The organism is Armatimonadota bacterium, assembly GCA_013359125.1.
Taxonomy (GTDB): Bacteria; Armatimonadota; Fimbriimonadia; order Fimbriimonadales; family GBS-DC; genus JABWCR01.
Window position 1 is genome coordinate 1 of the sequence record JABWCR010000014.1, and the last position, 57,671, is coordinate 57,671.

The 57,671-nt window shown below is 58.6% G+C and carries 44 protein-coding genes and 1 riboswitch (1 of these 45 running past the window's edge); of the genes, 36 read left to right on the top strand and 8 right to left on the bottom strand.

What is annotated here, in order from left to right; all coding sequences use genetic code 11:
* Nucleotides 1-1,484: hypothetical protein (locus HUU60_07840; GenBank protein NUL82614.1), on the bottom strand; the 1,484-nt coding region annotated here is incomplete at its 3' end.
* A 270-nt stretch (nt 1,485-1,754) separates the two neighbouring features.
* Between HUU60_07840 and HUU60_07845 the strand changes: the two genes are divergently transcribed.
* From HUU60_07845 to mrdA, 12 genes are all read left to right on the top strand, one after another.
* Nucleotides 1,755-6,182 (top strand): amidohydrolase family protein, encoded by a 4,428-nt coding sequence (locus HUU60_07845; GenBank protein ID NUL82615.1) that lies wholly within the window; start codon nt 1,755-1,757, stop codon nt 6,180-6,182.
* Nucleotides 6,183-6,419: 237 nt separating this feature from the next.
* Complete coding sequence (locus tag HUU60_07850) at nt 6,420-7,898, top strand: asparagine synthetase B (protein ID NUL82616.1); 1,479 nt, start codon at nt 6,420-6,422, stop codon at nt 7,896-7,898.
* Nucleotides 7,895-9,004 (top strand): NAD/NADP octopine/nopaline dehydrogenase family protein, encoded by a 1,110-nt coding sequence (locus tag HUU60_07855; protein NUL82617.1) that lies wholly within the window; start codon nt 7,895-7,897, stop codon nt 9,002-9,004. Before HUU60_07850 ends, HUU60_07855 begins: the two co-directional genes overlap by 4 nt.
* A gap of 1 nt (nt 9,005) precedes the next feature.
* Nucleotides 9,006-10,883, top strand: coding sequence for a cobalamin-binding protein (locus tag HUU60_07860; protein ID NUL82618.1), 1,878 nt, complete (start codon nt 9,006-9,008; stop codon nt 10,881-10,883).
* Nucleotides 10,884-10,890: 7 nt separating this feature from the next.
* Nucleotides 10,891-11,763, top strand: a complete 873-nt coding sequence (locus HUU60_07865) for a histidinol-phosphatase (GenBank protein NUL82619.1) — start codon at nt 10,891-10,893, stop codon at nt 11,761-11,763.
* A gap of 2 nt (nt 11,764-11,765) precedes the next feature.
* A complete protein-coding gene (locus HUU60_07870; GenBank protein ID NUL82620.1) occupies nt 11,766-14,270 on the top strand; it encodes a hypothetical protein in 2,505 nt (834 codons plus the stop codon).
* A gap of 9 nt (nt 14,271-14,279) precedes the next feature.
* Nucleotides 14,280-14,792 carry a redoxin domain-containing protein gene (locus HUU60_07875; GenBank protein NUL82621.1) on the top strand — a complete coding sequence of 171 codons (513 nt, stop codon included), beginning with the start codon at nt 14,280-14,282 and terminating at the stop codon, nt 14,790-14,792.
* Entirely contained in the window at nt 14,789-15,967 is a 1,179-nt protein-coding gene (locus tag HUU60_07880; GenBank protein ID NUL82622.1) for a hypothetical protein, read from the top strand. The genes HUU60_07875 and HUU60_07880 overlap by 4 nt, the downstream gene beginning before the upstream one ends.
* Before the next feature lie 22 nt (nt 15,968-15,989).
* The gene (locus tag HUU60_07885) at nt 15,990-17,102 is read left to right on the top strand and encodes an aminopeptidase P family protein (protein ID NUL82623.1); all 1,113 of its coding nucleotides are present in this window, start codon (nt 15,990-15,992) and stop codon (nt 17,100-17,102) included.
* Between the two features lie 5 nt (nt 17,103-17,107).
* On the top strand, nt 17,108-17,764 hold the full coding sequence (locus tag HUU60_07890) for a hypothetical protein (GenBank protein NUL82624.1): 657 nt from the start codon (nt 17,108-17,110) through the stop codon (nt 17,762-17,764).
* 24 nt (nt 17,765-17,788) lie between these two features.
* Nucleotides 17,789-20,077, top strand: coding sequence for a PBP1A family penicillin-binding protein (locus tag HUU60_07895; protein NUL82625.1), 2,289 nt, complete (start codon nt 17,789-17,791; stop codon nt 20,075-20,077).
* A gap of 44 nt (nt 20,078-20,121) precedes the next feature.
* A complete protein-coding gene (gene mrdA, locus HUU60_07900; GenBank protein ID NUL82626.1) occupies nt 20,122-21,906 on the top strand; it encodes a penicillin-binding protein 2 in 1,785 nt (594 codons plus the stop codon).
* Here the strand turns inward: mrdA and HUU60_07905 are convergent.
* Nucleotides 21,903-23,135: a TlpA family protein disulfide reductase gene (locus HUU60_07905; GenBank protein NUL82627.1), complete on the bottom strand. Its 1,233-nt coding sequence runs from the start codon at nt 23,133-23,135 to the stop codon at nt 21,903-21,905. The genes mrdA and HUU60_07905 overlap by 4 nt on opposite strands.
* A 299-nt stretch (nt 23,136-23,434) precedes the next feature.
* Between HUU60_07905 and grpE the strand changes: the two genes are divergently transcribed.
* The 10 genes from grpE (at nt 23,435) to HUU60_07955 (ending at nt 33,568) form a co-directional block, all read left to right on the top strand.
* Complete coding sequence (grpE, locus tag HUU60_07910; GenBank protein NUL82628.1) at nt 23,435-23,977, top strand: nucleotide exchange factor GrpE; 543 nt, start codon at nt 23,435-23,437, stop codon at nt 23,975-23,977.
* Nucleotides 23,974-25,347, top strand: a complete 1,374-nt coding sequence (glmM, locus tag HUU60_07915) for a phosphoglucosamine mutase (GenBank protein NUL82629.1) — start codon at nt 23,974-23,976, stop codon at nt 25,345-25,347. Before grpE ends, glmM begins: the two co-directional genes overlap by 4 nt.
* Before the next feature lie 3 nt (nt 25,348-25,350).
* Nucleotides 25,351-26,124, top strand: a complete 774-nt coding sequence (locus tag HUU60_07920) for a type III pantothenate kinase (protein NUL82630.1) — start codon at nt 25,351-25,353, stop codon at nt 26,122-26,124.
* A 1-nt stretch (nt 26,125) separates the two neighbouring features.
* Nucleotides 26,126-26,734 carry a hypothetical protein gene (locus tag HUU60_07925; GenBank protein NUL82631.1) on the top strand — a complete coding sequence of 203 codons (609 nt, stop codon included), beginning with the start codon at nt 26,126-26,128 and terminating at the stop codon, nt 26,732-26,734.
* The gene (locus HUU60_07930) at nt 26,731-28,020 is read left to right on the top strand and encodes a hypothetical protein (GenBank protein ID NUL82632.1); all 1,290 of its coding nucleotides are present in this window, start codon (nt 26,731-26,733) and stop codon (nt 28,018-28,020) included. The genes HUU60_07925 and HUU60_07930 overlap by 4 nt, the downstream gene beginning before the upstream one ends.
* Before the next feature lie 27 nt (nt 28,021-28,047).
* Entirely contained in the window at nt 28,048-29,511 is a 1,464-nt protein-coding gene (locus HUU60_07935) for an aldehyde dehydrogenase family protein (GenBank protein ID NUL82633.1), read from the top strand.
* 31 nt (nt 29,512-29,542) lie between these two features.
* On the top strand, nt 29,543-30,289 hold the full coding sequence (locus HUU60_07940; protein NUL82634.1) for an FKBP-type peptidyl-prolyl cis-trans isomerase: 747 nt from the start codon (nt 29,543-29,545) through the stop codon (nt 30,287-30,289).
* Between the two features lie 11 nt (nt 30,290-30,300).
* Nucleotides 30,301-30,843 (top strand): FKBP-type peptidyl-prolyl cis-trans isomerase, encoded by a 543-nt coding sequence (locus tag HUU60_07945; protein ID NUL82635.1) that lies wholly within the window; start codon nt 30,301-30,303, stop codon nt 30,841-30,843.
* Between the two features lie 91 nt (nt 30,844-30,934).
* Nucleotides 30,935-31,297: a tetratricopeptide repeat protein gene (locus tag HUU60_07950; protein NUL82636.1), complete on the top strand. Its 363-nt coding sequence runs from the start codon at nt 30,935-30,937 to the stop codon at nt 31,295-31,297.
* Nucleotides 31,298-33,568 carry a YfhO family protein gene (locus HUU60_07955; GenBank protein NUL82637.1) on the top strand — a complete coding sequence of 757 codons (2,271 nt, stop codon included), beginning with the start codon at nt 31,298-31,300 and terminating at the stop codon, nt 33,566-33,568.
* Here the strand turns inward: HUU60_07955 and HUU60_07960 are convergent.
* Nucleotides 33,565-34,641 carry a redoxin domain-containing protein gene (locus HUU60_07960; protein NUL82638.1) on the bottom strand — a complete coding sequence of 359 codons (1,077 nt, stop codon included), beginning with the start codon at nt 34,639-34,641 and terminating at the stop codon, nt 33,565-33,567. The two genes, HUU60_07955 and HUU60_07960, sit on opposite strands and share 4 nt — an antisense overlap.
* Before the next feature lie 54 nt (nt 34,642-34,695).
* A complete protein-coding gene (thiC, locus tag HUU60_07965) occupies nt 34,696-36,039 on the bottom strand; it encodes a phosphomethylpyrimidine synthase ThiC (protein ID NUL82639.1) in 1,344 nt (447 codons plus the stop codon).
* A 59-nt stretch (nt 36,040-36,098) separates the two neighbouring features.
* Nucleotides 36,099-36,188, bottom strand: a riboswitch (TPP riboswitch).
* Between the two features lie 375 nt (nt 36,189-36,563).
* On the opposite strand from thiC, the gene topA reads away from it, so the two are divergent.
* From topA to HUU60_07990, 5 genes are all read left to right on the top strand, one after another.
* A complete protein-coding gene (gene topA, locus HUU60_07970) occupies nt 36,564-38,861 on the top strand; it encodes a type I DNA topoisomerase (GenBank protein NUL82640.1) in 2,298 nt (765 codons plus the stop codon).
* 96 nt (nt 38,862-38,957) lie between these two features.
* A complete protein-coding gene (locus HUU60_07975; GenBank protein ID NUL82641.1) occupies nt 38,958-40,565 on the top strand; it encodes a hypothetical protein in 1,608 nt (535 codons plus the stop codon).
* Nucleotides 40,556-41,536, top strand: coding sequence for a hypothetical protein (locus HUU60_07980; protein ID NUL82642.1), 981 nt, complete (start codon nt 40,556-40,558; stop codon nt 41,534-41,536). Before HUU60_07975 ends, HUU60_07980 begins: the two co-directional genes overlap by 10 nt.
* Nucleotides 41,537-41,571: 35 nt before the next feature.
* Entirely contained in the window at nt 41,572-42,861 is a 1,290-nt protein-coding gene (locus tag HUU60_07985) for an exo-alpha-sialidase (protein NUL82643.1), read from the top strand.
* Nucleotides 42,862-42,910: 49 nt separating this feature from the next.
* Nucleotides 42,911-43,456: a GNAT family N-acetyltransferase gene (locus HUU60_07990; protein NUL82644.1), complete on the top strand. Its 546-nt coding sequence runs from the start codon at nt 42,911-42,913 to the stop codon at nt 43,454-43,456.
* Here the strand turns inward: HUU60_07990 and dapF are convergent.
* From dapF to miaA, 3 genes are read right to left on the bottom strand one after another with little or no spacing between them, the layout of a single operon-like run.
* Nucleotides 43,399-44,160 carry a diaminopimelate epimerase gene (gene dapF, locus HUU60_07995; GenBank protein ID NUL82645.1) on the bottom strand — a complete coding sequence of 254 codons (762 nt, stop codon included), beginning with the start codon at nt 44,158-44,160 and terminating at the stop codon, nt 43,399-43,401. The genes HUU60_07990 and dapF overlap by 58 nt on opposite strands.
* Nucleotides 44,160-44,438 carry an RNA chaperone Hfq gene (hfq, locus tag HUU60_08000; GenBank protein ID NUL82646.1) on the bottom strand — a complete coding sequence of 93 codons (279 nt, stop codon included), beginning with the start codon at nt 44,436-44,438 and terminating at the stop codon, nt 44,160-44,162. The genes dapF and hfq overlap by 1 nt, the downstream gene beginning before the upstream one ends.
* Complete coding sequence (gene miaA, locus HUU60_08005; GenBank protein NUL82647.1) at nt 44,431-45,420, bottom strand: tRNA (adenosine(37)-N6)-dimethylallyltransferase MiaA; 990 nt, start codon at nt 45,418-45,420, stop codon at nt 44,431-44,433. The genes hfq and miaA overlap by 8 nt, the downstream gene beginning before the upstream one ends.
* 150 nt (nt 45,421-45,570) lie before the next feature.
* Between miaA and HUU60_08010 the strand changes: the two genes are divergently transcribed.
* On the top strand, nt 45,571-46,680 hold the full coding sequence (locus tag HUU60_08010; protein ID NUL82648.1) for an exo-alpha-sialidase: 1,110 nt from the start codon (nt 45,571-45,573) through the stop codon (nt 46,678-46,680).
* 45 nt (nt 46,681-46,725) lie between these two features.
* Here HUU60_08010 and HUU60_08015 read toward each other — a convergent pair whose 3' ends face one another.
* On the bottom strand, nt 46,726-50,181 hold the full coding sequence (locus tag HUU60_08015; protein ID NUL82649.1) for a hypothetical protein: 3,456 nt from the start codon (nt 50,179-50,181) through the stop codon (nt 46,726-46,728).
* A 132-nt stretch (nt 50,182-50,313) separates the two neighbouring features.
* On the opposite strand from HUU60_08015, the gene rimI reads away from it, so the two are divergent.
* From rimI to HUU60_08055, 8 genes are all read left to right on the top strand, one after another.
* Complete coding sequence (rimI, locus tag HUU60_08020) at nt 50,314-50,805, top strand: ribosomal protein S18-alanine N-acetyltransferase (protein NUL82650.1); 492 nt, start codon at nt 50,314-50,316, stop codon at nt 50,803-50,805.
* Nucleotides 50,786-51,778, top strand: coding sequence for a tRNA (adenosine(37)-N6)-threonylcarbamoyltransferase complex transferase subunit TsaD (gene tsaD / locus HUU60_08025; protein NUL82651.1), 993 nt, complete (start codon nt 50,786-50,788; stop codon nt 51,776-51,778). The genes rimI and tsaD overlap by 20 nt, the downstream gene beginning before the upstream one ends.
* Nucleotides 51,779-51,792: 14 nt before the next feature.
* Nucleotides 51,793-52,215, top strand: a complete 423-nt coding sequence (locus HUU60_08030; GenBank protein NUL82652.1) for a hypothetical protein — start codon at nt 51,793-51,795, stop codon at nt 52,213-52,215.
* Nucleotides 52,212-53,510 (top strand): insulinase family protein, encoded by a 1,299-nt coding sequence (locus HUU60_08035; protein NUL82653.1) that lies wholly within the window; start codon nt 52,212-52,214, stop codon nt 53,508-53,510. Before HUU60_08030 ends, HUU60_08035 begins: the two co-directional genes overlap by 4 nt.
* Entirely contained in the window at nt 53,507-54,802 is a 1,296-nt protein-coding gene (locus HUU60_08040) for an insulinase family protein (GenBank protein NUL82654.1), read from the top strand. The genes HUU60_08035 and HUU60_08040 overlap by 4 nt, the downstream gene beginning before the upstream one ends.
* Before the next feature lie 74 nt (nt 54,803-54,876).
* Entirely contained in the window at nt 54,877-55,716 is an 840-nt protein-coding gene (locus HUU60_08045) for a prepilin-type N-terminal cleavage/methylation domain-containing protein (protein ID NUL82655.1), read from the top strand.
* A gap of 176 nt (nt 55,717-55,892) precedes the next feature.
* A complete protein-coding gene (locus HUU60_08050; GenBank protein ID NUL82656.1) occupies nt 55,893-56,729 on the top strand; it encodes a type II secretion system protein in 837 nt (278 codons plus the stop codon).
* A 32-nt stretch (nt 56,730-56,761) separates the two neighbouring features.
* Nucleotides 56,762-57,671, top strand: the 5' portion of a protein-coding gene (locus tag HUU60_08055) for a hypothetical protein (protein ID NUL82657.1). The gene runs 887 nt beyond the window's last position; 910 of the gene's 1,797 nt are visible here — the first part of the coding sequence; it begins with the start codon at nt 56,762-56,764; the stop codon falls past the right edge of the window.

Genomic DNA, 57,671 nt, shown 5'->3' on the forward strand with positions numbered 1-57,671 from the left:
GCGTTCGGGTCGAAGGGCGAATAGCCTACCAGGTAGCTGCTCACCACGTGCTCGACGATTTTTGCTATGGGCGCGCACGCCCTACCGGTCTCTTCTGCGCCAAAGTTGTTCAGGACCACTGCCAAATCGGTGTCGTCGATGACCGCGATGCCTCCGGATTGGGCGTTGTCCATATCGAAGCTATATCGATAATGACCGTTTACCGGGTCTTCGTCAGATTGCGAGCCGAAGGCCGTCAAGATGTTTGCCAGATCAGCGTCGTCGATTGCGCCGTCGGCGTTCGTGTCTCCGTTAACGGGACGTATTGTGCCGACGCTGGTCGTTGAGTTCGCCGCTACTGCCACACTAGTAACGGTAACGCCCAGCCAGTGCGATGAAGCCGCGTGCATTCGAGTCGGGTTGTCGTCGTTCGGAAGCACGATCTGATCGTAGTAGGCCGGTCGAATCAGCACATCGTATGTGCCAGGCGGGATGTCCCCAGGGGTAGGCGTTGGCGAAGAGGGATCGGTCCAAGGGAAACTAAAGTTACCGTTCGATTCGCAAGGAAACTCGAACACGCTCATCGTTCTGCCTGTGGGCGGGTCGAGCAAGTAAGCTCTATAGAGCATCGGCTTCGAGGCGCCATAAGGATCGGCTCGGTCCGGTCCTGGTTGCCAGTTGTCGCCCAAATCGACCGTGCCGGAGATCTTCCCGCCAGGCTGAGTGGTATTGACCAGCACGAACGACGGCTTAAATATCTGCCCTCGGCCGACAGCGCCCGGCAGGCCTGTTCCCAACCGTCCGCCGTAATCCCACTCAGAACTTGGGCTGAACAGTTCGCCCGTTCCGTTAGGGCCTTGAGGCGCCATTTCGTACTCGCCGCGGCTTCCAAACTCCAATCTCCAATCGTGAGGGTTGCCCGATGGGCCAGGGCGACGATAGATGTTGAATTCGAGCGGACCCAACGAAGAGCCAGAGTGCCACTCCATCGTGTAGTCGACGCCGTACACCGCAAGAAAGTAGATGTCAGCAGCCAGGACGATAGGAGCCGGAGTCGCAATGACCACCCGCTCATCGACCCCGAAGCCGTTGGGATGGACATAGCTTGATGCCGTGTAGGGGACGACACCCTCGGCTATTAGAAACTGAGACCTGGGCGCCTTTTTGTAGAGCTTCCAGCCGACCATAGTGCCCGGAGCGCCCGAGCGAGTTGTATCTACGTGAATTTGGTTAAACGTGATGGGGCGGTTGACATGGAACGCTGCCGCGGTCCATCGTTCTGGGCTGGAGCCATCGATGCCGGAGACGTATCGGCCCTTGGCAAACGCTATTGCCTCGTCGTTCCAGGCGGCCATATCGATCTGCAGTCCTGGAGCGCCGGGCGAGTATTGAATCGAGGCGTCGGAGAAGGCAATGCCAGCCTGGCTCTCCTTGGTTGGCTGTGCGTTTGCGGCGAATCCGAGCGTAACAGCGGTTATCAGAGCGAGAAAATGCAAATTTTTCATGTTGCCCCTGTCTTACAATGCGGATTGGCAGTAGATTGTAGCCCGGTTTTTCCTCTGGCCAATTTGCTAATGGTGCTTTTCTGGGCGCTAAGGGGACTATTCCATGTCGCAAGGCTCTGATTCTGCGACTTTTCCGGAAGCCCGGAGCAAGTTTTTGCGAGTGTCATCGGCTCCAGAATATCCGCGCCCTCGTCTCGACACTGGTATTCTCAACTCAAACCGGGCGGTTCCAATCCGGGTACAATTGCCGTAGACGTCAGGAGGGTTCTCATGAAACTTCGCGCTTCGCTGTTGTTGCTCTTTGGGCTGGTCAGCCTAACGCTCGCCCAGAACGTTCCCTACCGCTTGCCCCATGTTTACGCGATCAAAGACGCCAAGATCGTTACGATGGCCGGTCCGGTTATCGAAAAGGGCGTCATCGTCATTCGAGACGGCGTGATAGCGGCGGTCGGAGCCAATGCGACGATACCGTCCGAAGCCGATGTGATCGATGGCGCCGGACTGACGGTCTACCCAGGCTTTATCGACTGCAACGCGCCCATTGGTCTGCCGCCCGCGGGCGATGCGGCCTATTCCGCGCTCGATCGCGGCAACGTTCACCCCAATCCGCGAGTGAGGCCGGAGCGCAACGCCTCAGATTTCTTCGCCATCGACGAAGCGGCTTTCTCGGCGCGTCGCCGTCAGGGGTTCACCACCGTATTGATTGTGCCTTCGGGTGGAAGTTTCGCGGGTTCGGGCGTGGTGGTCAACCTCTCGTCCGATTCGCCCGATGCGGCCGTTCTGCGCTCGTCGTTCGGCAGTTTCGTTTCGTTGCGGCCTGCTCAGCCGACCGCTCCGACCGAGGTGCGAAGCCAATATCCCAACTCTTTGATGGGCGGCATTGCGCTGATCCGCCAGTCGCTTCTGGACGCCCAGCATCAGAACGAAGTGTGGCGTATGTACGAACGAGACCCGTTGAACAAGCCGCGTCCGGCCATCAATGCCTCGCTCTCTGCGCTGCAGCCTGTGCTGTCGCGCCAGACGCCGATGATCGTGCGCGCCGACGATGATCAGGACATATTGCGCGCTCAGCGGTTGGCCAACGAGTTTGGGTTCGAGACCATTATGCTAGGCGGCAATCGCGCGGCCTATGTCGCCGATACGCTGGCCGGAAAGAAGATTCCTACAATTCTAGGCCTTCGCAATCCCGAGAACTTGCGTCTTTACGATCCCGACATGCCGCCTTCGTTGACGACGTTTCGAGATCGATCCTTGGCCGTTCAGAATGCGGCGATTCTGCACGAGAAAGGGGCGCCGTTCGTCTTTGGCGCCGATACCAATCCGGGCGATTTCTGGACCGCGCTGCGCGCTGCCGTTACGAACGGACTGCCCAAAGAGGCGGCTCTTGAAGCGCTGACGGTGCGCGCGGCCAATTTGCTGGGCTTGGGCGACCGCATCGGCACTCTGGAGCCGGGCAAGGTAGCCAACCTTACAATTGTCGAGGGCGACCTGTTCGACGAACGCGGTCGGATTTCGCGGCTATTTGTCGATGGAAAGCCCATGTCGATCGATGCGCCCGCGGCCCCGGCGATCAGGCCCGGGCAAGGCGGTCGAGGCGGCGGCGGTCGACGCCCGCCGGTCGAAGATTTGCAGACAGAGCTTCAATCCTGTTGCAGAGAGGAAGAGAATTACTACACCTCGGGCGCCCATCTGGAGCATCTACACGAAAGTTTTGACGAGGAGCAGCCGCCCGCGGAGCGGCGCGAAGGAAGCCGGGCAGAACCGTTGCCCAAGCTCAACCTCGATCGTATAGCGCCGACGCCGGACGGCCACAACAGTTACGTTTTGCGCGGCGCTACGGTCTGGACGCTGACCAAGAGCGGCATCATGGCCGATACGGACGTGCTCATCGAAAACGGCATGATCAAGGCGGTGGGCAAGAACCTCGCCGCTCCGAGGACAGCAAGAGAAATCAATGCCCGAGGCATGCATCTAACCCCCGGGGTCATCGACTGCCATTCGCACACCGCCATCTCGGGCGGCGTCAACGAGGGCACCAACGTCGTTACGGCGGAAGTTCGCATTCGAGACGTGGTCAACCCGAACGATGTGAACATCTATCGCCAGTTGGCGGGCGGCGTTACCGCGGCGAACCTTTTGCACGGTTCGGCCAACGTGATCGGCGGTCAGAACGCCACGATCAAAATGCGCTGGGGCAAGACGGCCGATGAGATCATGTTCAAAGAGGCACCCGAAGGCATCAAGTTCGCCTTGGGCGAAAACGTCAAGCGGTCGAACTTTAACGAGATCATCTCGACCGGCCAGCAGCCGCGCTATCCCACAACGCGCATGGGCGTCGAGCAGACCGTGCGCGAACGCTTCATGTCTGCGCTCGATTACAAGCGCCAGCAAGAGGAGTTCCGCGCGGGCCGGCGCGCATTCCCTCCCAAGAGGGATCTGCAGCTGGACGCTATTGTGGAGATATTGGACGGCAAGCGTTTGATCCATTGTCATAGCTACCGACAGGACGAAATCCTGATGCTGATCCGCGTTTGCGACGAGTTCGGCGTCAAGATCAAGACTTTTCAGCATGTGTTGGAAGGTTACAAGGTGGCCGACGAGATGGCCGCTCATGGCGTCGGCGGCTCTACGTTCTCCGACTGGTGGGCGTACAAGGTCGAGGCGTTCGATGCGATCCCGCATAACGGCGCCCTGATGACGGCGCGAGGGGTCAATGTCTCCTTTAACAGCGACAGTTCCGAACTGGCGCGTCGTCTCAATCTGGATGCGGCGAAAGGCGTCAAGTATGGCGGCATGGACGAGCAGGAAGCACTGAAACTGGTAACGCTCAATCCGGCGATTCAGTTGGGCGTCGATAAGTATGTCGGAACGGTCGAACCGGGCAAGCAGGCCGATTTGGCGCTTTGGACCGGGCATCCGCTCGATTCGATGACGCGGTGCGAGATGACCTTTGTCGATGGCGTTCGCTACTTCGATCGCACGACCGATTTAGAGTTCCGCAAGAAGTTGGACGAAGAGCGCGAGACCTATTTGAAGCAATTGCGACCGTCGCCCTATGGCCAGGCGGCTGCCGCTCAGCCCGAACAGCCAGGCGAATTGCGCTCATCCATTGCAGGGCAGTGGTCCGGCAAGTTGTCTGGAGCCGAGTTCCTGCCACCGGAAGGCGCGACGCTCAGCATGACGGTTACGGTAGGCGCGGACGGATCGATCACGGGCGTTTCCAAGACCGATATGGGCGATGCTCCGATCACGGGCGGAACTTTTAATGCGGCTACGGGCGAGGTCAGCCTAAAGATCGCTGTGCCTGGTTTGTCCGAGGTTACTATGAACGGCCGCGTGCGCGGACGAACCATGACCGGCACGATCGCCATCATGGGGCAGACCGTGAACGTCAACCTGACCAAGGACGACGAAGAGAATCAGATTCTTCATGCATCGCACGAAGCTGAGTTGAAGACCAAAGTCGAGATCAGCCCTCGCTATGATGCCAGCAAAACCAAGACCCTGAAGACGAAAGGTCGAATGCTGATAACAAACGCCGAAATCCACACCATGGCTGGGCCGGTCATCAAGAACGGCTCGATCCTGATCGAAGACGGCAAGATCGCGGCGATCAATCCTAACCGACCGAATGTCGAAACGGTCTACGATGCAAAAGGCAAGCGAGTCTATCCGGGCATGATCGACGGCCTGACGACCCTTGGCATCACCGAAATAGGCTCAATCACTGCCACCAACGATACGTCGGAAACAGGGCAGTTCAACCCCAATGCGAGGGTCGAGATTGCGCTGAATCCCGATTCGACCGCTATCCCCGTTGCCCGGGCCAATGGGGTTACCACGGCCATTGTCGCGCCGTCCGGAGGCATCATTTCCGGTCAAGGCTGTGTGGTCAATCTAGATGGCTGGACGTGGGAAGATCTCTGTTTGAAGGGGCCTATCGGCCAGTTCGTCAACTTTAACGGCCCTTCCAGCAGCATAACAGGCGCCACGGACAGTCGAAAGAGCGACTTTGAGAACTCGATCAAGCCGTTGGACGAGTTTATCGAGAACGCTCGTCGCTATCTGAAGGCTAATGGCGCCAATCGGCCATTGGCGGAGCGCGATCCGAGATTTGAGGCGATGGCGCCTATTTTGGACGGGCGTTTGCCGCTGTTCTTAAGGCTCAACTCCCCTACCGCCGCTCGCGCCGCTGTACAGTGGGCCGAGAAGCAGAATGTTCGGATAGCCTTTGTCGGCGGCAGCGAACTTTGGCGGGTGGCCGATTTGCTCAAGGAGCACGATGTTCCGGTCATTCTCTCCAAGACCCATGCGTTGCCAGCGGGCGAGGATCGACCCTACGACGAGCCCTTTACTATCCCAGCCAAATTGCACCAAGCGGGCGTAGCGTTCTGCTTTAGCACGGGCGCCTCGTCCGATGTGCGGAATCTGCCCTATCAAGCGGCAATGGCCGCTTCGTTCGGACTTCCGAAAGAGGTTGCTCTTAGGGCGCTGACCATCGATGCGGCCAAGATTTTCGGTCTCGAAGATCGAATCGGCTCTATCGAGGTTGGCAAGGATGCGAACCTGTTTATCTGCGACGGCGACCCGCTCGATATTCGCACTAACGTCGTCCAGACGATCATCGAAGGGCGCTTGTGCGACATGTCTAACAAGCACACGCAGCTATACGACAAGTACCGATCTCGGCCAAAGTAGGCTAATCGGGTATACTATCGGCACATCGCTTAACGACTCGCCCCAAAAAGGGCGAAGGACGTCGAGTTTTCGCACCCAGCGAAAAGCGGGGGACCCGGAAGTGGGGTGTAGTCCGCGAAGGCGGACCGAGTAATCTTGGCTCGAACCCGACAGCTAACCTCGTAGACAGAGCAAGAATCTGGCGGATGCTCACCAGATTTTCTCTTTGCGCACTGCTCGGCGGCCAAGGAGAACATCATGTGCGGCATTGCATGCGCCATACGAAGTTCCGATCCGGCCGAAGTTGCACGAATGTCGGAGAAAATCGCCCATCGCGGCCCTGACGGCGTCGGCCTGCTGGCCGACGCGGACAATGCCTTGGCTCATCGCCGTCTGGCCATTCTCGATCCCAAAGGAGGCGTGCAACCTTGGGCCACGCCAAGCGGTGGCGTGTTGATCTACAACGGCGAGATTTACAACCACCTAGGCCTTCGGTCGCAGATGCCTGACCGAACCTTTCAAACCCGGTGCGACACGGAAACCCTGGCCGCAGCGCTCGAGAATTGGGGCGCAGACGCCGTCGAGAAACTGGACGGTATGTTCGCATTTGTCTATGTCGACGGAGAGCGATACATCGCGGCCAGAGACCCGGTCGGCATCAAACCTCTGTTTCGAGCGGACCGCAACGGCGCGACCATCTTTGCGAGCGAGTTCAAAGCTTTTGACGATCAATGCACGAACATTGAGGACGTCCCTGCGGGCACCGTCATCGATTCTGAAACGGGCGCCAAGCAGTTTTACTTTGTACCGAAGCCCGAGCCGCGCGCGATGTCGATGGAGACAGCGGCGGATGCCGTGCGAAGCATTCTTTACCGTGCGGTCTCTAAGCGCATGCTTTCGGATGTGCCGGTCGGAGTCTTCTTAAGCGGCGGGCTCGACAGCGCTATTATCGCCGCAATTGCAGTTAGGCTGAATCCAGACACGATGGCCTTTTCGGTCGGTTTCCACGACAGCCAGGACGCAGGGGCAGCGCAGGAGGTTGCGGCAGCTCTCGGAATGCGCCACTGCCACGTTAGCCTGAGCGCGGGCAAATTGGTCGAAATGCTGCCGAAAGTCATTTATCACCTCGAGTCGTTCGATGCGCCGCTCGTTCGCAGCGCCTTGGCCAACTATGCCGTTTCCGAGATGGCGCGGGATCACATAAAAGTGGCCCTCACGGGCGAAGGCGCCGATGAACTCTTTGCCGGATACGACTATCTTAGAGAGTTTTCCGGCGTTGGGCTGGACGAGAAACTCCGGTCGCTGGTTCTGGAGCTTCAGAATACCAATCTGCAGCGAACCGATCGAATGACGATGGCTCACGGGATTGAGGGGCGCGTGCCGTTTCTCGACAAGGAGATGATTGCGCTCGCGTTCCAACTCCCGGTCGAGCTAAAGCTCTCTCCAGCAGGCGTCAGCAAGGCCGTTCTGCGCATGGCGTTTCGGGACATGCTGCCAAATTGGGCGGTCAATCGTCCTAAGCAGGAGTTTGGTCGCGGCACCGGTGTGGCCGAAGTGATGGCCAAACATGCAGCGATAGCGATCACTGACGATGAGTTTGAGGCTAACAGATTCGTATCGAGCGGGCTACCGTTGCGCGACAAGGAAGAGCTGATTTACTACCGAGTCTGGCGGAGTTTCTTCCGGCCGGAACTGACCGCTCTGGTCGGTCGAAGCCGCAAAGAGGAGATTGAATGAGCGACAAACCGAGATTTGCTATCTTGGGGGCCGGAAACGGCGGCTTAGCCATGGCTGGCCACCTGGCCTTGATGGGCTTCCCCGTCTCGCTTTTCAATCGCAACGAGGCGAGGATCGCGCTCATCCGGCAAACAATGGAGATTCAGGTGCTGGCCAATCGCGAATCGGACGATCTTCCGCACGGCAGGGCTTCCATGGACCGTGTAACGTCGAACATGGCCGAAGCGATTCACGATGCCGAGATCATCATGGTCGTCGCTCCCGCGACGGCGCACAGATATATGGCCGAAGAGGCTGCTCCGCACTTGCGCGACGGCCAGATCGTTGTGCTCAATCCGGGGCGAACGGGCGGCGCGCTGGAGTTTCGCCATGTGATCAAGGAAAAAGGATGCACGGCTGACGTTGTCGTGTCGGAGGCTCAAACGTTGTTATACGCCAGCCGAGCGTCCAACCCCGGACAGGTCAACATCTTTAGTATCAAGAACAGCGTGCCGATAGCCGCAATACCGGCCTACCGAACGCCTGAGGTGGTCAAGAGGCTCTCGGTCGCCTACCCCCAGTTTGTACCCGGCGACAATGCGCTCAAGACCAGCCTGGACAACATCGGCGCGATCTTTCATCCGGCGGTAACTTTGCTGAACGCAGCGCGAATTGAGACCGGCCGCGGCGATTTTGAGTTCTATATCGAAGGCATCTCGCGAAGCGTGGCCAAGGCGCTGGAGGTGATCGATGTAGAGCGAGTGAACGTCGGAAAAACCCTTGGTTTCAACTGTATGAGCGCGCGGGATTGGCTCTATGTGGCCTATGGCGCTGCGGGCAAAACCCTCTTCGACTCCATCCGCGCTAACGAAGGCTACTATGGCATCAAGGCGCCCACACTGCTCGATCATCGCTATTTGACCGAGGACGTGCCGATGAGCCTGGTGCCCATTGCATCGTTGGGACGACACATGGACTCGCCATGCCCCACTATCGAAGCCATGATCCACTTAGCCAACGTCATCTTGGGAGTCGATTTCTGGGAAACTGGACGCACCGTCGAATCGATGGGGCTGTCTGGCCTAAACTTGCAACAGATTCGCCGCGTCATTCTTGACGGAGAGTGAGATGAAGCCCCTTTCAGGCCGCGAGGTTATTGGTTTGTGCCGCCCCTATGTCGATGCTCATACGCTTGGGGTCAGCGCGATCGAGCAGCTCCTTATCGAGTGCGGATACGAGACGGTCATTGCCGATGCGGACCTATGCGAAGCGGTCGGAGCGCCGAACGAACCCATTAACGAGGTTAAGATCGAGAATTGGATCAAGACCAACGGAATCAGCCGCTTGGGATTCAGTTACCGCTTGGACCCTGTTGACGGCGCCCGAGCATTTGGACGACTGAAGGCTGCGCTTGAGCGACGAAACCTCTTTGAAGAGAACGGAGGGCCGATCAAGGGCCTCTATTTTGCGGGTCTGCCCGAAGCCTGTCGTCGAGTCGAGGCTGAACATCGCGACAGTGTGAGAACCTTTATCGGCGATGAATCCCCCGCAGAGACTTTAGAAAAGTTTGGCGTCCCCAGCGGCCGCATTCCGTCTGCCCTTGCCAACGAGGCAACGGAGGATGCGGCACGGCTGGCTTTTGGCCAACGGCTCGTGCGATCCGAAGCCCACCTTAAGATAAAGCCTGTCGACCGGTCCGGCGGACCGAACTTTGGAACAAGGCGAGAGCATCTGCGCGACCGCATCGACCACGGCATCCAAATGGGCTTCCCGCCTCTGATGCGCGCGCATGTCGGGCCTTATCTTCCCAATCGGGAGGAGGCAGTCAGGCTCTATATCGAGCAGGCAAGGCAATTGGCCGAGACCGGCTTCTTGGACGTGCTCTCGATCGGCTCCAGCCAATTGAGCCAAAGCCATTTCGGTCAAGACTGGGGCGATCTTCCCAACGGTGGCGGCGTGCCTGTCAACTCGCCAGAAGAGTATCGCGCCATCTACGAGGCGGCTCGACCGATGCTTGTGCGCACCTATGCCGGTACGAGAAATGTCGACAAACTGGCGCCTGTCTACGAGGAGACGATCAACATCGCCTGGCACGCGCTTTCGTTTTGGTGGTTTTCGACCATCGATGGTCGCGGTCCAAATCCGCCCTTGCTCAATCTTCAACAGCACATGGCGACGCTGGAGCACATTGCACGGACCGGCAAGCCTTTCGAACCCAACATCCCCCATCATTTTGCGTTTCGGGGCGCGGACGATGTCTCTTATGTCGTCTCTGCCATCTTGGCCGCGCGAACGGCTAAGCGCTTGGGCGTGCGCTATTTTGTGCTACAGCACATGCTCAACACGCCTCGTAGCACATGGGGGTCTCAAGACATTGCCAAAGGTCGGGCCATGCTCGCGTTAGCCCGAGATTTGGAGGACGAGCGGTTTCGCGTATTCTATCAGCCGCGCGCGGGCCTCGATTTCTTCTCGCCCGGCCTTGACAAGGCCAAGGCGCAGTTGGCTTCTGTCAGCGTTCTGATGGACTTGGTCGAGCCGAACAAACCGCATTCGCCCGATGCAATCCATGTGGTCAGTTACACCGAGGCCAGCCATTTGGCCGCGCCGCACGAGGTGGACGAGAGCATCCAGATAACGAGGGCGGCGATCGAAGCGCGCAGAAGGGAGAGATTCCAAGAAGGCGGAGAGTTGGAGCGCGAGGCCCAAGAGCGAACGGAAAAATTGCTGGGGGATGCCCGCAAGCTTCTAGCGACGATGGAAGAGGCGATTCCCGATCTCTACTCCGCGAAGGGTCTCTACGATGCTTTCTGGGCGGGGTTCATGCCCGTGCCTTATCTGTGGGAAGGGCGAGACGAGTTTGCTCGTGCCGTCAACTGGAAGACGGCCTTGCGAAACGGTTCGGTGATCGTGATCGACGAAAGGGGCCAACCAATTGAAGCAGAGGATCGTGCAAAGGTCGCAACGGCGAACCTGATTGACAACTATGCCGGCCGCCGTGTAGAATAGGGCCGATATGCAGCCATGGATGGTCTCTTTGCACGGAGGACACAGCGGCGACTATTGTGACCACGCCCAAGGGACCCTCCGAGAAATCATCGAAACGGCGATCCGCATGGGCTTCCACACTTATGGTCTCGCCGAGCATATGCCTCGCGTCGAGGATCGCTTCATTTACTCGGAAGAACGCTCGATGGGTTGGGATGTCGAACATCTCCACAGGATGTTCGACGCTTATGCCGTCGAGACCCGCGCACTGGCCGAGGAGTACGCCGATCGGATCGTCATTCTGAGAGGGTTTGAGGCCGAAGTGATCCCCCAGGACCGCTATCCGGACCTAATCCGACAAACCCTCGATCGCTATCAGTTTGACTTTTTTGTCGGCTCGGCGCACTACGTGCGCGAGATCATTATCGATGGGCCGGACGAGCAGTTTGCCCATGCGATCGAGGTATACGACGGTCTGGAGAACATGGCTGTGGCGTACTATGAAACGGTGGCCGATCTGATCGAGGCCGTCTCTCCGCCCGTGATCGGCCATTTTGATCTGGTCAAAAAGCGCGCTCGGCCCCATGGTCCGGTCGACGGTCCTCGCGCAAGGGAAGCGGCCTATCATGCCCTGACGCTGGCCAAACAGCATGACTGCATTCTCGATCTAAACCTTGCGGGTTGGCGAAAAGGGCTGAACGAACCCTATCCGGCGCCTTGGATAGTCGAAATGGCGCGAGAATTAGGCATCGACTTTTGCTTTGGCGACGACAGCCACGGCCCTCATCAAGTGGGCGAGAACATTGAAAAAGGCCGCCTCTATCTGCTCGAACACGGCGTCAAGCACATTCGCGCTCTCAAACCCGGCGGACAATCCGATGTGATCTCTCTGGAGGCTTAGACATGATCTCTATCTTGCTTGCTTGCCTGATCGCCCAGCAGCCGATTCGTTCGGGCGACTCGCAACCGATCCATGATCCATGGAGACCCGTAACGCGGATCGACCGCACTGGTTTCAAACTCCAGTACTACACGTCGCAGCCGTGCGACTCTAGAGTTCAGGTTCGCCAAGGCGATCTGCCGATGACGACCTTTGGCAAAGGGCTTGAGAATGTTTGGGTCGGCGCGCTCACGTTCGCTCGACCGGGACAGCGAACCTTGCACGAGATCGAGATAACAGGGCTGGAGCCGGGCAAGAAGTACTTTTATCGAATTCTTGATCCGGGCGCCGTGCCGACCGGCCAAGAAAAGCGCTGGGGCGCAAAGCCTCCGTGGCGGCGCGAGCAGAGCGTCATCACGCAGGCCTCCAGAGGCTACAAGAGCATCGTCCGCATTCCGGTCAAAGTGCTTCTGATGCCCAATGTCGTCAACCTGAAGAGCGTAACGTCGGACGCGATGCAACCGTTGCCCCTCAGCGAAGAGGAGCTTCGCATCGTCCGGCAAGAATACGCTTACACATCGCGATTTTTCTTCGTCAACAGCGGCATGAGGCTTTGGGTCGATTTTCAGATATTTGTCGATAATCGGTGGCAGCGATGGAGCGAGGAGCCAGAAGGAATCGAGGCCTTCTACAAAGGATGGCCCGCATGTCGAAGCTGGTCGGGCGAGGATTTTCGCGGACCGGGCGGCGGCGACTTCACCGTTGTGGATACGAGAAACCTCCAGGTCAAGAACGCTCAACCTGTTCAAGAAGAGACGCCCTATATGGGGCAGATCGAACAGGCCTTCCCTCGGCGATGGAACCCGACTCTAAAGAAGTGGGAGTTTTACAACAGCGGCGGGGGCACGTTTGGAGCGGACGAATTTCCCCGAGGTGTTACCAGCCGCTCGCAGTACCTTGGCGGAGGCGACACCGCTTGGCTAGCCTGTCATGAGTTTCATCACCAACTGGAATCGCATGGCGCATTCAGTCTCAGCGATCGCGAGGATGAGCGCGTGGTTTTCAATCACTACGAACCAAGGCGCCGAGAACAGAGGCCCGATGGAACGTATGCCGAAGCGACCTGGGCGACCAGCGGCAAGCATGGCGAGCATTGGGACGGTATGGCTTTTTGGGATCGAACGCTGACGGACGCGCAATGGTTGCGGATGTATATGTCCTATGCGGTGGTCGTCCGCGATGCCGACGAGGACGGCGTGCCGGACGACGATCCTCGCCTGCCGTTGGATGAGAAGCGGTTTGGCAGCGACCCGAGGCGAGACAGGACGGACGGGCGCATGGGCGATTTGGACAAGACCATGCTGAGCCACTGGATACCTTCTTGCCTTCAGGCCAGTTGGACCAAGCCCCCTTTCCAAGGAGTAACTCCCAATCCTCGCAGCATCGACAGCGACGGGGACGGCCAGCCGGACGACATCGACCCGTTGCCGCTTTTTGCCTATTCCCCGTTCGTCTGGCCCAAGCGAGCGACCGTGGACGGCCAGGCCGACGAATGGCGGCATACCCCTGTTAGCGGACAGATGGACGAGGGCGGGGCCGCGCTGACCTTTAAGCATGGGCACGACGACGCGGCCTACTATGGAGTCTTCACTGTTTCGGGAGACTGGAAGCGCGTTTATGCAACTTTGGACGGCGAGGGCGAGGGCTTTTTCTCGACCAATCGCACCCTTGCGATCGAGTTTACAAACGGCGCTGACGTTGCGTTTCGTTCGATACATGGCAACAGCAAGGGCCTAAACTGGAAGGCGAGCAAATCGGGCAGTGAGACCGTCATCGAGTTCTCGATCCCCAACCGCGAGGAAGGGCCTTGGTTTTGGCGGCGCGGCGGTCGCGAGGTCGGCGTGAGCATCGACCTGTTCGACGAGAAGGGAACGGGCTATTCGGTCTACGAGCCGTATCGAGCGATCTACTTTAGGATGTTGGAGCCGCACGGACAGTTTCCTATGCCGAGCGGCGCTCCGAGCGAACTGGGGACGGACGCCAAGCGCTTTATGCCAGGGGATGCAGCCGTTGCGGTTACAGGTTCCGGCTGGCGGGTTGCGGACGGCGCATGGCGATGCGACACCCATCCCGAAACTCATCTCACGATCGAGGCGCCCGATGCGACCGAGTTCGATCTGTGGATCGACATCGAGGCTAAGCAGGACGCGATTCTGGCAGCTTTCTTGCCCGGATCGCAGAATCCGACTGCCGGGACGGACTATGTGCTCTTTGTCGGCGGCTATGCCAACACCGTTACGCGGTTTCGGCTTTTTGGCAGAGAAGAGGGCGAGGCGGATCAGATGATGTCGCCTGGTCGCCATCGAGTTCAACTGAGCCGCCGGAACGGCACTATTTGGGGTCTGATGGACGGCAAGCCGATACTCTGGGCAAAAGACCCGAACCCGACGGCCAAGATCAATCGTCTGGCAATCATCGGAGGTTACGACGGGAACCAAGTTGTTCGAGAAATTCGCGCCCGCTGGTAGAATTCCATTGTGCTACAAAAGAAGTTAAGCCGAACCAAAGTCTCGCTGGTGGGCGGCGGGAGCGCGACTCTGCCCGACGCACGGCCCGCGCTTGTGCTTTTTGTCGGCCACGAATGCCCCATCGCTAACGCCTATGCGCCGGAAGTCTCTCGCATTGCTGCCGAGTACGCCAAGAAAGGCGTCAAAACTCTTCTCGTCTATCCCGATCCAGCATTGAACGGGAAGACGATTCAGCGCCACCAACAGGAGTTTAAGCTGCCGAGCATGGCGATACACGATAAGGAGCACAAGTTGGTGAACGCCTTTGGCGCGACCGTAACTCCTCAGGCCTTTCTATTGTTGCCAAACGGCGAGATCGCGTACCAAGGACGTATAGACGACCGGTATGCCGACTACTCGAAACTGCGGCGCGAACCCAATCGGCGCGATTTGCGCAATGCTCTTGACGCGGTTCTTGCCGGAAAGAAGCCACAAGTTCGTGAAACCGTGGCGCTCGGGTGTGTAATTCCCTCGCGCAAATGAAGTTCCTGTTAGTCATTTCCGTCCTCTTTGCGGCTGTGCAACCGCCTACGTATAGCGATCAGATTGCAGCGATCTTGGACGAACACTGCGCGCCCTGCCATCGAGCCAATGCGATCGGCCCGTTTACCCTGACCGACTACGAATCGGCGCGGAAGCGCGCGCCTCAACTGGCCTATGTGGCGCAACGACGACTGATGCCGCCTTGGAAAGCCGAGCCTTGCGACGTGGCATTCGAAGGCGAACGAAGGTTGACGAGGGAACAGATTCGCCTCATCGACGACTGGGCGGCCGCCGGCGCCCCCGAAGGCGATCCAAGGCGACGCCCCAAACCGCCGAGTTTTAGCCAGGGATGGGCGCTGGGGCAGCCGGACGAGATCGTACAGCTGCCCAGAGAGCACGCCATTCCCGCAGAGGGGCGCGATCTGTTCTATACGTTCGCCATCCCACTGAGGGCAGACAAGGAGAGATATGTCAGCGCAATCCAAGTCATGCCCAGCAATCCGCGCGTGCTGCACCACGTGCTGGTCTATGCGAACAAGCAGAACCTTCCGAGCGGCAAGGCGCTCGCGCCGCACGATCCCGATTCGTTCCTCTTCATTTGGTCTCCAGGGCATCCGACAGTTAAACTGCCTGAAGGCATCTACAAACGAATTCCGGCTGGTTCGGGTCTGCTGGTCCAAGCGCACTACCATGCAACGGGGAGAGAGGAGCGCGATCGGCTCAGAATCGGTCTTTACTACGCTGGGCAACCCAAGGACGAGGTTGAGATGGTTGAGATTGCGCCAAAACTGCCGACGATCCCGGCCAATGAAAGTCGATTCTTGATCCAAGAGACCGTCAAGATCGATAAAGATCGGACGCTGTTAGGCATCGTCCCCCATGCCCGGTTGCTGTGCGTTGAGGTTAGGCTGACTCTGAGATTGCCGACCGGGGAAACCAAATCGCTTCTGATCATTCGCGACTGGGACTTTAACTGGCAGGATCGATATGTGCTCAAGGAGCCTTTGACTTTACCAAAGGGCTCTCAGTTGACTGCTCGGTTCATTTATGATAACTCTTCGGCGAATCCTCGGAATCCCATCGCTCCGCCTCGACCAATAGCCGCTGGACAGGGGTTGGAAGACGAGACCGCGTTGATCTGGCTCGAAACGCTGCCCGCCAAGACGGTACAATGATGCGGAATCGGAGGAAGACCCAGTGAGCGTGCTTTATCAGCAGAGAGCAGAAAGATTGCGCATGGCGATGCTTCAGGACGGCGTCGATCTCTATTTGGCCGCCACCCAGGTCAACATGGGCTATTTTAGCGGCTTTCGCGAGGCGCCGCTCGAGCGCATGATGTTTCTTGCAATCCCCCTTAAGGGCGATCCGATCTGGTTTATGCCGAGCCTGAGCGCCGAGAGCGCGCAATCGAACTCGGCAGGCTATGCTGTTCGCTATGTCTGGCACGATTCTGAAGGCTATCGAAAGGCGCTAGGGCAGTTTGCGCACGATTTAGACCTTGGCTCTGCCGTCATCGCCGTCGATGACGAGACGCCGTCTGTTTTTCTATTAGGGCTTCAAGAGGCGATTCCGGGCGCGCTTTTTCGCAGCGGTTGGCCGACCGTTGCCAAGGTTCGCTCAATCAAGGACGCGAACGAGATTGCACACATGCGCGCTGCAGCGGCTCTTACGGACGCCGCAGTGGCCGACGGCTTAGAACTTTGCGCTCCCGGCCACACGGAGATCGCGATAGGGGTGGCTTTGGAAAGGGCATTGGCGCAAAGCGGCTCCCGCTTGGCCTTTGCCGGTCCCATTGTCGCTTCCGGGCCGAACAGTTCAAAGCCCCATTACGAGAAAGGGCATCGAGAAGTGCAGCCGGGCGATGTGGTCGTGATCGATTTTGGCGGCGTCGTTGAGGGTTATTGCAACGACATCACGCGCTGCGTCTGCGTCGGCAGAGCAAACGATGATGTGAGAAGGGTCTACGAGACCGTCCATCGCGCTTATGAGGCTGGGCTGGAGACAGCGGGCCCGGGCGTGCCGGCTCAAGAAGTGGACCGCGCCGCTCGCAAGGTCATCGCCGATGCTGGATATGGAGAGTACTTTGTTCATCGCACGGGGCACGGAATTGGTCTATCCGTGCACGAGCCCCCCTATATCGTAGAGACCAATGCCGAGCCGCTTCAGGCCGGAAACTGCTTCACCATTGAGCCAGGCATCTATCTGCCCGGACAGTTCGGCATCCGGATCGAGAACGTTTGCCTGGTAACCGAGAGCGGCTGCGAATCGCTGAACGCCGAGCCCAGCGCAGACATTCGAGAAATCGGCTAAGGGCGATGGCAGGACGCCTGATCATTCGCATCGACCTCGATGCGCCTAATGTCGAGGGCCTGCCCAGTCTGGCCGATCCCTGTCAATCGATCGCATATCTGCGCCGGTTGGCGGACATCGGCGCAGAGAGCAAGAACGACCTTCAGGCATCTGCGACATTGGAGTCCATGCAAGCCTTTCATGGCGCAATCCGGACTCTCTACGACTTTGGATTGCCGATAGAGCCGCTCTTGCCCGGTCGCGATCGACCTGGCGCAGAGTTGGGCGAAATCCTGCGATACATGAAGGAACAGGGCTTTGTGCCCTCGGGCGCCTGTGCCGCGTTCGGTTCCCTACAGCCGCCCAGCGATGAGACCATCCGCAACTTCCAGTTGCGGTGGTTAAGCTCAGAAAACCACGGTCTAACGCCGACGGCGCCCGTCGATGCGGCCTACTTTCATGCCAACGGGCTCGGCCCGGCGCAAGCTTCGGCCTTCCTCCTGTCGCTGGTCGAAAGCCTGAAAGACGAGACGAATCTAATCTGGCTCCATTGCCCGATAATGGCCGTCGCAGACCCGCGAGGAGAGATATTGAGAACGCTGTTGGGCGAAACGGAACGCCAAGGGTTAACGTATCTAACCTTTAGAGAGCATTGCGGATTGCCGCCGCTCTACCAAGATTAGCCTTCGGTATAATGGCCTTACCCTATGGCACAGAGAGAAAGAGCCCTGAAAGGCGTCGCGCCACGGACCGGCAAGCGCAGAAGGAAGAAGAAAGCCCTCTGGAAGCGCATCCTTGCCGCGTTCGCGCTCTTGGTTCTCTCTTTGGTGGTCGTCGGCGTTACCTTCGTCGCAGTTGTCATCCATAACACTTCGAAACTACTCCCCTCCATCGAGGCTATTCAGAGTTTTCAGCCCTCGGGCAGCACTAAGATCCTCTCGTCGGACGGCACCGTAATGGGCGAACTTTCGGACGAGAAGCGAGAGCCGGCGCTGTTGGGCGATATGCCGCAAAACCTGATCAACGCCACCATTGCCAAGGAAGACAAGCGGTTTTGGGAGCACAAGGGCGTCGATGCCCGAGGCACCGCCCGGGCGCTTTGGGTCAACGTTACGGGCGGTCGGCTCCAACAGGGCGGAAGCACCATCACGCAGCAGCTTGCGCGCAACATCTTCCTCTCGCAAGAGCGCACTTTGAACCGGAAAGTGCAAGAGATTCTGCTGGCGACCGAGATCGAACGCAACCGCACCAAAGAGCAGATTCTGGAACTTTATCTGAACCAAGTCTATTACGGAAATCGCGCCTATGGCGTCAAGTCGGCGGCCCGGACCTACTTCAACAAGGATTTGAAGGACTTAACCCTCAGCGAGTGCGCGATGTTGGCCGCCATGCCGCAGCGACCTTCGGGCTACGACCCCTATGTTTATCCCGAAGAAGCCAAGCGCCAGCGCAACATCGTGCTCAATCTTATGGCCGAACAGAGCCTAATAACGACCGCTCAGCGCGATGCCGCCAAGGCGGAACCGCTGCGCCTGGCCAAGAATCCCAAGGGTTCCCACGGCTTTCGAGCGCCCTATGCCGTGATGGACATCCTGCGCGATTTGGAAGACGAGTTCTCTCGCGAGTTTCTCTATCGCGACCTGCGCGTGCAGTCGACGATCGACATGGCCATGCAGACCGCTGCAGAGAACGCTCTTAGCAAGGGTATCGCCAAGCATGCCGGCAAAGGCGTTACGCAGGGCGCTGTCGTGCTGATCGATCTGAAAACGGGCTACATTCGAGCCTTGGTCGGAGGGCGCAATTTTCGCGAAAGCCAGTACAATGCGATCACCCAAGGACGCCGCCCGCCCGGGTCCTCGTTCAAACCGCTGGTCTACGCCGTGGCCTTCGAGCATGAGAAACTGAGTCCGAGCAGCCGCCTTGTCGATGCGCCCGTTTCCTACCCGGGCGCAGCAGGCAAGCCCTGGAAGCCCAGAAACGCTAATGGCAAGTTCTCAGGAAGCGTCTCGGTCGAATCGGCCATCATCCACTCAATCAACATTCCCGCCATCAAGGCGATGGAGCTCGTAGGCGCGCGCACCGTGGCCGAAGAGGCGCGAATCAAGTTTGGGATCGAGTCGCCGTTAGACCCTGTGTTGCCGCTGGCGTTGGGCGCGAACGCCGTGAAACCGATCGAACTGGCGCAAGCCTACTCCGTCTTTGCCAACAAAGGCGTCATGGTTCGACCCCGGCTGATTGTGGACGTACAAGACCGAGAAGGCACCGCGATCTTGGCTACTGAAAACCGCCAGCGACAAGCGATCTCCGAACAATCTGCAGAATGGATGGACGATATCCTTCGTAAGGTCGTAACCCGAGGCACAGCGACCGCCGCCAGCAAGATTCCAGAAGCCAGAGGCAAAACAGGCACCACCAACGACTATCGCGACGCTTGGTTCGTGGGCTATACGCCCCGCTATATTGCGGTGGTATGGGTTTCCAGCGCCCAGTACAACGCGAAGTCCAAGCGATGGGACTATCTGCCCATGAAGCGCGTCTTTGGCGGCGTTGTCTGCGCGGCCATTTGGGCCGATTTGATGAACGACGTTATCGCAATCGACGCGAAGCGCAAGACTACCGAGAAACCCGATGAGAAGGTCGTCATCGAATCGGGCGAACCGCCTTCTCCTCGAGTTCAAGAGGCGCCGTTAGACGAACCGCGAGAAGAGCAGCCCCCGAGCAACGACTGGCAGTTCTATCCGCCTTCGACCGCTCCCAATGCGCCCAGCGAGCCAACTTTGGAGCGCACAACTCGAACGCGGCCCGCCGAGCCCAGGGAAACGGCCGCCGGCCCAAGAGCCGCCATGCCCGACGAGCCGGAGCCGATGATCAACGTTCGCATCTGCGCCGATACCGGTCAGCGAGCGACCGAGTATTGCCCGGAATCGATCGCGCGATCGATGACCGCCGATGCTGCGCCTCGACGATCTTGCAGCCGCCACCGACCGCCCCATTAGAGATGGATTATAAAGAACTTTCAAGGCGCAGGCCCAACCCCGCCATGGCGCGCGCCAGTCTCTTCTTTGGGCTGATCGTCGTCGCGCTGCTGATCTTGTGGCTACGGCTTTGGTATCTACAAATCGCCCAAGGCGAGCAGCTGGAACTGAAGGCGCAGAGCGCTCGCACTCGTTTTGTGCGAATTGCACCTCCGCGTGGAGCGATCGTCGATCGTAACGGTCTCCCCTTAGCCACCAACAAGCCGTTGGTCTTCGTTGTGTCCGTAGTGCCCGACGAGGCCAAGCGCAATCCCGACCACCTCCATCTGATCGCCAATCTGCTGAATCTTGACTTCGCTAAGCTTAAGGCAGATGTGGAATCGCCGCACGTCAATCCCTTCGCCCCTGTGATTATTGCCAGCGGTCTGAGCTATCAGCAAGCCGTGCCCGTTTTCGAGGCGCAGCATCGCTTTCCCGAGCTTCGAGTCTGGATGGACTCGCCTCGATCTTATCCTCTTGGCTCCTCGGCCGCTCATCTCATCGGCTATGTCGGTCAGGTTTCGCCGGACGAGTTGAAGCGATATGCCGCCCTGTCGGAGGACGCAGACTCCGACGGCAACCTGCCCATCGCCCGGTACGATGGCGGCGATTTGGTCGGCAAGATCGGCGTCGAGCATCGATACGAACTGCGCCTGCATGGCCAGCCCGGCGGCGAGCGTGTAGAAGTTACGCCCAAGGGCCGACACGCAAGAGTGCTGGAAACGATCGAGAGCGAACGAGGCGAGCGCCTGGCCCTTACGATCGACGCCAACCTCCAGCAGTTGGCGTACCAATTGCTCGTTGACAAGAAGGTTCGCGGCGCTCTCGTCGCCATCGACCCCAGGAACGGCCAAGTCATTGCTCTGACAAGCCGCCCAGCCTACAATCCCAACCTCTTTGTCGGACGGATTCCCGCCGACCTTTGGAACTCTCTGACGAACGATAAGAGCGCGCCTCTGCAGCACCGCGCCATACAGTCGGCTTACGCGCCGGGTTCGATCTACAAGATGGTTACCGCCATGAGCGTGCTGGAGACAGGGCTGATGAGCCCGCGCAACACGGTTACTTGTCGCGGAGGCACGCAATTGGGCACAAGATTCTTTAAGTGCCACGCTACTCACGGCACGGTCAATATGTTGGGAGCGATCGCTCACTCTTGCGACAGCTACTTCTACGAGGCCGCTCGCCGCGCAGGCCCTAACCGCCTGGCCGAGTACAGTCGGATGTTCGGCCTCGGCGTTCCCACTGGGATCGACCTGCCTCACGAAGGCAAGGGCTTAGTGCCCGATGAGGAGTGGAAGCGCAAGCGATACAAGCAGGCTTGGTACGGCGGGGACACCTTCAACTACGGAATCGGACAAGGCTTTCTTCAAACGACGCCGATCCAGATGGCGCAGATGACCTGCGTTGTGGCCAACCGCGGTTTTGCCTATGCGCCAAGATTGTTGCTGGAGGCAGAACCACAAATCGCCATCAAACCGTTTGGCCAATCCGCTCACTGGGAATTAGTCCATAGGGGCATGGTCTCGGTCGTTTCATCGGGCACTGCGCGCAGCGTAACTCTCCCGGGCATCCAAGTCGCAGGCAAAACAGGATCGGCCGAGTTTAGAAAGGGCGGCAAGACCCATAGTTGGTTCGTGGCTTATGCGCCGGCCGACAAACCAGAGATCGCTCTGGTCGTTATGGCCGAAGAAGCCGGACACGGGGGGACCATCGCCGCGCCGATTGCCAAGGCGTGGCTAGAGGCTTATTTTAAGGACAAAAGAAAAGCGGCGGGCGCCAGAACTGCAACGCCCGCCAACGCGCTTTAGTCGGCCAACAGCTGCTCGATCTTCTTGCGAAGCTCCTTCATGCCAGCCTCGCTATAGCCGATCTTGATGTGGCTCACGTTGCCATCCTTGTCTAGGAGAGCGACGTGCGGAATGCCGGTAACGCCATAGTTCTCAAAGTTCGACCGTTCGCCATAGACTACGGGCCAAGTCATCTTGTGCTCGGCCATAAAGTCCTTCATCTTGGCGAACTCGTCGTCCTTGCTGATGTTGCGCTCCGTGCCATAGTAGCCGTAGTAGGTCGTAAAGCCGACAATCTCAAGCCCTTTCGACTTCAGGTCTTTGTACATCTCGACCATCGAAGGGAAAGCGGCCTTGCACGGCCCGCACCAGTGGGCAAAGAAGTCGATCAGCACGACCTTGCCTTTCAGACCCTCAAGGCCCGGAAACTCGCCATAGCCGCGCTCGCTGGTCAATGCGGGCGCGCTCGTGCCGACCATGTTGATCTGGGTCTTCTTGGAAGCCAGGCGTCGGGTCAGACCGCCCTTGTCCTCGCCAATGGCGGTAACGGCGGTAATACCCTCTTCAAGAACCTTGATCGCATCGGACTTTCGCTTCAAGGTAATCAGAAGGTCGGCCTCTTTTTCGGCGAACATCTGTGCGATGTTCTGCTTGGCCGCTACGTCTGCGGGCTGAGCCGAAAACTCAGCAGCCATCACATTCTTCTTGACCGAGTGCAGCGCCGCAATCGCCTTCTCTGCGCCAACCGCTCCGGCAATCGACTCAGAGAACACATAGGCCGTCTGCGAAGCCAGCGTTCGAGCCTGGTTGGTATTGGACGGAGACATCTTGGCGATCAGCTCGATCACCGCATCGATTTCCTTCAGCGTGTTGCACGCCGTCGCCATCTTGATTTGCGCGTCAAACTTGGCCGCAGGCGCCGGGTTGGTGGTCAGATAGACCTTGGCCGCATCGCACACTTCCTTGGGCATTTCGGCCATCTCGTAAAGTTGAGCCCATGCATATCCTTTTTCAGGGGCGATCTTGCTCGGGTCGACGCCTTTGACGCCTTCCAGCGCCATTTCGCGAATTTCGCGATTGAGAGCGTTAAAATCGACAGGTTTTTGTGCCGTGCGAGCTTCGGCCAATTTTGAGCTGCGATGCTTGTTGATCGCCTCAATGACCTCTTCCGGCTCTTTATCGACGGCAATCGCCAAACCAGCGATCAGCGTTACAGCGAGAAGTACTAACGACTTTTTGGGCGCGCCCATCTCTTGCGCCTCCTTTTGTTCGTAGATTAACAAAGATTATGGCCATTTTTAGGCCAGTATGTCAAGCCAATAGCAAATAGGCCGGACATCGAAAGGAGGATCGATGCCCGGCCGTCTCTCGTCGCTCGGGCCGGCGGACCCAAGCGCCCGTCTCGCGGTATCAACGGTCTGAAGACCGCCGCACCCTTTACGGAGAAAGGAGGTCAATCACTTATATAGACGATTGTCGGCTAAAAAGGGTTCGCTCAACCTGTCCTCAGGTAAAATCCGTCCATAGAACGACTGAGGCCGACTATCCGATGGAAGAGACGACAAGCGATATTCAAGAAACCATAGAGACAGCCGAATCAGATGCGCTTCAAAACGCCCTTGCAGAGGCCGAAGAGCAGAGAAACCTCTACTTAAGAACGCTGGCCGACTTTCAAAACTACAGGCGCAGGCAGCAAGACGCCCTAGACCAGATCCGGTGGACCATGGTTGAGGCTTTTGTGCACGATCTCCTTCCCATTCTCGACAACTTCGATCGTGCTGTCTCGGCTGCTGTGGACGCCGAAGACGGAAACAGCATCCTAGAAGGCGTCAGGCTGACCCAAAAGCAGATAGCCGAGCTCCTCGAGCGCTTTGACATCAAACCGATCGAGGCTGTTGGCAAGCCGTTCGATCCGAATCTTCACGACGCGGTCTCGCGGGTCGAATCGGTCGATCATCAAGATGGCGAGATCGTAGAAGAGATTCAGAGGGGTTATACGATACAAGACCGCGTGCTGAGACCGAGCCGAGTGCTGGTTGCAAAGAAGTCAGAACAACCCATCGAGAACGGAGGCATCGACACCGCCGTATGAGCGACGAACTGACGCTGTTCGGCACCGACGGATTCCGCGGCGAGGCAAACGTCATCGTTACTGCCGAGATGGCCGCGAAAATTGGCACGGCGGTCGGCGGTTGGCTTCAGCAGGAGGGGCGTCCGCTCCGAGCCATCATTGGTCGGGATACCCGTCGCAGCGGCCCTATGATAGAAGCGGCCCTGACAGCGGGACTCGCCCAAATGGGAGTCGAGACGATCTCCATTGGCATTGCGCCCACCCCGGCGGTCTCCTTTCTTTGCCCGCGTTACGAAGCGGGCGTCGGCATCATTGTTTCGGCATCGCACAACAAGGCTACCGACAACGGCATCAAATTGATCGGCCCCGATGGTTGCAAGTTACCGACCCAGACGGAGCAGACCATCGAGCAGACGGTCAAAGACGAGTTGCGCGGCCTGAAACTCGCGACGTCTGACAAGATAGGGCAGTGGAAGGACGGTTCGGCTTGGGTCGAGAGCTACGCCGATTACCTCGTCGGCGCAGCACAACAGATTGCCGGCGCCGAACGACCGTTCGAAGGCATGAGGCTTGCGTTGGACTGTGCGAACGGCGCGGCTTATGCGATCGCCCCTCGCGTTCTGCGCGCTTTGGGAGCCGCCTTGTGCGAGACCGGGATCGAGCCCAACGGCGACAACATCAATGAGAACTGCGGATCGACCCACTTGGGCGGTCTTATTGCGAGCGTTACGGGCTCCGGCGCCCACGCTGGAATCGCCTTCGACGGCGATGCCGACCGGTGTCTGCTGATCGACGAGCGAGGCAACGAAGTAGACGGCGATCGAATCATGTGCTGGTTCGCGCTGCACAAACAAAGGAACGGCGGTTTCAAGCCGCCGGTTGTGGTTGCGACGATTATGTCCAACGGCGGTATGAGAGAGCGATTGGCGGAGGCCGATATCCAACTCGTCATGACCGATGTCGGCGACCGGCACGTGGTCAACAAGATGCGCGAGATGGGGGCCATCATCGGCGGAGAACAGAGCGGCCACCTGATCTTTGCAGAGCATTCGGTTACCGGCGACGGCATCCTCACGGCGATCCAGGCGCTATGCCTGCTGAAAGAATCGGGCAAGCCGCTTTCTGAAGTCGCCCATCCGTTTCGCCCCATGCCTCGAAAACTGGAGAAGTACGCGACCGATCGAACCAAGGTTTGGCACGAGGACGCGGAGATCACAGAAGCGTACCAACAAGCCGAGCAAGCGCTCGCTCCAAAGGGTCGCGTCAACATTCGCGAATCGGGCACAGAGCGCGGCATTGTGCGCGTCTTGGTCGAAGCAGAAGAGGCCCAAGATGCGACCAAATGGAGCGACAAGATCGGACGCATCATCATCGACAGGATAGGTGCCTGAGCGTTGTTGCTGGCGATCGATGCGGGCAACACTCAGATCGTCTTTGGCGCTCGCGTCGAGGACGGCTGGCGCTCGTTCCGCATCGCCACTCGCCCGCAAGCGACCGAAGACGAACTGGCCGCCGTCTTGCTCAACGTGCTCAAACTGGGAGGCATCGATCAGTTTCCCACCGGCATCGTCATTGCGAGCGTCGTGCCTCCTCTTAACGAGACTTTTTCCCGCTTGGCGGCCAAATGGCTGGGTTGCAAGCCGCTCTTTGTAACGCACGACCTGCCGTTGGGGATCACAATTGCTTACGATCCGCCTAGCGCGGTCGGCGCCGACCGTCTGGCCAACGCCGTAGCGGCAGAGAGCCTTGTCGGTTCTCCCGCGATCGTGGTCGACTTTGGCACCGCCGTTACGCTCGATGTCGTTTCGTCTCAAAAGGAGTACTTGGGCGGCTCGATCCTCCCGGGCATCTACTTGGCATTGGAGTCTCTAGCGGGCAAAACATCCAAACTGCCCGCTATCGATCTTTCGGAAGAATCCCCCCAAGCGATCGGCAAGACGACGCCCGAAAGCCTGCGCAGCGGCGTGCTCCTAGGCACGGCCGGAGCCGTCGAGTCGCTAATCGGTCGGATAAAGTTAGAATTGGGCGGCGACGCGGCTGTGGTCGCCACGGGCGGCTTGGCGACACGGATTGCGGGTCTATGCCCCTCGATTCATCGCGTCGAGCCGCATCTGACGCTGGACGGTCTCAGAATCATCCACAATCGTATGAAGCACGGAGAGAACTGACATGGATTTAGCGGACGTTTGGAGCGCCATTCGAGACGAGGTTAAGGATCGGGTAACCGGCCGTTCGATGTGGCAAGCGATCGACGCCATGACGCCGATTCTGAGAGACGGGGATGCAACGGTCTTCGGAGTGCCCCATCAGAACGCCGATCTCATCGGCCATCTGCGCACGCCCGCTACCAAGAATATGATCGAATCGCTGCTCTCCGAGGCGTTGGGTTCCAGGGTCGCGCTGGTCGTTGTCGAAGGCGTCACTAAAGCCGACTATGAGTACCACCAGGAGCGTCAACGCGAGGCCAAAAGGATTGAAGAAGAAGCCCACGAACGAAGAGGCCAGACTCGCGAGACCCAACAGAACTGGGAAGGGGTGTTCGAAACGGTCGGTAGGCGATTTGCCGAGCTGCCCAACCGCAGCCTCAACCAATCCAAAGCGCTCTATCTGCAAGAGATGACCATCGTGATCCGCGAGGCGATCCAGAAAGTCGGAATCGACAACGAGATGGACGAGCGACAACTGAACCGAGCCATCGAGCGCATCGCTACGAACATTGAAGCCCCTGCATCGATAGTCGCCTGGATCGTGCTCCACTCCCCAATCGAATCAGCGTGAGCGCCCGCCCTTATGTTGCAAGGTTGTTGTTGCCGGACGGGTCGCCCGCGCCAGAGGCAGATCTGAAGGAAGCCTTCCTTTGCGACAGCCAGTTCGATCCCTATGATCCTGAGACCTGTCGCCCTGGCAAGAATGGCGAACTGCGGCTTGTCTATCCGCGCTCGCCCTTTATCCTCTGCGCCCCATTGAACGTCTCAACGGTCGGTCGCAAGACCTTCTATGCCACCGCCGGCGCTTCGGGCTATCGATCTGCTTCGGCCCTGCACCAATCTCTCCTCAATCGCGAGATCGCTCAGTCTCATCTTGCCCGAGTTAGCCAGACTGCAAAGTGGGCCGCCAAGCGCATCGGGGCCAATGAGGGGCTGACCAAAGGTCTGAACGAATCGCGCGCGTTCTTGGACGCCGCGCGGGCAACCGCCGCTCCAGAACAGGTCGCTCGATTGGCCGACCAGTCGCTTGTTCTGTCGGTCGGCCTTGGCGAACAACTGACCGAGACGATCGCTCGCGCCCGAATATCTCGGGTGGGAATGAGAGAAGCGTTTCTTTTTGGGTTAGCGCCCGGATCGGACTGGGACCTCACAGCACAAACCTGCAACGCCGTTGCAGTGCGTTGCGACTGGTTTGGAGACGGTATTGAAGCAGAAGCGGCACTGGCCGAATGTGTGGCGCGTCGGCTTGTCTGTCAGATAGAAGACGACCCGTGGCCGGCCGCTGCAAAACAAGCCGACACCGTAGCGTCCGTCGCGCATACAGCACAATCTGCGCTCGCGGCATCGATGCGTCGGTTCCGCGGACGGTCTCGATATTGGCAGATCGCGAAAGGCCTCTATCGATTTGCCGGGCGATACCGCATCTCGATCGACAACGTCATCGTGATCGTAGCAGGGTTAGGCGCCATTGCCCACGAGACCGATTCTCACGCCGTTCGCATCGTTTCGTTGCCGCTTACTGGCGCGTCCGCTTCTCCTGGGCCAATGGGTGAGGACGGATTGACCCGCGGCCCCCTCAGCACAGCCTCCGCTCTGGTCGATGCCAATGCGCCCTTCGAGTGTCTGGAAGTGGAGGTCGATAGTCGGCACGACCTGCACACGATCGAGGAGATGCTGGAACGATTCGCCGAGTTCGGGAAGCCCATCCAAGTGAGAGCTTTGGCAAGCGTCGGTGCCCGCGAGTTCTCTCTTCTGCTTAAGATCGCTTACTCCAAAGCCTACGTTATGGGCTGTCTATGGGATCGGCCGGAAACCCGCGCAATGGCCGCCGCGCGCCACCAACTCCACCCCGATTGAGGTATACTCGAACAGCCCAATATCACCATGAGCGCGGCCACAGCCCATACTCAAAGCGCGGACTGGACCTATGCTCCAGCCCCCGAATCAAGCGACATCGTTCGCATCTTGCCCGAGTACGACCTGTACATTGGCGGCAAGCGGGCCAAGCCCCAATCGGGCCGACGATTTGAAACGGTCAACCCGGCCAACGAGAAGACGCTCAGCCATGTTGCCGAAGCCAATGAAGCCGATGTCGATCTCGCCGTCAACGCTGCGCGGAAGGCCCTTTCGCCTTGGAACCGACTTAAACCCGCCGAAAGAGGCAAATACCTTTACCGCATCGCTCGCATCATTCAAGAGCGGTCGCGCGAGTTCGCCGTCTTGGAGAGCATGGACGGCGGCAAACCGATCCGAGAATCGCGGGATGTCGATGTCCCATTGGCCGCGGCGCACTTCTTCTATCATGCGGGATGGACCGATAAGCTGGAATACGCCTTTCACGGACGCCAAGCCTCGCCGATCGGGGTCGTCGGCCAGATTATTCCTTGGAACTTTCCGCTGTTAATGGCTGCTTGGAAGATCGCCCCCGCGCTGGCGTGCGGCAACACGGTCGTGATCAAACCCGCCGAGACGACGCCGCTCACGGTCTTGCTCCTGTGCGAAGTGTTCGAACAGGCAGACCTCCCACCAGGCGTTGTCAACGTGATCACAGGCGCAGGCGCTACCGGCGCGGCTTTGGTCAATCATCCCGATATCGATAAGATCGCCTTTACCGGCAGCACAGAGGTCGGTCGCAACATTCAAAAAGCCTTGGCAGGCACAGGCAAGCGTTTGACGTTAGAACTTGGCGGTAAGGCCGCAAACGTCATCTTCGAGGACGCGGACATCGACCAAGCGGTAGAGGGCATCGTCAACGGCATTTACTTCAATCAGGGCCACGTCTGTTGCGCAGGCAGCCGCCTTTTGGTCGAAGAGAGCATTGTCGATACGGTCGTTCGAAAACTGAGCCGACGCATCGAATTGTTGCGCATTGGCGATCCGCTGGACAAGAACACCGATGTCGGCGCCATCAATTCGCTGGCGCAGCTCCAACGCATCCGATCCATGGTGGATAAAGGCGTCGAAGAGGGCGCAATGTTCCACGAATCGAACTGCCCGCTGCCCGACAAGGGCTACTGGTTCCGACCGTCGTTCTTTACCAATGTTTCAATGAGTTGCTCGATCGCCCGAGACGAGATTTTTGGCCCTGTGCTGGCCATCATGACCTTTAGGACGCCCGACGAAGCGGTCAAACTGGCCAACAACACTCGTTACGGCCTCTCCGCCGGCGTTTGGACGGAAAAAGGCTCCAAGTATCTTGCCTTTGCCAAGAAAATGAGAGCGGGCGTCGTCTGGAGCAACACTTACAACCGATTCGATCCGACCAGCCCCTTTGGCGGCTTCAAAGAGAGCGGCTTTGGTCGAGAAGGCGGCCTGCACGGCCTCGAAGCGTACGTCAACTTACATTAGGAGAAATGAAATGAGAAGTTTACTGATCGCAATGTGCCTAATCAGCTTAGCGTCGGCTCAGCCGGGCAAGAATGAAGGCACCCTATTGGCCACCCTCCCGTCCGGCCTTAAAATTCAAGACTTCCGTATCGGCACGGGCGATGCCGTCAAGGCGACCGACGAGGTTACGATCCATTACACGGCTACGCTCGCCAGCGGCAAGGAGTTTGACAACACCAAGTCGTCCGGTCTGCCGTTTACTTTCAACGTTGGGCGCAACAAGGTCATCAAAGGCCTAGACGAGGGCATGATCGGCATGAAAGCGGGCGGCAAGCGCAAACTCGTGATGCCTCCTAATCTCGCCTTTGGCTCGACCGCATACTCTGCGGTTCCGGCCAACTCCACCGTTACCTACATCGTTGAGCTCATCAGCGTCCGTCCAGAACAGAAAGTATCCGGCAAAGAGGAATCTTCTGCAACTGGCCTCAAATGGGTCGACCTGACTATCGGGGATGGCGACTATCCGGTTACTGGCAAGACGGTCGTCGTTCACTATACGGGAACTCTTGAGAACGGAACCAAGTTCGACAGTTCGCACGATCGGAACAAGCCGTTCGAGTTCGTGCTCGGAGCCGGAAACGTCATCAAGGGCTGGGACGAGGGCCTCGCCACGATGCGCGTAGGCGGCAAAAGAAAACTCATTATCCCGCCCTCGCTGGGCTATGGCGATCGCGATTTGGGTACTATACCGCCTAACTCGACGCTCATCTTCGAGGTCGAACTGATCCGAATCAAGTAGGGAGAGAAACTATGCGACACCTCGCGATCATAGCCTTGGCCGCAGCGATCGTCGGGCTTCTGGCCTGCTCCGGAGAGCCGGAAGCAACGACCGAAACCACGAACAACAAACCGGTGCCAGAAGGCATGGAGCCGCCGAAAAAAGCCGACCAGACCGAGGAATCGGACTACGAAGCCAAGAAAGACGCCGAAAAAGCCGAGACCAAGGAGGAAGGCAAAACCGTGAAGACGAGTTCGGGATTGGAATACGAAGACCTCAAAGTAGGAACCGGAGCGGAGGCTGCGAAAGGCCAGGTTGCCCAAGTCCACTACAAGGGAACGCTTACGAACGGCCAGCAGTTCGACAGCTCTTGGGATCGAGGCCAAGCCTTCTCGTTTACTATCGGCGCGGGCGAAGTGATCAAGGGTTGGGACGAGGGCGTAGCAGGCATGAAAGTGGGCGGTAAGCGCAAGCTGATCGTCCCTCCAGAACTTGGTTACGGCAGCCGCGACATGGGCGCAATCCCGCCCAATTCCGTGCTGATCTTCGAAGTCGACCTGCTTGCGCTCCGCTGAGTTTGCATCTTTCCATGAATATCGGTTATAATTACCGGACGTTGGGTAGGCAGGGAGCGCCAATCTTCGCCCTCAGTGCGGCTATGGGAGCATGAACTTACTCATGTCGGATTCGAACGGCATTATCAAACACGTGGTTCAGATCATCAACGAAGGCCAGTTCGATGAGGCCGAACGGATGCTGAAAGAACTGCTGGGCAACGAACCGAACAATGCCGAGGCGCATCACCAGTTAGGACGAGTCTATTCCTTTATCGGTCTGTTCGACGAATCGTTGGAAGAACTGAAAGTCGCCGTAGAGATACTGCCTAACGATCCGCCCATCCGAGTCGACTTGGCCATGCAATACTGCATGTTAGGCTTCAACGACGAGGCCAAACAAGAGTTTGAAGAGGTGTTGCGCCAAGACCCCAACAACGAGATGGCGCAGCGCCAGATAATCTACTTCCGCTAAATGCGGCGGCGCCTCGCGCTCTTCCTCGCTTTCTCAGCCCTTCTCGCCTTTGCGCTCGTCTGGCGCTCGACGCTTGGGGGACATGTCTTTGCGCCATTGCCGCTGCTGAAAACAATGTCGCCATGGGCAGAAATGGGATTACCGGTTGACGATGCTTATTGGGACGTGCTCAACTGGGACAGCCTCGCACAGTTCTACCATTGGCGCGACATTAGCAACGAGCAGATTAGATCGCTTCAGGCGCCTCTCTGGAACCCTTACGCCTTGTGCGGAGCGCCCCTTCTAGCAAACGGCCAATCCGCGCCGTTTTACCCGCCCAATCTGATGTCCGCCCCGCTATCAGCCGCCCGTGCGACCGGATGGCTGGCCTGGTTCGCCCTCTTCTGGGCCTGCTTGGGCGGCTGTTTGCTCTTTGCCCGACAAGGCTTATCGACTACCGCCAGTATGGTCGGCGGGGCAGTCTGGTGTCTGAGCGCGTTCTTCGTCGCATGGTTGCAACTGCCGTCGGTTACCGCCGTTCTCTCTTGCATCCCTTGGGCGCTGGTCGCCTGCCACCGTCTGGTCGACGACCCTCGCACAGGAGCGGCATGGCTGGCGCTGGCTGCTGCAATGATCCTGCTGGCGGGGCATCTTCAGTTCGCCTTTTACGGCCTGGCCTTGACCGTGGCCTATGCGCTGTTCTTGTCGATTCAACGTCGAGCATGGGTCAGCCTTGGCGTTTTGCCGATCGCGTTGATGTTAGGAGCAGCGATCTCTGCGTTACAGTTGCTTCCAATGCTCGAACTGATTGGCTTTTCTCACCGTGGAGCGACCATCCCGACCGCCGAAGGCTATCAAGCCTATTCGCGTCTGGCAATGCCTCTTTATCATCTGATTTCCTACGTCTCGCCCGAACCGTTTGGCCATCCCCGGGACGGCGATTATTGGGGCGCGTATCACTATGCCGAACTGGCGCTCTTTATTGGTCTTCCGACGCTTTTCTTGGCGTCGGCCGCGCTGGTCTCTCGCCGAACGCCAGCTGTCTGGTTCTGGCTGGCTGCCTGGGTTGTAGCGATCATGATCGCTATGGGTACCGGTCTTACCCAAGCGCTCTACTTCTATCTGCCTGGATGGAGCGGTTCGGGCAGCCCCGCCCGCGTGCTGTGCATTGCTGCGCTGGCTCTGGCTGGGCTGGCAGCGCATGGCGCTCAAGCCTTGCGAGATCGCCCAACGCGGTGGCCGCATGCAACCGGACTCTTTCTATCGATCGTCGCCGCTTTCGCGCTAATCGGTTTTGGCCTGCTGCCTCAAGGGACGTCGTTTGATCTCTCCAAGATCATTCACATCCCTTCGCTTGCTGCCCTGATCGTGCTTATCGCCGCATCGATCTTGAAGCAGCCCAAGATCGTCCTTGCAGCGACCGTTATCGCCCTTTTTATTCCCGCCTATCGCTACAACTTGACCGGTCCGATCGAGGCTGCATTCCCCAAGCCCTACAATGTGCCAACTCTTCAGCCAGGCGAGCGAATCATCGGGATCAACAATTCTTGGAGTTTGAGAGAAGCTCCCCGGGGCCAATTGCCCCCCAATACCGCTGCTGCGTGGCGAACGCCCGATGCGACCGGTTACGATTCGACGCTCCTGCGATGGTACAAACGCATGGCCGACTGGATGAACGAGCAGGACAGCGCGCCGGTAGAAAACGGCAATATGATATTTGCCAAGGTTATGAGAGAGAGATGGTCATGGCTGCGGGTGAAGCGGGAGTTTAACATGGGTATATGGTATGAATTGTCCGCTAACGGCTATGGCCTCTTCGTTGGCCCGGCAGAATTTGCCGATGAGGAAGAGACGTGGCGCAGACTCGACGATGCATGGGGCCGGAAGACGATCCTCTTAACTGGAGACGGCGCGCAAGAAGCCCTGAATCGCTACGGCGCGGGCGATCCTCAGCCTGGCGAAGCCCGGATTACAGAGTATGGGCCAAACGAGATCGCCATCGCCGCTTCGAATCCCTCAAGTCTTGGATCGTGGCTTTTCATCAGCGATACTTACTATCCGGGTTGGCGGGCAACGGTTAACGGCAAGAATATGCCCGTCATCCGTGCCAACGGCGCTTTTCGCGCCATACCCGTTCCGCCCGGCGACTCGACCGTCCGGATGCGTTACTCGCCGGCTTCTTTTCAGTGGGGCTTGATCCTCGCAACCCTTGGAATTGCGATAGTCGGCGTGCTGTTGACGAGAAAAAGGGCGGCCCGCGTCAAAGCAGAAGCCGCCCTTGGTACGAGTTAGCGTCGAGCGCGCTTGATGGTGCAACCAAACGCCTTGGTCTCGGCCTTGGCGACCGTGCGACCGGCTACGATGTCGTTGAGAGCGTTCTCCAGATCCTTCGAAGTAATGCCGCTCGGATTCTGGCTGTCGTCGATCCGACCATGATAGACGAGCTTCAGGTTCGGGTCGAGCACAAACGCCTCGGGAGTAACCGCCGCCTTGTACTGGTCTGCGACCGCATGACCTTCGTCGCGCAGGACGGGGAAGACGTACTTCTTGTCCGTCGCATGTTGCGTAACCTCGGCTGTCGGCTCGGTTACGTTAGGATTGATGCCTACGAACAAGATGCCCTTGTCCATGAACTTCTTGGCGACCTCGTTCATCCGCTCGTCGTATGCCAACGAAACAGGGCACTTGGTTGCGATGAAGAACACGACCATCGCTTTGTGATTCTTGGCCAGCGATGTGCCAGCCTGAGCGCCCCACTTGCTGAAGGCCTCCGGCTTGAACGCGACCGGCAGATTGAACGAAGGCGCAACCTCGCCGATCTTGCCCGTAAACTCGGCAGACGGCTTCTCGGCGACCCAACCGGCCAAGTCGGCGCCATGCTTTTCGGTCTCAATGCCGGTCATCACGTTTTCGACGGTTCCATCTTTGCCGACCAAGAACGTAACTCGGCTAGCAAGCCCGCTGGGCGACTTCACGCCATACGCCTTGGCCACTTCGCCGTTCGTGTCGGCCAGCAGCGTGTAAGGCAAGTTGTGCTCTTTGGCAAATTTGGCGTGCGTCTCGACCGAATCGGTGCTGATGCCGAAGACTACGGCGCCCGTCTTCTTGATCGCATCGTAGCTATCGCGGATCGAGCAGGCCTGTTTAGTGCATCCGCCGGTAAAATCTTTGGGATAGAAGACCAGGGCGACCGGCTTGCCTGCATAGTCGCTGAGCTTGTGGGTCTTGCCGTTCTGATCTTCAAGCGCAAAGTCGGGGGCTTTGGAGCCTTTCTCAATGGGAGACGATGAGAGCGCGTACTTCGCGCCGAAAGCAACGGCCACGGTCAGGGCGACTGCGGCAATAATCCAGCCATTCTTACTCATGTGTGACCACCCTCCGGTAGTTTTTCGGTACAACTTAACAACACGTTTGCAAGCCTATGCGGTTCCCGCTTTCTCTCGCGCCATCTGACGGATTCGATGCGAAACCTCCATCGAACAGAACTTGGGCCCGCACATCGAGCAAAAGTGCGCATGCTTGTGCGCTTCTTTCGGCATCGTCTCGTCGTGCATCGCTCTTGCGGTCTCCGGGTCGAGCGCCAATTCGAACTGCCGATTCCAATCGAATTCGAATCGCGCCGTGCTGAGAGCGTCGTCCCAATCGCGCGCGCCGGGCAATCCCTTCGCCACGTCCGCCGCGTGCGCCGCAATGCGATAGGCGATCATGCCCTGCTTAACATCCTCCCGATTGGGCAGGCCCAGGTGCTCTTTGGGCGTTACATAGCACAGCAGCGCCGTGCCGTGCCATGCGACGATAGCGGCCCCGATCGCCGACGTGATATGGTCGTATCCGGGCGCGATGTCCGTAACCAAGGGCCCAAGCGTATAGAACGGCGCGCCATGGCACCACTCTTGCTGAAGCCGCACGTTCTCCTCTAGCAAGTGCAAAGGTATGTGCCCTGGGCCTTCCACCATCACTTGCACGTCCTTCTCCCATGCGCGTTTGGTCAGCTCGCCCAGCGTTCGCAGTTCGGCCAACTGAGCCTCGTCGTTCGCATCGGCGATCGAACCCGGGCGCAAGCCGTCTCCCAGGCTGATGGTAACGTCGTACCGTCGGCAGATGTCCAGTATCGTGTCCCAATGGGTGTAATACGGGTTTTCCTTGTGCTTATCGATCGACCATTCGGCCATCAGCGACCCGCCGCGGCTGACAATGCCGGTAACCCGCTCGTTGGTCAACGGCACATAGCGCAGCAGCACGCCCGCATGGATGGTCATGTAATCGACGCCCTGTTGAGCCTGATGCTCGATGATTCCCAAGAAGTCGTCCTCGGTCAACTCGGTTACCGATCGAACCCGCATAACCAGCTGATAAATGGGCACCGTGCCCACCGGTACGGGCGACTTATCGATGATCGCGCTTCTAATCTGATCCAGATCGCCCCCGGTCGAGAGGTCCATCACGGTATCGGCGCCAAAGTGCACGGCGGTGTGAAGCTTTTCTAACTCTTGATCGATCTCGCTGGTAACGGCCGAGTTGCCGATGTTCGCATTGATCTTGACGCGATGGCTCTTGCCGATTACGGTCGGTTCCAACGAGAGGTGGCGCACATTGGCGGGGATGATCGACGTGCCGTTTGCCACTTCTTGACGAATTTGCTCGGCATCGACTTTCTCGCGCTCTGCGCAATAAAGCATCTCCTCAGTGACGATGCCTTGGCGAGCATAGTGCATCTGCGTAACGCATCCCTTCCGCCCTTTGACCCACTCTGATCGGAACATATCGGCCTCCTATATGGTCGCCTATGGCGCGGCGCGGAACCCAAACATGCGCGGGGATAGGCGGAGGTCGGCCGCTTTCCCTACGCCGGTACTAACCGGATCAGGTTCGAGGGGTTCGTCTCAGCCTCTTGGCGCCCCCAGCGACGCTCTTAGTATACCCATCGCTACACCGCGGCAAAGCCCGAACGGGATTTTTTCGAAATGTAGCACAATTTTGAGTACGAATCAAGCCGGGAGGGCGAGCGTCCCCGCGAGCCGAATCACGGGGGAGTTATGTCCCTCGACCTATAAGGATACAAGGGTTCTGGAGGAAGGGCCAGGCGGAAGCCTGGCGTGCCGAAGGTACGGTCTCGCGCAAAGAGCGCGAAAGGACGCCAAGGACTCAGAGGAGACCCCGAACGAAGTCAGGAAGAACCCACCCTCGTCAGCAACTCCCCGCCGACACGCAAAGATTCTGGCCAAGATAGTGTATAACCCTGCAAACCCGAGAAGCCGTGCAGGGTACGATATCGCTCCCTCAACCCATGAGAAAAACAAAAGCCAAAGGAAAACGAACCTACAAACAAGAAGCCATCCCGCCCGGCGGATCGCTCGTCATTGTCGAATCGCCCGCCAAGACCAAGACCCTCAAGAACTTCTTGGGACCCGAGTTCAGGCTCGCAGCCTCCATGGGGCATGTGCGCGACCTGCCGGCTCGAAAGTTAGGCATCGACATCGAAAAGGAGTTCTCGCCTACTTACGAAGTCTCTCCGGAGCGCAAAGATATCGTCCAGAAACTGAAGGCCGCTGCGGCCTCGGCCGACCGGGTCTACATGGCCACCGACCCGGATCGAGAAGGAGAAGCCATCGCTTGGCACTTGGCTCATGCGCTCAACGTTAAAGACCCGATCCGCATTCAGTTCAACGAGATCACAGAGACCGCCGTTCGTCAGGCGCTGCAACAGCCCCGCGAGATTAACCTGTCATTGGTCGACGCGCAGCAAGCCCGTCGCGTGATGGATCGATTGGTCGGCTATCAGCTTAGCCCGTTGCTTTGGAAGAAGAGCGGATCCAAAAATCTGAGCGCCGGTCGTGTGCAATCGGTCGCTTTGCGGCTCATCGTGGAGCGCGAGCGCGAGATTCGCGCCTTCGTGCCCGAAGAGTATTGGAACATTTTCGCCACGCTGACCCCGCTCACTGAGGATTTTCCTTTCAAAGCAGAGCTCAAACAAAAGGGCGACGAGAAGATCGATCTGAAGACCCAAGCCCAGACCGACGCCGTGCTGAAGCAGTTAGAGGGCGCGGAGTACATCGTCTCGTCGGTTACCAAAAAGACTCAGAAACGCCGCCCTCAACCGCCGTTCATCACCAGCACGCTGCAGCAAGAGGCAGCGCGCAAGTTAGGCTTTTCGGCCAACCTCACCATGCGAATTGCCCAGCAACTGTACGAAGGCATCGAACTCGGCTCCGAGGGCGCCGTCGGCCTGATCACCTATATGCGAACCGATTCTGTGCGCGTTGCCGACGAGGCGCAAAGAGCGGCCGCGGCCTACATCGAGCGAGAGTACGGAAAGGACCACTTGCCGCCCAGCAAGCGCGTTTACAAAACTCGCGGCGGCGCTCAGGACGCTCACGAAGCTGTTCGACCGACCGACGTGTTCCGAACGCCCGATTCGGTCGCTCGATTTCTCTCTCCCGAACAGAAGAAGCTTTACGAGATCATTTGGAAACGTTTTGTTGCCAGTCAGATGGCAGATGCCGAGATCGAGGTTACGCGAGTCGACATCAAGGCTGGGGATTTCCTGTTTCGAGCGTCGGGCAGCCGACCCGTGTTCTTAGGCTTTATGTCGGTCTATGTCGAAGGAAAGGACACGGCCGAAACGACCGACGACGAGCAGCCCCCGTTGCCCGCGCTCTCGCCCGATCAACTGCTGAAGCTGTTGGCGCTGGAGCCAAAGCAGTCTTTTACGCAACCGCCGCCCCGATACACCGAAGCGACGTTGGTCAAAGCGATGGAGCAGCACGGCATCGGTCGACCGAGCACTTACGCCTCGATCATCTCAACCATTGTCGATCGCAAGTACGTCGAGTTAAAGAGCAAGGCGTTCCATCCGACGCCCGTGGGCGAGCTGGTCAACGACTATCTGGTCAAGCGGTTCGACGACGTGGTGAATGTAGCGTTTACCGCCCGAATGGAAGAGGAACTCGACCAGATCGAGGATGGCAAGATGAAGTGGACTCGCGTGGTGGGCGACTTTTATGAGCCGTTCAAAAGGCGTCTCAACGAGGCGGAGGGCGATTCTGAGCGACTAAAGCCGGCAGACGAGCCATCTGACCTCAAATGTCCCGAATGTGGTCGGCCCATGGTGATCAAGAGCGTGCTAAGAATGGGCGAGATCGAACGGTTCTACGGCTGTTCGGGCTACCCGGAGTGCAAGAAAACCATGCCAATGGAAGAAGAACAGGCGGAGCAAGAAAACGCGCCCGACTGTCCGGAGTGCAGCAAGAAGATGAAACTCCGAAAGGGACGGTACGGTCCGTTTTGGTCCTGCCAGGACTACCCGGCGTGCAAAGGCATCCGCAAAGTTACGACCGGCATCCCATGCCCTCAGTGCAAGACCGGCCAGATACGCCAGATGAAAAGCAAGAAGGGCAAGACGTTCTTCAGTTGCGATCGGTATCCCGAATGCAAGTTTGCCAGTTGGAACAAGCCCACGGGCGAGCAGTGTCCAAACTGCGGCGGCTATCTGATCGAGATGGCAGGCGGCAGAGGCGTGCAATGCTCAGACAAAGGCTGCGGATACAAGCGACAAGAATCTGCCGGCCTTGCCGAAGCGGGATAGACGATTTCTAGTTTATAATATCCCTGGACATGGCTACATCGCCCGGTCCTATGGCATCATTTACTGTAGGGGCGTAACGGCGCCCAGACCATAAAAATGAAGAGAGCGCTCTTGACGGTGATGCTTGTCGGCTCGATGTTCGGGCTGGCCCATGCACAAACGCTGGAAGAAGTCCAAGACAGCGTCATCTATGTCAACGAGTTCTTTCCGGCCAACCAACTGAAGACTTACCGTCTCACCGTTACCAATAACAATACAACTGCCAACTTTGTCCGGCAGATTCATCCGTTGATGACGACGCCGGACAAGCTGACGGGCCTCACCGCGCCTGCCGGATGGGTTTGGGCCAAAGTGCCCTGGGACGCTTTTCCAGACGCGGCGCTCGCCTCCACAACGGGCACGGGCATCGCGCCGAACGGCGGCACAGGCGTATTCACCTATCAATGCGACCCGCCGAACGACTTCTACGTCCGCTCCCAGATTCGCCAGGGTACGATCAGCAACAACTTTGTCGATCGACAGCGCGTTTTGCCGCGCATTCCGCATCTTGCCCGCGACTATATCTCCAAACTCAGCGTTCGTACTCGGTCGCAACGAACCGATGTGATACGACTGGAGTACACGGTCGACTCTGCCGAGCGCATCACCCGCCATCGTCTGACCACGATCAATGCCGACCGACAGCCGGTCGATCACGTTCGCTGGCCGCCAGCCAACATGAACCAGGCCAACTTCCCGCCAGACCGGTTCTTCTCCAGCTCGGTGCCGCGCAACATCGATACGGCAGGCCAAATCACCGTTCAGAATTGGTTTTTGCGCTTCGAAACGGCTCAGTTTTCGGGAGGCGGCATGTCGCTTCCCCAGTTGGAATGGGTCAGTTCCACCGTGCGGGAGTCTAAAGCGAAGCTAAGCATTGAGTTTGAACCTTCGGTCGATCGTCCCGGAGTCGGTCGATCCGCAGTCTTCAGACTCCGCAACGACGATACTCGGATCGTCGTCATCGATCAACTCCAACTCTTTTTTCACCAGCCTACCGACTTGCCGTTCGATGCCATCGAGGATTGGACGACCTGGGACCGCACGGTCGGGCCGTTTCAATTGACCCCGGGCCAGGTCCGAACCGAACTGTTCCAAATGGCGCCGGGTCAGTACATTATAGGCAGAGTTGTGGCTCGCGAGCTGGGATCGTCTATTCCAATCATGCTGCACTTTTTGCAAGAGGAGATCGGCAATCCGTTGGTCTGCGGCAGTACGCCCGATAATGAGAGACCGATCAATGTTACTTTTAGGCGCGTTGGCACGACCGAAGACATTGTTCTGCCGGCCCAACTTTTGGGAGACGAGCGCTGGCAAGTGCCGATCGAGTTGATCAGTTTGGATATTCGGGGAAGCTACTATGTGCGAGCAAAGCCCGATAGGGCGCTGAGCGTGCTGGGCCAGCGCTGGCGCGGGGGTACGCCGGTCTTCGATCTCTTTATGCCAGGGGGCGACGCGGTCGATCCCGACATCCGCATCCAGCACTTGATTCTCGGCGATGTGGACAACAACGACATCATCGACGACACCGACCTGGCGCGAGTGTTGGGCCGCTTCGGCGCCATTGGCAATCTGGCCGAAGACCTGAACGGCGATGGGATAGTGGACGACATCGACCTGGCCATTCTTCTAGAGAACTTTGGCCGATCTGGACCGCCTTGGCCGTAAACCAGCCTCTGCGCAACCCGTTGGGCGAAACTCAACTTCGAGTCGTCGAACCCAGCAACCCGGTCGATAGCGCAACCGACCCGGTCTATGGCTACTCGTTCTCTTACGCAATCTATGGCGAAACCCGGCAGAAAGGCGACTGGGAACGGCGCTTTGTCGTCCGAGCGCAAAAACGAGAACGATTGCCCCTCATCCGACTCGCGTCGACCTTCTTGCTTCGTTGCTGCGACTATGCGATCGACCGGCTCAATCGCGACTTTGTGATAGCCGGATCGCGAGAACTGAACGTCTATTTTTGCACTGAGGGCCGGCCAGGCGGCGAACATTTTCGCAACAACATCTACCTCTTTCGTGCCGACGACAGCGTGGCGCCGATCGACTGGGCGCGAGAGATCGCCCATGAGTTTGGACATGCCTCTGTACCGCCGATCAATAGTTTTTTGGAGCCGGAAGCATGGGCCAATGGCGATGTGGGAGAAAGGCTCTTTCTCGAATGGCTGCTGGAAGACCTCAAGACGGGCCGCTTAAGCCCGGACGACGCCATGCGCTGCGCGCCCGGCGACCTTGAGAGATACCTCGACCGACATAAAAAGCCTCTTGTGGATCGCTTGTTGGCGAACGGCTTAGACGTTCGAAAATATCGATCTCGCAGCGCGGAGGGCTACTTCGAATATGTCGCCTTCGCCTGCTACTTGGAGAGAGTCTATGGCGCGGCGCTCCTGGCAAGATCAATGGCGCTGGCCGGAGGCGTCGAACCCGAACATTTTCTCAAAGGCGCGACCGAGGCGATCAACGAATCGGACGATTTGACGGTTACGATGAGAAAGCAAAGCCAAATGCTCTTTCTGCCCAATTACGCCCAATGGCGAACCGAACAAGGAAGATTGGAACGGGGATCATCGAGCGATTGGCCGCGCATTGCACTGCAGAGTTGGAAACCCGACCAAAACCTGCGGTTGACAAAGGCATAGACAGGACGCCCTGTAACTGGGGAGAAAGTCAGGGAATGCTCAAGACCATCGCTGTTTTGCTGTGGGCGGCAAACGTCGCAAACGCCCAATGGGCCGATATCAAACAGATCGGTCGCGCGGGCGAGCCGTCCATGGCGACCGATTCGCGAGGCAACGTCTTTGTCGGCGCGCACTTGCCCGGCAGTCTCTTCGTCAGCCGCGATTGGGGCAAAACGTTCGAGCATCAAGCGATCGACGGCTATTGCGATTTTGTAACGCACGCGATGCCCGATGGGCGTTTTTATCTGGTCTATATGGTGCACGGCATCGATGGTATTTCGGTCAAACGCTCGACCGATGCGGGCAAGACGCTCCAGGGCGGCAAGGTGCTGAGCGGACCGCTGGACCGGCAATGGATCGCCGTTCATCCCAAGACAGGGCACATTTTCATGGTCTACTCTCACGGTTATATCGGCGGTCCGGCGTCCAAGGGGATATTTTGTGCAGTCTCACAGGATGGCGGGGCGACGTTTCGCGAAGTGGCCCGAGCGGACGATGCTCCCAGTGGCGAGGAGGCGGTCGATCCGCTGATCGTAACCAGCACAACAGGCAGGCTATACGCTATGTGGGGGTTGTCTAAAGATAGGGACACTATATATGCCTATCGCATGGCCTACTCGGACGACGGCATCAGATGGAAAGGCCACCAGACGGTTGCGACCTCCAGCCCTCAGTTCGGCACCACGCAAGAACGGTGGATGCTGGGGTGCATGGTTGCTCAGGGGCCAAAGCGCTTGATCGTTTTCTACAGCGACAAGGCCGAACTTTCGATCGACGGAGCGCCGCACCGCGCGCACCTTGTCTACTACAGAGTCAGCGATGACGGCGGCGTCACGTTTGGCCCGCCAAGAACCTTGCTTCCTCAGTCCGAACTCGAGAAAGTGGTTCGCCAGTATGCCGACAAGGCGCCCGGCAGAGGCGTCAATCTGTATGCCCAGGCGCTGGTATGGGCGACGCTCGATCCCTATGGAGGTCTGCACGCCTTCTTCCACGACAATCGAGAGGGCAGGGCCCCGCTGCAGAACACCGTGGTCAATAAGTGGCACCTGCGACACTCTATGTCTCTCAACCCGAACAGAGGCTTCATGCTCTCGCAGCGCGTTTCGCACGACCAGGTTTGCCTAAGGCCCGCGCTCGATTTCATCACGTGTGCGGCCGATTCGCGCTACCTCTACGCCGCTTGGGTCGAAACGCCAAACTCCATGAACGCGATGCCGTTTACTGGCAACCTGATGGTCGGTCGCTTGCCGTTGCCATCGCTGATGCGCTTGATGTTCGGCCTTTAGCAAACCTCGCGCGCCTTTCTATACAGTTCCTTACACACGGAGGCTCGCAATGGCATTTGGATGGGAAGGCGAAAAGGTTCGATTGACGCCGTTGGACAAGGAACGGCACTTTGAAAACGCATTTGCGTGGATTAACGATCCGGTCGTAACGCGCTACCTGGCGCACGGCGACATGCCCATAACGCGCCCATCCGAAGAGGAATGGTTCGAAAGAGCAAGTAAATCGAATGAAAGCGACGTTCTCTTTGCGATAGAGACCTTGGATGGCGTTCATCTTGGCTTCAACGGCATCCATGGCATCAACTGGCGATGGGGAACCGCCGTAACCGGAACCATGATCGGGCGCCAAGACATGTGGGGACAAGGCTTCGGCTCCGACGCGGCCCTCGTCAGAACGCGCTATGCGTTCGACGTGTTGAACCTGCGCCTGCTGCGATCCGAGGTGATGGCGGAGAACATCGGCTCGATCAAGATGCTGACGAGAGCGGGCTATCAGGAGGTCGGACGCATACCGCAGCTCTATTGGAAGCGCGGCGCCTACAGAGACGCCGTTATCCTCTGCGCTCTGAAGTCCGAGTTTAAGGACCCCAAGTAGGCGATTACGGCCGGGCCGGTCATATAGATCGATCCCCGGCCGTTCTGCTCTATTAAGAGCGAGCCGCCGGGCAGATCGACCTGATACTCGCCCGGTTCGCCGCCCGATCGAATCCAAGCCGCCACCGAAGCGCAAGCGCCCGTGCCGCATGCCTGCGTAAATCCGGCGCCCAACTCAAAGGTGCGAACCCTCAGTCTGAAAGGCTCGACAAAGACAGCCTCGTGCGCGTTGGCCTGGTGTTCGCGCGCTTTCACCGGCGCTTCCGTTTCAAAATCAGCGCGATGTTCCAGCCAGACCCAATGCAGATTGCCGACCTTTGCCAGCCAGCCGTCCTCCCGCCTTTCGACTGTCGGCAGCCCCATGTCGACGCGAAACTGCCCGTCGCGCTCCTCGACGGCATAGACGCCCGATTCCGTTTCGACTCGCCAGACCGGACCCTCGGCCAATCGCCATGTCTTGGCCGCCAGCGCCGCGCAACGGATGCCGTTGCCGCACATCAGCGCGGTCGTGCCGTCGCTGTTGTGGACCGTCATCTTAAAGTCCGCCTTGTCCGAAGGCGAGAGAGTCAGCAGTCCGTCCGCGCCAATGCCAAGCTGACGATGGCACGCCGCACGGGCAAACTCGGACGTAGGCAAAAACGGGCTGCTGAACGACTCGACCAGAATGAAATCGTTGCCTAACCCGTGCGCCTTAGCAAATCGCATTACTCCTCATCGGTGGCATGTCCCTCGGGCCGGTCGTTGCTGTGCTCAGGCCTTCCGCCGTAGCCTGGCACCGGCCTAGACGGCACGATCGACGAGACCGCATGTTTGTACACTAGTTGCACCGGTTTGCCCGGACTTTCTAGGAGAATCGTAAATGCGTCGAAGCCTCGCACCAGTCCTCTCAACTGCACGCTGCCCATCAGATAGATGGTAACAGAGATCCCCTCCTTGCGAACCTGGTTGAGAAACATGTCCTGCAAATTGATAGTCTTAGCCATTCAAGCGTCCTCCCTCCATTGGAGACAAATACCAAAGTTCAGCAATCCGTGCGCTAGTCGCGCGCGCCTCTCCGCTCGTTTCCATCCAAATGACGTTCGGTTCTCGTCTAAACCACGTCATCTGCCTCTTGGCGTATCTTCGCGTCTGAAGCTGGAAATCCTCTACCGCTTGCGCGCGAGTCGACTCTCCTTTGAGCATCCTCACAGCCTGCTTTACGCCCAACATGCGCAGGGCCGGCGCGTCTTCGGGCGCTCCCGCTTCCAACAGCGCTCGGGTCTCCTCCACGAGTCCTGTTTCGAACAGATGGGCCGAACGCCGATCGATGCGCTCGTACAGCGCCTTCCGATCCATCGTCAGCCCGATTTTGAGCGAAGGAAGCTCGCACTCCTCGCGCTTTTGCCAATCGGACCAGGGCAACCCCGATACAGTATACACTTCCAACGCGCGAAGGTTTCGAACAGGGTCGTTCGGATGTATTTTTTGAGCCGCTATCGGGTCTATTCGCTCTAATTCGGCCCTGATGGCCGCTGGTCCTTTGGATTGGAGTTCCAAGCGCGTCTGGAGCGAAACTGGCGGCGGCGGGCGATACTGCGCCAGCAGAGCGCGGATATACAGCCCCGTGCCGCCGCACACGATGGGCAACCGCCCCCTTTGCCGAATCTCTCGGATCGCGGCTCTCGCCAACTCGGCGAATCGACCGGCCGTGAAGGCTTCTCGCGGATCGGCGACATCGATCAGATGGAACGGCACGCCCTTGCGCTCTTCTTGCGTGGGCTTTACCGCGCTGACGTCCATCCCGCGATAAACCGCCGCGCTATCGGCCGAGATAATTTCGCCATCGAGCCTGAGCGCCGTTTCGATCGCAACGTCCGTCTTCCCGACCGCCGTCGGGCCTAGGATAACGAGGATGCGGCGGTCCTGCGACTGTTGACCCGGCGCCGGTTGCCCTTGTGCCTCTTGAGGTTGGTTCTCTTGCCCCATCATTTTAGGAGGCTGTTCGCCTGCTTTGGCGTCATTATAGCCGTTCAGCCAGAGCAGGCGAACAGGTCTCGATTGGCATCCGAGAAGCGAGATCTATCCGGTATTCTAAAGTGCTCGGATATAAATCGACAAAGGGGACCAAGGTGCCATATGACAATGTTTCTCGCGGTCGCGACTGTGCTCGTCTGCATCGGCCAAACCGCCCCGAACTCCCCCATGCAAACCAGGTTCATCGACCTTTCGAAGGAGACGCACCGACAAATCGTCGTCGATCGGGAGCCGGGGCAGTACCTGGGCCACGTTTCGACTGTGCTGTTGGAGGACGGTCGCACTCTATTGGCCGCGTATCCAAGAGGCCACGGAAAGGGCGCGATCGTGCTCAAGAAGAGCACGGACGGCGGCAAGACCTGGAGCGAACGGCTGCCCGTACCGGATAACTGGTCGACGAGTTTAGAAACGCCGACCATTCATCGCACAATCGACCCTAAGAGCGGGAAGAAGCGCCTCATCCTCTGGTCCGGTCTTTATCCGGCGCGCCTTGCCTTTAGCGAGGACGACGGCAAAACCTGGACGCCGCTCAAACAGGCGGGCGATTGGGGCGGAATCGTCGTGATGGGCTTTGTGGAAAGACTAAGCGACGGCCGCTATCTGGCCATGTTTCACGACGATGGCCGATTCTTTTCCAAGAATGGCAGGGCAACCGGCGCTTTCACGCTTTACAAGACCTACTCGACAGACGGCGGGCTGACTTGGTCGTTCCCTGAAGTCGTTTGGAGCGGTTCCGATATTCATTTGTGCGAACCTGGTTTTGTCCGGTCGCCCGACGGCAAGCGCCTCGCGGTTTTGTTGCGCGAGAATCGTCGCGTCAAGCGATCGCACGTCATGTTCTCAAGCGACGAGGGCAAGACGTGGAGCGTGCCTCGCGAACTTCCGCTGGAATTGACCGGAGATCGGCACACGGCCAAATATGCCCCGGACGGCAGGTTAGTCGTAAGCTTTCGCGATATGGCTTCCGGAAGCCCGACCTGGGGCGATTGGGTCGTTTGGGTCGGGACGTTCGAGGACATTGAGCAAGGACGCCCGGGCCAGTACCGCGTTCGTCTGATGGACAATCTGAAAGGCTCGGATTGCGCCTACCCTGGAGTCGAAGCCTTGCCGGACGGCACATTCGTCTGCGCGACGTATGGCCATTGGGCAGAGGGCGAACAGCCTTATATCGTCTCAGTTCGGTTTAAGTTGCAGGAGTTCGACCAAAAGTAAAAATCCCCCAGAGCCCTTGGAGAGGGCCTGGGGGATTGGGGGTTTCTACTGTTGCTTTGCCGGGGGCATGCGGTTGCGGACTTGGAACTCCGGCCCCATGTTGTACAACTCGGGATGGAGGTAGAAGCCGCGCTCCCAGTCGGCCTTCCGCTCTTCGACGATGATGGGATAGGCTTTGGCGAACGGGTCTTGCCGTACGCCGTAGACGACCCAGGTAACCGACTTGCCGGCCACGCCGCCGCCGATCTTGAAGCGCCCGCCCTTGAGCTCTTCAGCAATGTGAAGGTTGGGCATGGGCGCGCCGATCGCCGTCAGATTGTAGTCGAAGTCGGTATTGATCGCCGTCAGCCAGGCGGGCACATCGACGACCGCCTCGCCCTTAGCGTCGAACACCGCGCGACCCTTGTAGATGTTGGTCATTTGGTCGCTCTCGACCGAGGCGTGGCGCAGGTAGTAGTTGCCCGGGTCCTGTGGATGGTCGATCAAGAAGGCCTTGACCCCTGCAGTCGCCGTATCGCCATAGATCTCGCCCAGGTTGGCGCCGGTGATCCGGGCGCCCGCGCGAGCGGTGGCGTCGGAGTTTCGGATAACCTCCATGCGACCGTTGCCAACGTCATCCACGAACATTTGGGATCTGACCTTAAGCGCGGTGGCCGCGTTGGGCTTTGAGGCGGCGACGAATCCATGATGCCGTTGGACGGCGCCGGTGCCGACCGCGCTCAGTTGCACGATCGGCAGGGCGCCTTCGTTGTTGACGATGATTCGGCCGTGGTCGCCTGTGGTGTTTCGCGCCAGTTCGATCCGGGCGCTGCCAGCAACAGTTGAAACCAACACTCGGCCGCTGAAATTAGCGGCGGCCTGGCCTGTGGCCTCATTGTTGTGGATCACGCGCATGGTTGTGTTCGTGGATGCGGCAGGCGATGAGGCAAATACCGCGTTTTGCGATGCGGCTGCGGACTCGGCGAATACGGCAACGCCCCCTGCGCCTTCGGCTTTGCCGTAGACACCGTGGCCGCTAGCGCCAGTTGCATGGCCGTAGACTCCGCTTCCGCCTGTCGTATTGCCGAAAACACCGATGGCCGATAGACCGGTGTTGGCTTGACCGTGCACTCCGATGCCAGCAGCTTGAGAGGACGAGCCATATACGCCTGTTCCGACGATCGGCGTTCCGGCGGCGCCGAATTGCCCGACGACGCCGATGCCGCTGGTGGTTGTGCCGTAGACGCCCTTGGCGGCCGCGCCGTTGTTGGCTACGCCTAAGACAGCGGCGGCGCCCGCCGTTCCGGTGATCGCATGCATGGCCGTGCCTGCGGGCGCCGTAGGAGCGGCGCCTGCGGCGATCGCGACCATACCGATACCGGTCGTGCTTTGTCCAAGCACGCCGATACCGGTCGCATTGTTCGCTCGACCCGATACGCCTATGCCGTTGGCCACATCGGCCCGCCCGGTAACGCCTCGAGCGCCTGCGCCTGTGGCAACGCCTTGCACCGCGTCGCCATCGGCTGCCGAAGCTCTGGCATCGACGCCCACGCCTACGCCTTCTGCATAGACGCCGATAGAGGCGGCTCCGTTGGGCGCACGGAAGTAGCCCGCGGTTACGTTATTGTTGACGATATTGGCTTCGACGCCGCGGCCGCCGGCATTGACGTTGGCCGAGACCCCGACCGTAACGCCGCGCCCGTCGACACCGACATTTCCGGTGCCTATGACGCCAAATGTTCCGCCGGTTGCTCGGACGGCTGTTCCAGCATTAGCCGTCGCATCGACGCCGAACGCATTGCCCGTGATCGTCGCGCCGACGGCTCCGGCGCCGTTGACGGCAGAAGCCGTGAGGCCGGTGCCGTTGGCGCCGGTGGCCGAACCGATCAGCCCGGTGCCGCCTCCTGCGGTCGCTGTTGCGGTTACACCAATGTTCGTGCCGGTGAATCCGCCGCCAGGACCTCCGCCTGAGGTTACAAGGACGCCTTCTCGGCCTGCGCCGCCTGCGATGATGCGCGCGCCGATGCCGTCTACAGTCGTAACAAAGACTCCGACGCCGCCAGCGGCGGAGGCGTCTGCTCGGACTCCGATACCGCCAGTCGTCGTTCCATGAACTCCAATGGCGTTGCCTCCGTTGTCGGCAATGCCTCGCACGCCTGTAGAGTTGAGGCCCGTGGCTTCGCCGCGGATGGCTGCGGCGCCTCCAATGGAAGAAACGCCCCAGACGCCGGTGCCGGCCGGAACGGCTACGATCCCCGCGCCGACCAATCCGTGAACGCCGACAGTGTTCAGGCTAAAGCCTTGTACGCCGGCCCCTGCATCGTTTCGCCCGCCTACGCCAGCTGCGTTCGGGCCTATCGCGTTGCCTTGAATGCCGTAGCCGGTGCCTGTGTTCGAAATTGTAAAGACCGCTGCCGGCGTTCCTACATTGGCGGCGCCGACAAATGGGAGGAGCAGTCCGCTTGCTATGGGATAGGCCCAACCGGCGTTGCCGAAACCGTCCGAGGTGATCGCCTGTCCGACCAAGCCGCCCGCTCCGCTGATCTTGTTGATCGTTACGGACGCATTCTGAAGGTGCACGTTGCCTACGGCTAGCGGCGCGATTTTCGTCGCGTCCACTGCCGCGTTTGCGATGTGTCCAGTTTCTACCGCTAGCGCTGCGATCTTCGTGCCGTCCACTGCCGCGTTCGCGATCTTTGGCGTGGTTACGGCCCCATCCGCTAACTTCGCAGTGGTAACCTGGTTATCGCCGATCTTTCCGGTCGTAACGGCGCCATCCGCAAGTTTGGCTGTCGTAACCTGGTTATCGCCGATCTTTCCGGTCGTAACCGCGCCGTCGGCCAACTTGGGCGTGGTTACAGCGCCATCCGCAAGTTTGGCTGTCGTAACCTGGTTATCGCCGATTTTGGCCGTAGTAACCGCGCCATCGGCCAGCTTTGGCGTCGTAACCGACCCGTCGGCCAGCATGGCGGTGACCACGCCTAAAGGCATGATCGAAATCTCATCGCCGACTATCTGCAGTCCGGCTCCGGCCGTTACGATGGTGCCCGGCCCGGGCTTCCAGACTTCGAGCCCTGCGTCCCACTTCAGCACTTGGCCGTTAGTCGGCGCATCGGCGGCGATGTTCCGACCCTGCAATCGGATCGCATTGGCCGTATGCGCATAAATAGAGTAGGGCACTGGCATCATCTTGATGCGCGGCGCAAGCACATTGTGAGGATCGGTGTCGGCCCCTGGCCGCACGGATATCTCTAGCCAACGATCGGCGCCGGCAAAGGCTCCCGCCCCAAAGTCTAGATCAACGCTGAACAGACCATTGGCAACGTCGAGGTCGTTGAACGAGACGGTGGAACCGATCTGGTCGCCCAACGTCTCGGCGTTGAAAAGCTTAAACTGAAAGTCGAACTGCCCGTTGGCCGGGCCGCCGTCCTGTCGGATCTGACCCTGATAGTTAAAAGCAGTCTGCCCAAAAACTGTCAAACAGAGCGCGGCATAAACCGCAAGCGTCGCAAAGTAGCGCATCTAATCCCTCCTTACCTTTTGTGAAGCGATTAGAGTATACGCCGGTTTTGGGTCAGATTCCTGCTTCTCGTCGGTATAATCCCAGCGCTTATGGTTGCCCCAAGGGTCGTGCCGCCGATTGTGCTCAGCCCTATGAGAGCCGATCACTTGGATCAGGTGATCGCTATCGAGCGTCTCAGCTATTCTTCGCCTTGGACAAGAGGCGCGTTTGCGGCCGAACTATCCAACGCGGCAGCCTTCTACTTAATCGCGACACTGGACGATGCGTTGATCGGTTATGGCGGTTCTTGGTCGGTAATCGATGAAACCCATATCACTACAGTCGCCGTTCACCCAGATTTTCGGGGCAACCGGTATGGCGAAGCGATCCTGCACGCCATGCTGGACGCAGGAAAGAGGCATGGGATGGAGCGAGCGACCTTAGAGGTTCGCGCCAGCAATCAAGCGGCTATCGCCCTTTACCAAAAGTACGGGTTCGTGGACGTTGGAGCGCGACCAAACTACTATAAGGACCCCGTCGAGGACGGTCTTATCATGTGGCTGGAGGGGCTTGCGTCGCCTCGCTACGAGCTTCGATTGAAGGAACTGCGCAAGGGGCTTAATTATGTTGCTCCTTGGGATTGAAACCAGTTGCGACGAGACGGCGGCGGCAATAGTCCGCGACGATCGTGCTGTGCTCTCCAGCATTGTCGCCTCGCAAGTGGACATTCATGCTCAATGGGGCGGCATCGTGCCAGAGGCTGCGGCACGCATGCATGTCGAACGGGTCAATCCGGTCATTCAACAGGCTTTAGATACAGCCGGAATCGGCTTTGACGGCATCGATGCGGTCGCGGTAACGCACCGGCCTGGTTTGGTCGGAGCGCTCGTCGTCGGCATGGCGGCGGCCAAGGCGATCTCTTTCGCCCGAAAGATTCCATTAGTAGGGGTCAATCACTTGGCAGGGCATTTCTACTCGCCTTTTCTATCTGCCGAGCCTCGTTTTCCTTGCATTGCGCTCATCGTGTCGGGCGGCCACACAGAACTGGTCTATTCGAAGGCCCCAGAGAAGTTCCAGCTGATCGGGCAGACGCTGGACGATGCGGCGGGCGAGGCCTTCGACAAGACCGCTCGACTCTTAGGTCTTGGCTATCCGGGCGGAGCGGCGCTTTCGGAATTGGCCAAGCAGGGAGATTCGACCCAGATCAAACTCCCCCGGGCGAAGTTGTCAACGCCGTTCGACTTCAGTTTCAGCGGGCTCAAAACGGCTGTTCTGCGTTACGTTCAATCCGCTCCAAAAGGCTTCTCGAAACCGGACCTCTGCGCCGCGCTCGAAATGGCTATCGCAGAGCCGCTGGTCTCAAGGACGATGGCCGGTGCAGAAACTTATGGGGTAGGAACAGTAACCGTTTCGGGAGGCGTCTCGGCTAATAGGACGTTGCGATCCCTCATGGCCAGCGCCTGCGAACAGAATGGTTTTGAACTCCTGATGCCCGAGCCGCACTACTGCACCGACAACGCCGCCATGATCGCGCTCGCCGGATGGTATCGCCTGCAAACCCACGGTCCAGACGATTTCGATTTGGATGCCTATGCTTACGGCGATTGGTCGAGTTAGGTAGAATCGCCTGCGTGAGGCTCCGCGAATTCGTTAGCGACCACCTAAACAGCCTTTTCACCGCGCTCAAGGCCTCACAAGCCCCGCCGATCGGAGAGTGTGACGAGGCTCAGTTGAAGGAGTGTCTTCGCAGAGGGCGAGTCCAAACCGGCACAGTCCGATATCGGCCTATGGCCGTGCAATTCGAGTTCATTTTTCAAGACCCATCGCTCGGACCGGCCGTGCTTACGGTAACTGTAGAAACCCCGGAACCGATCGTCTATATGCCAGTGCCCGATTGGGTTCAAGAAGAGGTCTGGCAAGGCGAGGTGGGCGGTACTTTTCGCTTCAGGAGCGAGGCCGAACAGATGATCGAGCAGTTCGCCGCATCGACGCTCAGCACGGATCAGAACGCCGTCTGGTTTGAGGAACGGCAGAGGGCCAAAAGGCGCGAATGACGCTGTACGATTCTAAGTACCGCCTTAAGTTCGAGCAGGGCGAGCTTCCCAACGGTTTGCGCTTTGTGTTTGCGCCCGACGACGGCGCCCCGGTCGCAGCCTCTGTGCTTCTCTATGATGTCGGCGCTCGAAACGAAGACCCGGGCAAGACGGGGTTTGCCCACCTGTTCGAGCATATGATGTTCCAAGGCTCTGCGAACGTGCCGCGCGAGATGCACTTTAAGCATGTAGAGGCGAACGGAGGCGTTTGCAACGCCTTCACCTCCTTTGATGTAACCGTCTACTTTGAATTGATGCCGTCGTCTAAGTTGCCGTTGGCGCTCTGGCTAGAGGCGGATCGGATGCAGTCGCTCGACCTGAGTCAACAGAACTTGGACAATCAGCGGGCTGTTGTCAAGGAGGAGCGCCGCCTAGCGGTAGACAACAAGCCTTACGCCCCTGCCAGAGAGCGACTGCGCGAAATCGCTTACGATTCCTTTGCCAATCAGCATTCGATCATTGGCTACATGGAAGACATCGACCGCGCAAGCCTCAGCGAGTTTCAGGAGTTCTTTCGAACGTATTATGCGCCGAACAATGCGCTGCTTGTGGTAGCGGGAAGCTTTGACCCTCGGGATGCAATGAAGCTGATCGAAGAGCTCTTCGGCGGCGCTTCCAGACGGCCAGACCCGCGGCCGCCCGATGTCAACGAGTCTAATAGGAGCGCCGAGCGCAGAGAGACGATCCATGATCCCTTGGCTAACGTGCCGGGATTGGCCGTCGCATGGAAGGCGCCCGACCGCTCGCATCCCGACGCCGAGGCACTCTCGATGGCGGCAGAGATACTGTTCGGCGGATCGGCCTCACGGATTTATCAGCGTCTTGTCAAAAAGGACGCACTCGCAGTCAGCGTCTCGGGCTATCTGGAGATGCGGCGAGGGCCGAGTTTGTTTCACTTCTTTGCGCTTCATCGTCCAGACGTCGATCCCACCGATATAGAACGCGCGGTTTACGATGAGTTTGCCAACTTCGCCCTCAACGGCCCGAACGATCAGGAGGTCGAGCGGGCACGGGCCAGAGTGCTGGCACAGAGGCTGGGAGGGTTGTCCATTTATGGGTTGCAATCGCCGCTTGGCAAGGCGCTGGCGCTGGGAGAGGCGGGCCTGTTCGATGGCGATCCGGATCAGGCCAATCTGCGGCTAGACCGAGCCCTGACTTTGACGCCGAGCAGCATGAAAGAGGCTGTCGCACGGTGGTTGATCGATGATGGCGAGCGAGCGACGCTGCACATTGGCGCTGGGGAGGGAGGATCGTGAGCGCCTTTCCGACTTCGCCTCCGCCCGACTTAGAATCCAAGGCGTTCGTACTGCCGGAGCCGATCAACATGGCTCTATCGGGCGGCACAAGGCTTAAGTTCGTGCGGAACGAGCAGGCGCCCATGATCATCTTGCGCGTCATCGTCCGCTCTGCGGCAGAGCATTGCGCCGAACCGTTCGGGCTAGCGGCTGCGGTCGCACGGCTGATCGCATCGGGCACTAGCGGCAAGTCGAGCTTTGAGATCGCCGACGAGGCTAATCGATATGGCGGCGGCGTCAGCGCCTCCGCATCGAGCGATTACGCCGTTCTGTCCATTAGTTGTCTCAGCGCCTACTTGGATCCCATGATGAAGTTGGCCGGGGAAGTCCTCAGCAATTCGAATTACCCCGAGAACGAGGTCGAGATCGACCGTGCGAACTTGATCCAAAGGCTGCGCGCGCAACGAGCCGAGCCAGGCTTTCTGGCTGCAGAGAAATATGCCCAAGCAGCCTATCCAGGACATCCTTATAGCATGGTCTCGCCTTCCGAAGAGGACGTCCTCCAATGGACGGCAGAACAGATGCGCGAGGCACGGCAAGCGCTTTTCCGTTCGGGCGCCTCTAATGCGATCATCGTTGCCGTTGGCGATGCAGAGCCTGAGAATCTAAAGGCCGCGATCGAGCGCCATTGGTCAAACTGGTTAGCGAGCACGACAGAACCAGAAGATTTCATCCAACCCATGCTGCCCAACGAATCTGGCGAGATTTGGGTTCAGAGGCCGCGATCCGCTCAGTGCAATCTCAGAATCGGCTGCCGCGCGCCGACGCGCACCGACGACGAGTTCACCCCGCTCAACATAGCAACGGTCGTGCTTGGAGGTTCCGCCAGCTCTCGCCTCTTTCTGAACGTCCGAGAAGATCTCGGCTACGCCTATCACGTTGGCGCCCGTTTGAGCACGCGCCTCAAAGCCGGTTCAATGATCGTCGAGGCCGAAACGGCCCAAGAGAACGTCCGCCATGCTATCCAAGAGATTCATCGCGAAATCAATCGTATGGCAAACGACGGGCCGACCGAACAAGAACTCTCGACCATCAAGGCCTATATGACCGGACAGTTGGCCATGCGCTGGATCACCCAGGGCGGGATCGCCGACACGCTTTTGGTCAGCGAAGCCTTTGGTCTGCCCGACGACTATTGGCAGACGCAACCCGAACGAATTCGGCAGACAACGGCCGAACAAGCCCGCCAAGCCTTTGCCAATCGCCTCGATCTAGATCGCTTAATCACCGTCGGCGTAGGCGAATCGCTGTGAGCGCGGGTAAGATTCACGGTCTTGGAACATTTTCCGCGCAATGCCGGTCAAACCACTCAGGGCAGAGCGAATCCATGCCTGCCTTACCGCTTGCCAGGGGGTATAGCGCTTTGAAAAAGGGATTTACACTGACCGAACTGTTAGTCGTGATCGCCATCATCTCCATCCTCGCGGCGATCATCTTTCCGGTCTTTAGTTCTGTAAGGGAAAACGCTCGACGAACCACCTGCGCTTCCAATCTGAACCAAATCTACGTCGCCTTTGAAACGTACCGCCTGGACTATGGCGGCCAAGCGCCGCCCGCGCTGTTCGGTTACGTCTTGGGCCAAGGCAACAGTTGCGCGGTTCAAGCGCCCAACATGGACCAGCTTCCCAACAACGAGTTTCTGCGCCACTACCTCAAGAACAGCGCGATCTTTCAGTGCCCCAATAATCCAACGAACGATCGGGGTCTGCTGGGCACGGCAGTCTATCCCGCAGGACATGCTTTGGCGGGGCAGACCGTTAGAGAAGACCCCTTTGACAACAGCAGCCCGGTCAAGTGCTTCTATCAAGCCAATTCGTACGACACAGGCCGACGTTTGGACACCAGCCAACTCGAGTTGCGATATACGCTCTTTTGGTCTAACGAGGCCCTCAACGGGGTCGAAAACCAACTGAACGGCGGCACGACCACCTATGGCCTGGGCTATTACGATCCGCCGGTCGGCGGCAAGCCCAGCGATACGCCAAGGCAATTGGGTTATCGTAAGAAAGAGCCTAGCGCTGTGATCACATGGTGCACCCACCATCGAAAGTTCACCAATTCGCAAGTCAACAAAGGCAAGGACGATCTGGTCCTCTTTGCGAGCGGCAACGTTGCTCGATTCGACTCCGCGACCCTGACGGACAATCCTTATAATAGGCGGCCCTAATCGAAGGCAGGATAACCGGCCTAAGAAACCGAAAATAAACTGTGGAACAAAATCGCCTTTCAGAATGTCGAAGAGAGAAAAGCGGCGTCGCGAACGCAGGGCCGATCGCGATGCCGCGCGTCCGTTCGACAAACCGAGAGGCACGGATCAAGAAACTAACTGTGCCGGGGGCAGCAATGAAAAAAGGGTTTACCTTGACAGAACTTTTGGTCGTTGTTTTTATCGTAACCGTGCTCGCGGCCATCATCTTTCCTGTTGCGGCCTCTGTTCGCGAGCGCGCTCGACGAAGCTCCACCCTGTCCAACCTTCAACAGATCTACATCGCCATCCAGCAGTACAAACTGGACGAGCAGGCTTTTCCGCCCGCGCTCTTCAACTACATCGTCGATACTAACGGCGTCGGCTGCGGCAACATTGCGGCGCCCCCCATCGATCATGTGGATACAACGGGGTTCTTAAAGCCCTATCTAAGATCGACCGAGGTGTTCCATTCGCTCAACAGTCCATACGACGATCGGCGCATTTTGACCGAGGTCTACTACCCGCAAGGGCATGCATTGGCGGGTCGCATGGTGCGGGTCGACCCCTTGGATAATTCGAGCCCGCCTCTTTGCTACTACCGTTACGACAGCATGAACATCGGGCACAATCCGGGCGCCAGCCGCTTTGAACTGCGATATAGCCTTTTCTGGAGCAACAGCGCGCTCAATCAAACGGAGAATAGACTCGGAGGCGACCCGAACGGCGCCCAACCGTATGGCGACGGCTTTTGGGACGCGCCGGTCGGCATGAAGCGCACCGACACGCCGCGCCAATTGGGCTACAAAAACCCCGATGACTCCACCGTTATCACCTGGTGCAGTTATCACCGAACTTATAGCGGCGGTACGCCTAACTTGGGCAGAGACGACTTAGCGCTGTTCTTGAACGGCACAGCCAAATCCGTGAGCACGCGGGATGCCGCCGTTAACAGCATAGACATGTTCAACGCGCCTTACAACGTCCGACCGTAAATCGGCCCGAGGACAAGAGGAGATCCGAAAAGATGAAGCATCGAAGCGCAGAACGAGGAACCACGCTGATCGAAATTCTCGTGGTCATCGTCATCTTGCTGGTCGGAATCTTCGCGTTCGTTCGCCTTTTGCCCACTGGCTTCTTCATACTTCAGCAGTCTGGCGAAGCAGGAAACGCAGGACGCTTGGCTCAGAGCGAACTGGAGAGACTAAAGGCCCAGCCCCAGAACTTAGCCTCTGCAATTCTCCCTGTTAAGTTCGAACAGGACGCTCAGGGCAACTGGGGACAGGTCATCGATATGGACGCCGAGCCGGACCGCATGGTTTTCGACGACTCCTATCTGCCCGCCTATTACAGGCAGTACGCGACGGGCGCAAATCGATTTCGAGCCATTCGAGGCGAGCGCGTCAACGTGCCCCTGCCCGGACCGACAAACGTTGGACTGGGCTGCGTCTACATGACTTCGTTCGCGCCCATCGTCGAGGACCCGCCAAGCGCGATCAGCTCCAATCTGTTGCTCTACTCGGATCCGATGCGGCGCAACGTGATGGAGTACGACACCTCTCGATTTCCTCGGTTGAGGCCGTTTGAGTACGGTATCGATTACGACGAGGCCAAAATACTCTTGCGTCCCCGAGCCGACTTCGCCGTATCGTACAAAATCGACTTTGCCTTCTATCAGCAGGTCAACGGAGCGGTTACCGTCGTCTTCTCACAGCAGACGGCTCTCTTAAATCCTACGGGCAATCCGAGAATCACAGCGGTTTGGGGCGATCTGGAGTACAACGGCCAGCCGGTTGCCACCGTCCCAGGCTTTATCGGCATCGTCCCCGATAGCGATGTGGCCGCAAGGCTGTTCGATCGATTGGGCAACTTTACGGCTTGGGCTGCGGACTATCCCTACCAATACAAAGTGGTCAACCACGCCTTGGGACTTGTTA

What these genes read in the sequence shown, in the direction of transcription:
- HUU60_07860 (NUL82618.1), top strand. Translation starts at nt 9,006, where the DNA reads ATGAAGCCCCTTTCAGGCCGCGAGGTTATTGGTTTGTGCCGCCCCTAT.
- HUU60_07935 (NUL82633.1), top strand. Translation starts at nt 28,048, where the DNA reads ATGAGCGCGGCCACAGCCCATACTCAAAGCGCGGACTGGACCTATGCT.
- HUU60_07855 (NUL82617.1), top strand. Translation starts at nt 7,895, where the DNA reads ATGAGCGACAAACCGAGATTTGCTATCTTGGGGGCCGGAAACGGCGGC.
- thiC (NUL82639.1), bottom strand. Translation starts at nt 36,039, where the DNA reads ATGTTCCGATCAGAGTGGGTCAAAGGGCGGAAGGGATGCGTTACGCAG.
- miaA (NUL82647.1), bottom strand. Translation starts at nt 45,420, where the DNA reads ATGGGGCAAGAGAACCAACCTCAAGAGGCACAAGGGCAACCGGCGCCG.
- HUU60_07955 (NUL82637.1), top strand. Translation starts at nt 31,298, where the DNA reads ATGCGGCGGCGCCTCGCGCTCTTCCTCGCTTTCTCAGCCCTTCTCGCC.
- hfq (NUL82646.1), bottom strand. Translation starts at nt 44,438, where the DNA reads ATGGCTAAGACTATCAATTTGCAGGACATGTTTCTCAACCAGGTTCGC.
- HUU60_07950 (NUL82636.1), top strand. Translation starts at nt 30,935, where the DNA reads ATGAACTTACTCATGTCGGATTCGAACGGCATTATCAAACACGTGGTT.
- mrdA (NUL82626.1), top strand. Translation starts at nt 20,122, where the DNA reads ATGGCGCGCGCCAGTCTCTTCTTTGGGCTGATCGTCGTCGCGCTGCTG.
- HUU60_07870 (NUL82620.1), top strand. Translation starts at nt 11,766, where the DNA reads ATGATCTCTATCTTGCTTGCTTGCCTGATCGCCCAGCAGCCGATTCGT.
- HUU60_07925 (NUL82631.1), top strand. Translation starts at nt 26,126, where the DNA reads ATGGATTTAGCGGACGTTTGGAGCGCCATTCGAGACGAGGTTAAGGAT.
- HUU60_08045 (NUL82655.1), top strand. Translation starts at nt 54,877, where the DNA reads ATGCCTGCCTTACCGCTTGCCAGGGGGTATAGCGCTTTGAAAAAGGGA.
- HUU60_07975 (NUL82641.1), top strand. Translation starts at nt 38,958, where the DNA reads ATGAAGAGAGCGCTCTTGACGGTGATGCTTGTCGGCTCGATGTTCGGG.
- topA (NUL82640.1), top strand. Translation starts at nt 36,564, where the DNA reads ATGAGAAAAACAAAAGCCAAAGGAAAACGAACCTACAAACAAGAAGCC.
- HUU60_07905 (NUL82627.1), bottom strand. Translation starts at nt 23,135, where the DNA reads ATGGGCGCGCCCAAAAAGTCGTTAGTACTTCTCGCTGTAACGCTGATC.
- HUU60_07945 (NUL82635.1), top strand. Translation starts at nt 30,301, where the DNA reads ATGCGACACCTCGCGATCATAGCCTTGGCCGCAGCGATCGTCGGGCTT.
- rimI (NUL82650.1), top strand. Translation starts at nt 50,314, where the DNA reads ATGAGAGCCGATCACTTGGATCAGGTGATCGCTATCGAGCGTCTCAGC.
- HUU60_08050 (NUL82656.1), top strand. Translation starts at nt 55,893, where the DNA reads ATGAAAAAAGGGTTTACCTTGACAGAACTTTTGGTCGTTGTTTTTATC.
- dapF (NUL82645.1), bottom strand. Translation starts at nt 44,160, where the DNA reads ATGCGATTTGCTAAGGCGCACGGGTTAGGCAACGATTTCATTCTGGTC.
- HUU60_07890 (NUL82624.1), top strand. Translation starts at nt 17,108, where the DNA reads ATGGCAGGACGCCTGATCATTCGCATCGACCTCGATGCGCCTAATGTC.
- HUU60_07940 (NUL82634.1), top strand. Translation starts at nt 29,543, where the DNA reads ATGTGCCTAATCAGCTTAGCGTCGGCTCAGCCGGGCAAGAATGAAGGC.
- HUU60_07895 (NUL82625.1), top strand. Translation starts at nt 17,789, where the DNA reads ATGGCACAGAGAGAAAGAGCCCTGAAAGGCGTCGCGCCACGGACCGGC.
- HUU60_07960 (NUL82638.1), bottom strand. Translation starts at nt 34,641, where the DNA reads ATGAGTAAGAATGGCTGGATTATTGCCGCAGTCGCCCTGACCGTGGCC.
- HUU60_08010 (NUL82648.1), top strand. Translation starts at nt 45,571, where the DNA reads ATGACAATGTTTCTCGCGGTCGCGACTGTGCTCGTCTGCATCGGCCAA.
- HUU60_07865 (NUL82619.1), top strand. Translation starts at nt 10,891, where the DNA reads ATGCAGCCATGGATGGTCTCTTTGCACGGAGGACACAGCGGCGACTAT.
- HUU60_08015 (NUL82649.1), bottom strand. Translation starts at nt 50,181, where the DNA reads ATGCGCTACTTTGCGACGCTTGCGGTTTATGCCGCGCTCTGTTTGACA.
- glmM (NUL82629.1), top strand. Translation starts at nt 23,974, where the DNA reads ATGAGCGACGAACTGACGCTGTTCGGCACCGACGGATTCCGCGGCGAG.
- HUU60_07985 (NUL82643.1), top strand. Translation starts at nt 41,572, where the DNA reads ATGCTCAAGACCATCGCTGTTTTGCTGTGGGCGGCAAACGTCGCAAAC.
- HUU60_07850 (NUL82616.1), top strand. Translation starts at nt 6,420, where the DNA reads ATGTGCGGCATTGCATGCGCCATACGAAGTTCCGATCCGGCCGAAGTT.
- HUU60_07845 (NUL82615.1), top strand. Translation starts at nt 1,755, where the DNA reads ATGAAACTTCGCGCTTCGCTGTTGTTGCTCTTTGGGCTGGTCAGCCTA.
- HUU60_08035 (NUL82653.1), top strand. Translation starts at nt 52,212, where the DNA reads ATGACGCTGTACGATTCTAAGTACCGCCTTAAGTTCGAGCAGGGCGAG.
- grpE (NUL82628.1), top strand. Translation starts at nt 23,435, where the DNA reads ATGGAAGAGACGACAAGCGATATTCAAGAAACCATAGAGACAGCCGAA.
- HUU60_07990 (NUL82644.1), top strand. Translation starts at nt 42,911, where the DNA reads ATGGCATTTGGATGGGAAGGCGAAAAGGTTCGATTGACGCCGTTGGAC.
- HUU60_07880 (NUL82622.1), top strand. Translation starts at nt 14,789, where the DNA reads ATGAAGTTCCTGTTAGTCATTTCCGTCCTCTTTGCGGCTGTGCAACCG.
- tsaD (NUL82651.1), top strand. Translation starts at nt 50,786, where the DNA reads ATGTTGCTCCTTGGGATTGAAACCAGTTGCGACGAGACGGCGGCGGCA.